We start from the raw sequence: 55,167 nt of genomic DNA, 5'->3' as shown, positions 1-55,167 counted from the left end.
CGAAAAGGGCGTCGTGCTCTCCGAAGAACGCGTGCGTGACGTGCCGCCCTACCGGATGGCCAAAGCCAACCTGGGTACGGCACTGGCCGGAACGCGGGCGGTGCAACGTTGGCCGATTGGCACAGTCGAGACAATCAAGGCCGCCACGCCAGACCGGTTGCGTGCCTACTATGCCGCCAACTATCGGCCCGACAACGCCACGCTGATCGTGGTCGGCAACATCGATCCCGCCAAGGTCGAGGCCCAGATCAAGGCACAATTCTCCGATTGGAAGCCTGCCGGGAAGGCGGTGCAGGTGGATTTCGGCAGCCCTACGCCGAATGCCAAGGCCAGCGAGTTTGCTGCGCCCGGTGCGCCCGATGTGCTGACGCTCAGCTGGGTCCGCCCGGTGGATCACCGCGCTGAGACCGAAGCCGTAGACCGGGAGCAGATCATCCAGCTGGTCGGCATGACCGTGCTTAACAACCGCATTGCCGAACGCGCCGCCAAGCCCGGCAGTCCGTTCGTCGGCGGACAGGCCCTTGCCATACCCGATCTGATGAACTCAGCCTCGATCACGCAGATCGGCATAGCGGCAGCGCCGGACAAGTGGAGCGTGGCGCTCACCGCCATCGCCGAGGAACAGCGTCAGGTGCTCGCCGGGCCGATAAGTCCGGAAGAATTGCAGCGCGCTGCAACGCAGGTCCTGACGATGTACGAGGCTGCCGCTCAGGGAGCAGCGACACGCAAGAGCGAGGACCTTGCGAACGGCTTGCTCAACACGGTGGATCAGGATCAACTATTCACCAGTCCCGACCAAAACCTTGCGCTCGTCAAGGCCGTGCTGGGGTCCTTGACGATGGACGACGTGAGCCAAGGGCTCCGATCTGCCTTTACGGGTCAGGGCCCCATCCTGTTTCGTTCGACCCAGACGAGCGCGGTCGGAACCGCCGTCCTCGAAGCCCGGCTGACCGAGAGCTACGCCAAGCCGCTCGCCCAGCGCGCAGCGGAAGTTGCGGTCATCTGGCCCTATTCCGATTTCGGAGCGCCGGGCAAAGTGATCTCGCAGGTCGCCGACAAGGACTTTGGCGCGACGGTCGTCACCTTTGCCAATGGCAGCCGCCTGAGGGTCAAGCCGACGCCGTTCGAAAAGGACAAGATCTATATCGACGTTGCCCTCGGCAATGGCCGGGCCGGGGCCGCGCCCGAACTGGTCCACGCCCTGTGGGCCGCTGAACTGATGCCGCTCGGCGGGACCGGCAAGCTGACGCTGACCGATATCCAGCGCTGGGCACAAGGCGGCGGCAAGGTGGTCAACGCGCAGGTGCAAGCCGGGAGCCGGTCATTCAACCTTGTCGCTACCACGCGCCCCAACGACTTCGTGAGTCAGATGCAGCTGCTCGCAGGCTATGCCCGTGATCCGGGGTTCCGCCCCGAGCTTGGCGACAAGCTCACCGCCATCGGTCCGATGGTGTCGGGACAGGTCGATGCCAATGCTGGCGCGGTGTTCGAGCGCGAGGCCCAGCGGCTGTTCGGCGGCGGCGATACCCGGTTCGACGATGTGCCCACCGCGGCGGATATCGTAGCAACTACCCCGCAGGACCTTCCCAAGCTCATGCGGGCGGAACTCGCTGGGCCTGCCGATGTGACCATCGTTGGCGATATCGACGTGCCCACCGCCATCGCGGCGATGCAGATGACCTTTGCCACCGGTCCCGCGCTTTCCCGGCCAGCATCGCCCGCGATCAAGCTCGCCATGCCCACTGGCAGAGCCGAGCCATACATTGCCACCCACGGCGGGCGCGCAGATCAGGCGATTTATGGCGCAATCTGGGCGCTGCCTGACTATTATGCCAACCCAAAGCAGAGCTACGTCGCCGATGTGACCGCCGCAATCATCGAAGCGCGGATGGTGGAGACGGTGCGCGAGAAGCTCGGGATCACCTATTCGCCGCGAGCCTCGTCAGTCTCCTCAATCCAGCTTCCGGGCATGGGCTATTTCAGGGTCTCGCTCGAAACCCCGCCCGCCAACTTCACAGCGTTCGCCAGTCTGCTTGACGCGCAGCTTGCGGAACTGGCGAAGAAGCCAGTCAGTGCCGACGAACTCAAGCGGGCCGCGCAGCCTTTGCTCGAAGCACAGGCCAAGAGCCGCGAGAACAATCAGTGGTGGATTGCCAACTTGCCCACGCTTTGGCGCGAACCGCGCTCCCGCGCTGCGTTAATGAGCGAGGCTCAGGGCATCCGAAGCGTTACCGCAAGCGACGTACAGCAGTTCGCGGCAACCGTGCTGGCGGGCCATAAGCCAACGGTGGTCATCGCCAAGCCGAAATGAGCAATGCCATGCGGGGGGCTGGGCGATTTCTGGCCAGCCTCCCGTCCCGATGGGTAAGTGAGGTAGGAGTGGCCCCGGGTTCGCGCTGGGAGGGGCTTGGATCGGCAAATAGACGGTGTAATCGAAGGGATTGGAGCGGTTGGATCAAGCCCCGGAAATGGCTTCACGGCGGGGGTCGTTTTCCAACATGATTTGTAACTTGCGGCCCCGATTTCACGAGTTGGCTCAGCAACTTAACCATATGAGTTTTTTCGACTAAAAGTTTTCGGATTTCGACCGGATTTTGCCCTCAGAACAGGCTGGGCTGGCGTTCCAGCAAGTCCCGGATCAGGGGATCAATCCGCCCCGCCGGAACCCGCTGGAGGGTGTCGGTCACGTCCTCGTCCGAGCCGTCCCGGCAGATGCTCCGGGTGACAATACCGAACCGGGCGAGCAGGCTGGCGGCAATGTCGCTGGTCCTGTGGCAGTCCTCGGGTCGGCCCTCTGCGCACATGACTGCGACCCGTTCTCGGCAGGCTGCATCCAGTATCCGCTCCAATGCGGCGAGATAGTCGGGATGGTCGAGCGTGATTTCGGCCCGCCCACCGAGGTCCTTCCCCTCTTGCCGATAAAGGATGCCTGCCCGCTCCGACCACTGGGTGATCTGCTTGGCGTTGAACGGGACGTTCCGGCTCCATGGGCTGGATCGCACATCGATTATCTGGGTTATGCCCCGCCGTTCCAGTTCATAAAGGAATTGCGGCAGGGTTCTGTCGCTGTAGCCAATCGAGAAAAGCATTTCGTCCTCCAGAGGGTTATTCCCAATGGAGGACTTTCACTTGTTTGAGCTGGAAGCATCCGAAATCCGCAGAAATCTCAGCGTTTTTCGAGTTTCAGCCCATCAGCCAGCCCCGCCTCGGTCAGCTTGGCCACGCATTGCAGGGTGGCGAGGTCCGCCGCCTGAATTTGCGCCTGCGCCTCGGCTAGCTTCGATGGACGGCGGTCGCCGTCGATCACCTTTCCGGCAATGTCGAGGTAGGTCATGCGGGCGAGCATAGCTTCGGCGCATCCAGCCAGCCCCTCGGTTGCCAGCTTTGACGCCTTTTCAGAGAAGACAGCAGGGGCAGTGATCTGCCGAACGGCGTTGTAAGTCTGGTAACAGACTTGCTGGCCCTGACTGGCCATCTGGTAGCTCTGCACCATCGTGCCGGGACGGGCGAGCAGCTTGGCGAGGTAGCGCTGTGATTTCTCGCACGGCTCCATCTGGGCCGTGACCTGCCCCCACATGACACTAAACGCCTGCTGCCGCTCCCCGCGTTTGATCAAGGCCGCTGCTTGGTCTTGCTTGGCCCTTTGTGCCACCTCGGCCCGGACTTGCTCCTTTTCCGCCCGCTCCTTGGCCTTCTGCTGCGCCGCGAGCTTGGCGGCGATTTCGGGATGCGCCTTCTCCCATGCCGAGTAGGCGATGGCGGAAAACACCAAGCCGCCCCACAATGCCGCGCCCGCCATCAGGAGCGGTACATACCATGGCTGGAACTGCCTAGCCCGCTTGCCAAGCCAAGATGCTGTCACTGGCAGCACGAGCACCCCGGCGATAGCGAGGCAGACTCCGAACGGTTTGATATAGATGGGAGCCGGAGTGAGCAGCATCCCCAGCCCAATGACCACCGCCACACTCCCCGCAGCATAACGGACGAAGCTCAAATAGGCCCGCCCGAAGGATTTCACTGTCGATCCCTGCATTCTGCATCCTTCCCCGAATTAGGTTCCGGATTTCCGAATGCCTTATTTGCACTTGATTGCAACCTGAATACGCTTTTCCGATATCCGCCTTATACGTCACTCCACCTCGACGGTGGTCGCGGTCAAGTCATGGGCCATGACCGATGACACGATGCATGACCTGCGAAAGCGCTTTGGCCGTCTGGTCTCAGCCCACCGCCGCCAACAACAGATGACGCAGGATCAGCTTGCGGAATGTGCTGACCTCAGCGTCGATATGATTTCGCGGATCGAGGCGGGGAAGAGCGGGGCGAGCTTCGCCACCATCGACAAGCTGGCCACGGCGCTCAAGGTCGATCCCGCCGAGTTCTTTTCGGCCAAGTCCGCGCTGACCCGCCCAAGGATCACGAAGATCGTCACGCGGCTGGCGAGATTAACCGATGATGATCTCAAATGGCTGGATGGTGTGCTGGAAGCAGTCCTCAAGCACCGCTAGGCAGCAGTTGCCCCCAAGCGGTCCAGAACGCGCCGGACCGTCATTGGATACCATGGACCACCCCAAGCGGTCTGATGGCCCTGAGCCGTCAGGAAATCGGCAATTTCCAGCAAGGACGAGCATCCTGCCGCCCGGGCCTGCGAGAGATCGGGGCGTAAGCCCTCTGCATGAGCCTGTGCCTTTCGCGGCAGGCTCTTTGCTCTGCACTCACCATTGAATATACAACTGTGCAGGAGGGTGAGTCATGCCTGAAGAAAGATACCAGGACCGATACGCAGCGGCAGTCGCAGAAATGCGCCGTGCAGGCATTTGGGCATGGAATGGCGAGCCGCCTTATGTACGAGCGGCTCGTTTGTTTGGCTGGCAACCGCGACCACCCTATTACCAGTCGTTCACGCAGGTGCTGTTTTCATATTGGGCGTATTTCAGCTTCGTCTGGGGCGTGATCATGTACCTGATCCAATGGCGACATACCGGACAGCCCTTGATTGCTGATTGCATAGCAGCCCTGTTCGCGGGCTTGTTCTTCGGACTCGGAATGGCGACATGGTATCGCAGGGTTCGAAAAAGGGCCCAGCTAACGCAGTGGGAGGACTTAGTCTGATGGGGCCGGAACTCACGGCGATGCAACGCCCACTTAATCCTTGGGATATGCTTATCGGCCTTTGCTATGGGGTGCAATTCACGCGCCTCGCTTTGTACTTTTCCGGGACATTCACTGATAGCCAGTTCGGCATGTGGGCGTCGATAATCTTCCTTGTCGGCTTGGTTGTGCAGATGACCAGACAGTGGCAATCGAAGCGACTGACTTCCGGCCCAACTGATGCCCATCGCTCTGACGTTTCACAATCCTAGCCTCTTCAACAGCAGGCTGACATTGCTGGCGTGCCACCTGCCGCCGTTCGGGGTGGGTGTGCCTGCGGCAGACAAGTGGGCAGCGTATTCGCGCAAGCTGACGCATCCGGCATCGCGGGCCGCAATGAACGCAGGGCGGACGGTTTCGGCAAAGCGGTCGGCCTCTTCCCGCTTCCTGGCCCCCAGCACAGCGCCGTAGGTACCCAGCTTGACCCCACGGGCCTTGGCCGCTGCCAGTGCTGCCTTGGTTCGTTCGCTGATCTGCTCCCTTTCCCACTCCGCCACGGCGGACAGCACATGGATCATCAGCCGGTTGGCAAACGGGGCATCGACCGCGACGAACTCGGTGCCGGTTTCCATCAATGCCGAAACAAACGCGACGTTGCGGGCGAGCCGGTCGAGCTTGGCGATCAACAGGGTCGCCCTGGCCCTGCGGCAGTGCGCGAGCGCAGCGTTTAGCTGGGGCCGGTCCTTGAGCTTGCCAGTCTCGGCCTCGACGTAGATTTCGATGATCTCCCGGCCCTGTCTTGCCGCGTATTGTTCGATGGCGATGCGCTGGGCCTCAAGGCCAAGTCCGGATTGTGCTTGTCGGTCGGTTGAAACGCGAATGTAGCCGATAAACAATCCGGTGTTTCCAAAGTAGGGTGGTATGATCTGTACACCGTGCCGCCTGAGGGGGCAGCGGTACAGCCCAAATCGGCAGAAATCCGCCTTACCGGCCCTATCGCGCTTATTTCCCCGGCTGGACCAGCGCGAGCAGCCCGCAGGACTGCAAAGCCACCTCCCATGCCGCCCAGGTGGTCTTGGGGGCGACCAAGTCCGGCACCGGCACCTTGAGCGCCTTCTCGAAGGTCTTGGCCACCTTGGGCGAGAGATCAAGCGCGTCGGCGGCGACAGGCAAAAGCTCAGTGCGGACCATGGCGTAGAACCGGCGCCATGCCCTCGGCATGACATTGGTCTGGCTGGGGCCGTATCCTGCCCGCACGTCCGCCAGTTGGTCCTTGAGGTCCGCCAAGCCATCAAGCCGGAGCTTCTTGAAGTTCCCCCGAACCAGTTCGATCCGCGTTACCGGGGCATCGCCATACGGCGGGTTCTTGCCGTACTTCTCCCGCTCGCGCACCCGGTCGTAGATTTTCAGGAGCGGCTTGCCAGCAGGATGCGACAGCGCCTTGGGCTTCAGCACCCCCCATTGATCAACCTTTGGCTTGTACGGGGGCGGCTTGCGGTTGATGTACACGGTTTCGAGCAAACCATCGGTGCCGAGGTACTGGACCCGCTGGCCCTGATCCTTGTGCCGGGCGATGACCTCGCCCACCCATAGGCCGACAACATCGACGGCAATGTCCAATCCTGTCACCCGCGCAGCCTTGGCAACCCGGGCCAAGTCGAACCACGGCGACATGAGGCTGACCAGTTGCTTGAAGCCCTGTTCGCCAAGTTTGCGCGGGTTCATCTCCAAGCGCAGCGATAACCCAACGTTCTGGAGCTTGAGACGGGAGAAGTGCACCACCGACTCCCGCTTGCCAAAGGTCAGGCGGCTAGCTCGCCAGTCTTCAAGTTTAGTGGAGCCGTGAACGTATTTGGACTGACCCACCACCTCAACCGGAAACGGCGGGTTGAGCATGTGGGCAACGAACCCCAACAGGAACTCCGGCCCCGATAGAGAGTGCTCTATGGATTGAGCATATACATACGGGCTTATGGGGATGACGAATGACAGCCTGTCAGGCTGGGGTGCTGATATCCATATCTGTCGTCCATCGGATAGCTTCTGTGCCGTGAACAACGGTGATGCTGGTGTCGGTATCGGTGCCGGTGGGCTTATTAGAGTCTTTTCCGCTTTTTCATGGAAAGTGACCGGCACTTGCAATTGCCCCTTTGCAATTGAACCACCCAGCGCGGGATGGAAGCGGGGCAACTGTCCAGCGGCTTGGACCATAGCCCGTATAGCCGCTGGACAGGGGCGAGTCCACAACCGGGTTAGCGGGGCAGAACCTCGGTCAGCCGAACCGGCAGTTTCATTTTTGCAACGGCCTCGGCCAGCACCGGCAGCGAGACGCCTTTGCCGTACTTGCCCCCCATCGTGTTGTCGGCGTGGCCAATGATGCGGTCGATGACATAAGGTTGGCATCCGGCGTCGCGCAGGGCGTCTTCGGCGGTGTGCCGGAAACTGTGAAATACAAGCTGGGGGTCAGAGAGGCCGACCTGATCCATCAATCGACCGAAAATCTTGCTGTACTCGGTCGATGCCTGCCCATCGACGCCAAACCGGATTTCCTTGAACAGCCGCACGTTCGGCTTGTCCTGCTTCGCCCGCTTGGCGACGAAATCGAGGAAGCCAAGTTCGATCAGATCGGGATGCAACGGTACTTGGCGATGACCCGCGCCCGATTTCACGGATTTCGCCTCGACGCCTATCAGCGTTTTCTCGTTGATGTCGATGTACCGCACACCGTCCTCGACCTTGATATCTTCAATCGCCAACTGGACCAGTTCACCCATCCTTGCGCCGGTCAGGTAGCCGAGGACCGGCAACCAGTATTTCGCGTCCCGGTAGATTTTGTCGCCGGGGGCATAGCGCCGATGCGGCGATTTGCAGCCGGTGAACAGCGGGCAAGAGAAAAGCTGTTCAAGATCGTGCTTGGTGAACGGACGGCGGACACGGACGAATGCCTTCTCCTTTTTGACGACCACCTTTATCGCGAGCGCAGGATTTGCTTCAAGCAGGCCCTCGGTCGAGACGGCCCATTTGAAGAAGGTCTTGATCGGCTGGAAAATCAATTCCGCCGTCTTGGGCTGAATGCGGGCATTGGCGTTGGCGGTCTGTTTGGCCGCAAAGCTCTGGCTTGGCTCAAAGCCATGATTGGCGCGAAGCGTCAGCATGGCATCCCGGTAGCGGCGGATATCATCCGATTTGATGCTTTCAATCGGCCTTTCCGCACCGAGGAACTCGACAAGGTAGCCAAGCTGCCAAGTCCGTGCCTTGAAGGTCTTGAGCTTCCAAACGCCCCGATAGGCGGACAGATAATTCTGCACCGCATCGCCAAGCGACGGTCCCTTGAACGCTGCCAAGCCAGCAGAACCGGCGGTCACCATCGTTGCGCTGGTCTGGAACAGGCTTTCCAACGGGGTAAAGGGCGCAAGCCGGTCTTCGAGGCGCAACTGGAATAGCCGCTGCTGCTCGATCAGCGCCCGCGCCACGCCATTGGCGATGTCCTTGATGCGGGCGTCGGTTAGCTCGTGTAGCCCAAATCCGTTGCGGGTGAGCAAATCCCGGACCCGGCGCTGAACTTCACCGTCAAAGGTAGAAGCCGCAATCTGCTCCCCCAGTTCGACGATCCGGTCATTCGACAGGCACGCTTGTTCGAGCAATTCCAGTTCCGGTTGGTCGGTCTTCGGCACATAAGCGCCAAGCGCATCCTGTTCGGCGATCACTTGGGCGAAGCAGCCCTGCACGAGTTTGCGGGCGTCGTCCGTCGTCATTTCAGTAACTTTGATCATTTCAAAAGCCTCCATCACCAGTGCCGTGAGAAGGGCAGACCTCGGGCGGGCGATCCTGAGCAATGCAGTCCGCAGGGACTTCACGATCTCCGTCTGGCCAACCACCGGTCGCAATGCGTCCGGAACCCGCAGTCGCAGGTAATAGACCCCATCACGGCGTTGAAGGTGTGGGGCGCGTACTCCGCTCATTGCGGCGTACCCCGGTTACGGCTCCACCAGATTTGAGCCGACCCCGCCGATACTATGCCCTCGGCGGCAGGGGTGAGTCGTCCATTACGTACTAGTAGTATGTACCAGAAACGCAGTGGAGAGGCGCGCTTTAACACAAAGCCGAGGGAAGTCCTAGACTTCCTGCACCTGTTGGTGACCCCTACGGGAATCGAACCCGTGTTTCAGCCGTGAAAGGGCCGCGTCCTGACCGCTAGACGAAGGGGCCACACCAGCTGCGCGGTGGGCAGGGGTGCGCCATTAAGGGAGGCTTCCATGGGGGTCAACCCCCCAAGCAAACTTTGTTTGAAACGAAGTCATGACCGAAGGGGCAGGCCGGTGTTGCAAGCTGATCGCGCAAGGCGATCAGCGCACCGGGCAAAACCGTTCAATCAATCCACGCGGCGTCGTCGACATGCAGTTCGGCCTGGGGGCGGCTGGCCCAGTCGTCGATCTTCGCGCGGCCGGCCAGCCACAGCTTGCGCCCTTGCGAACCGTGCAGCAGCGCCTGGCCCAGGTCCGTGCTGGCGGCGCGGAAAGCGATGGCCTTGAAGCTGGCGCCATCCTCGCCCCGGGCGATCAGGCGGACGTGGTCGGTGCCGACCAGGTCGGCCTTGACCAGCCGCACCGGCCCGACCGCCACGCGCGGCCCGGGCCAGCCCATGCCATAGGGGCCGGCGCTTTCCAGCGCTTCGACCAGCGGCGGGGTCAGCCCGCCGGGGGCCACGGCCAGATCGAGCAGCATGGCCTGGCTGGCCATGGCGGCGGTCACATCGGCGCCCAGCCGTTCGTCCAGCCAGTCACCCAGCGCGGAGAGTTTGTCCGGCGCCACGGTCAGCCCGGCGGCCATCGCGTGACCGCCGCCCGCGACCAGCAGCCCCGCTTCGCGCGCGGCGATAATCGCGGCGCCGAGGTCCACTCCGCTGATCGAGCGGCCCGAACCCTTGCCGTTGCCGTGTTCGTCCGCGTCGAGCGCGATGACCAGGGTGGGCTTGCCGGTCTTTTCCTTGATCCGCCCGGCGACGATGCCGATCACCCCGGGGTGCCAGCCCGCGCCTGCCAGGGTCAGCACGGCGCGGTTGTGCTGGGCATCGACCTGGGCTTCGGCGGCTTCCTGCACCATCGCCTCGATCGCGCGGCGTTCCTCGTTAAGCTGGGACAGCTGCGCGGCGATCTCGCGCGCCTCGTCCGGGTCCTCGGTGGTCAGCAGACGCACCCCCAGGGTCGATTCGCCGACGCGGCCCCCGGCGTTGATCCGCGGACCCAGCGCAAAGCCCAGGTCGCTGCACGCCGGGGCGCGGGTCAGCCGGCTGGCGTCGATCAGCGCGGCCATGCCCACGTTGTCGCGCCGGGCCATCACTTTCAGTCCCTGCGCCACCAGCGCGCGGTTGAGGCCGTGCAGCTGGGCGACGTCCGCGACCGTGCCCAGCGCCACCAGGTCAAGCAGGGCGAACAGGTCCGGTTCGGCCCGGCCGGCGAAAAATCCGCGCTGGCGCAGCGCGCGCACGGTCGCCACCGCCAGCAGGAAGGCGACGCCAACCGCGGCAAGGTGCCCGTGCGCGGCGGCAAGGTCGCCTTCATCCAGCCGGTTGGGATTGACCAGCGCCAGGGCGCGCGGCAGCTCGGGCGAACACTTGTGGTGATCGACCACCACCACATCGACCCCGGCGGTGCGCGCCATGTCCAGCGCCTGGTGCGCCATGGCCCCGCAATCGACCGTGACGATCAGGCTGGAGCCTTGCTCGGCCAGCCGCACCAGCGCTTCGCCCGAGGGGCCATAGCCTTCGAGCAGGCGGTCGGGGATGTAATAGCGCGCCTCGTGCCCCAGCGCGCGCAGCAGGCGGATCAGCAGCGCCGCGCTGGTCGCCCCGTCGACGTCATAGTCGCCATAGATGGTGACCTGCTCCTGCGTCAGCACGGCCTGGGCCAGCCGTTCGGCGGCCAGGTCCATGTCGCGGAATTCGGACGGATCGGGCAGGAATGCGCGCAGCGACGGGTTGCGGTGGCGTTCGATGTCGTCGCGGGGCACGCCGCGCGCCAGCAAGAGCTGGGTGACCAGGTCATGTTCGAGCGAGGCCGCGCCCGCGCCGCCCAGTTCCATGTTGCCGCCGCGCCAGCGCCAGGTCTTGCCGGAAAGCGAACGGGCGACGCCCAGGATCGATGCGGAGGAGGATGCCATGCCGCCGGGCTAGCCGATTGCGCCCCGCCAGGAAAGATTTGCGCAAATTGATGTCGACAATTGACAACTTTCCCGGCCGGGCTTTCGCTAAGGTTCAGGCTGACGGTCTGTCATTGGGAGTCGTGCCATGCAGAAATCCACTCGCATCGTGATTTGCGCCGCGCTGGGCGCCACCGCACTTGCCGCGCTGCCCTCGCTGGCGCAGCGCGCGCCGACCAGCGGCCCGGTGGCGCGCTATGACATGCGCGCGGGCACCCTGTCGGGCTTTGGCGCGATGGGCGGGGGCATGGGCATGATGTTCGGCGGCGGTGGCAACAAGGTGCAGCACGAGTTGTATCTGCGGCTCGGCTCGTCGCGCGGGCCCGACAAGGGCGGGCCGAAGGCGGATCACTTCATGCCGCCCAGTGCGAAGCTGGGCAAATCGGTCGCGCTGGTCACGCCCACGCTGGAAAAGCAGCCGATGGACGAATTCCCGGGTGAGCGGCCGCGCGGGCGCCTGCTGATCTTCTGGGGCTGCGGCGAACACGCGCCCAAGGGACAGCCGGTGGTGATCGATTTCGCCAAGATCGCCGCCGGGCAGATGCCGGCCGGCATCTGGAGCAGCACCGTGATCCGCGACTGGGGCCCAAGCCAGACCAACAGCAAGACCTTTGGCCGCTGGCCGGCCGAGGATGGCAAGTACGCCAAGGCCGATACCTCGCTGCCGGGGCCGCACCGGGTGGCGGGCAACTATTCGCCGGAAATGTCCTTTACCTTGGCCAAGGACTTCATGGCCCCGCTGCGCACCAGAAATGCCGAACAGGCGAGCGGCGCGGCGCTGCTCTCATGGGGGGCGGTGGCGGAGGCGACCGGCTATCTCGCCACGCTGTTCGGCGGCCGGATGAGCCCGGATGGCAAGATGGGCGACATGGTGATGTGGACCAGCAGCGCGGGCCGCCAGTTCGGCGGCGGGCTGGGTGACTGGCTGTCGCCCGGGCAGGTCGCCACGCTGGTCAAGGAGCGCACGGTCATGCCGCCGGCGACCACCAGTTGCCTGGTCCCGGCCGAAGTGCGCAAGGCGGCCCCCGATTTCCGCATGGGCACGCTGACCGCGTTTGGCCCGCAGGAGGATTTTTCGTTCCCGCCGCGCCCGGCCGATCCCAAGGCCGCGTGGAACCTGGAATGGACCGCGCGGATCCGCCACCGGTCGACCACCACCTGGATGGACATGCCCGGCATGGGCGACATGGGCGGCATGAGCGGCATGAGCGAACGCGACGATGACGACGCGAGGGCCCAGCCGCAGCAGAACTGCAAGCCCAAGGGCGGGCTGGGCGGACTGGTGCGCGGCGTGCTCAAGCCCGGCTGCTGAGCATCAGGACCGAGCCCGTGCTGGCGATCGTCTGGCATAGCCGCACCGGCGCGGCACGGGCCATGGCCGCCGCGGCGCATGACGCGGCGCAGGGCCGCGCGCGCCTGCTTGCCGCCGAGGAGGTCACGCCCGAAGCGCTGCTCGCCGCCAGCGGCTATCTGTTCGCCTGTCCGGAGAACCTCGGTGCGATGAGCGGGGCGATGAAGGAGATGTTCGATCGCTGTTACTATCCGCTGCTCGGGCAGGTCGAGGGGCGGCCCTATGCGACGATGATCGCGGCGGGCAGCGATGGCCACGGCGCGCAGGCCCAGCTTGACCGGATCGTCACCGGCTGGCGGCTGAAACGGGTGGCCAATCCGCTGCTGGTCAACCTGGCGGCGCAGACGCCCGAGGCGATTCTCGCCCCCAAGCAGGTGCCGGCGGAGCGCCTCGAAGAATGCGCCATGCTGGGCGCGGCCCTGGCCGAAGGGATCGCACTGGGCGTTTTCTGACCCCGCGCGGCAATTGCGTCCAAAACGGCGTCAGTGTCATGATCGGGACTCGACGCGGAGCGTTCATTGGTGCCAGATGCGTCCTTCCTAATCAAAGCGCTATGGGGGGAACCATCGTCGCTGACGTGCAAGCGGTGCAACAGACCGAGGCTGTCCTTTCGCTGATCTTCGCGAAGGGGCAACGCCCGGATTGCGCCGCTGTGTCTGCGCTGGCGGCTGGTGCAGAAGCAGGGCCGGCGCGCTTTGCGATCAGCCATATGCCTGCGGGCAATCACGGCTGGCTGGAACTGTTGATCAGCGGCATGGCGATTGATTGCCGGGGACTGGCGCCCGCACCGGCCGAACCACGCCCCGCGTCCGGCGCGATCCTGGGCCTGGGCGAATCGCCCGATGGCGAAGCGATCAGCCTGCACCCCGGGCCGCACCTGGCGGATGCGGTGGCGATGCTGCCGGTGGTGCGCGCGGTGGCTGCGCTGGCGGTGGAACTGGCCGCGCTGCCCGGCTTGCTGGCGGTGTGCTGGAACCCGGCGCAGTGCTGGATGGCCCCGGCCTATTTCCGCAAGGTGATTGGCGATTGGCTGGCCGGCGGGCCGTTCCCGGCTCTGGGGCTGACCAGCCTGCACCGCACGGCGCAGGGCGCGATGGAAAGCCGGGGGCTGGCCTTCTTCACCGGGCAGGAACTGCAATTGCCCGCCGCCGCCGGCTATACCCCGGCTGATCAGGCGCGGATCGCGGTGCGGCTGATCAACGAATTGGTCGGGCGCGACGCGTTGACCCAGCCGGTGGAACTGACCGGACCGGCGGGCGAACCGCTGGTGATTGCCCCGATCCTGGCCGAACAGAAGCTGCGGGTGATCCTGCGCAAGGGGGGGCTGGTTTGAACCTGCTGCACCCCGGCAGTCTGGGCGCTGATCATGCGCAGCGCCAGCGGCTGTCGTTCCGGGCGGTCAACCGGCGCGACCAGCCGGGGTTCGATGCGGGGGTGCAACGCCACCACCTGTTGCCCCGGCAGCTCCTCTCGCAGCGCTGCTTTGGCGCGCTGTTCCAGGCGCTGGGACTGGAACGGGTGGGGTTCGACGATTTCCGCCGCAACGGGCTGCTGCTGCCGGCGAACGACCAGGCAGTGGTGCGCATCGGCCTGCCGCTGCATCGCGGCCCGCATCGCAGCTACAACGCCATGGTCTGTGAACGCGTGGGCCAGATCGAGGCTGGCTGGGCGGCCACGCGCGGCCGCGCGCCTGAAGTGGCGCTGATGGATGCCTACCAGCGGCTTGAACTGCTGCAACGCGCGCTGCGCCGCCGCCTGCTGGCGCAGCAGCGCCGATTGAAGCTCAACCGCAAGGACCCGCTCGGCAGCCGGTTCGACTTTGCCGAACTGGACGCCATGGCCGACCTGCTGTGGCCAGCCACCGCGCCCGATCAGGACGTCTAGGCGGCGTGGACAAATTCGATGTCTGCTGTTCGGCCCCTGCCACCGCCTCGACTACCCCGTCTCCCCGGGTCAAGCCCGGGGAGACGGCAAGGGGGAGAGTGATGGGCGCAAATGCCAGTCCGCCGCGCCAAACGACAGGTCGGAATTTGTCGACGCCGCCTAGGACCGTTCAGGCCAGCGCCATGCGCGCCTTTTCCGCCAGTTCCTTGCGTGCCTGGTTGTATTCCGCTTCCAGCCGGTCGACCCGCTGGGCCACGGTTTCGACCGCCTTGACCGCGCCGATGCCCTGACCCGAACCCCAGATGTCCTTCCAAGCCTTGGCATCGGTATTGCCGCCCGAACCGAAGTTCATCTTGCTGGGATCGCTTTCGGGGAGGTTGTCGGGATCAAGCCCGGCGGCTTCGATCGAGGGGCGCAGGTAATTGCCGTGGACCCCGGTGAACAGGTTGGAATAGACGATGTCCTCGGCCTTGCCGGCGACGATCGCGTCCTTGTAGCCTTGCACCGCGTTGGCTTCCTGCGTGGCGATCCAGGCCGAACCGATATAGCCGAAATCGGCGCCCATCGCCTGCGCGGCCAGCACCGAACGCCCGCAGGCGATCGAGCCGGACAGTGCGATCAGGCCGGTGAACCATTCACGGATTTCCTGCATCAGGGCGAAGGGTGAAAGCGTGCCGGCATGGCCGCCCGCGCCCGCCGCCACCGGGATCAGCCCGTCCGCGCCCTTTTCCACCGCCTTGCGGGCGAACCGGTCGTTGATCACGTCGTGCAGCACGATCCCGCCCCAGGCGTGCACGGCCTGATTCACGTCCTCGCGCGCGCCCAGCGAAGTGATCACCATCGGCACCTGCCACTTGGCGCAGACCTCCATGTCCTCGTCCAACCGGTTGTTCGACTTGTGGACGATCTGGTTGACGGCGAACGGCGCGGCGGGGCGGTCCGGGTTGTCGCGGTTGTGCGCGGCCAGTTCCTCGGTGATGCGGTGCAGCCATTCGTCCAGCACGCCCGAGGGCCGGGCGTTGAGCGAGGGGAAGCTGCCGATGATCCCGGCCTTGCACTGCGCGATCACCAGTTCCGGCCCGGATATGATGAACAGCGGCGAAGCGATGACGGGCAGGCGCAGGCGGTCGAACGGGGCGGGCAGGGCCATGGGCAATCCTCTACTTAATTGGTCGGTTAAGCGGTTCATATGAAGCGCCGCCTGCCTTGTCGAGTGGCGCAATGAAACTGATTTGTCTCAGCGCCGCGTGGTGCTAGGCCGGGTGGCATGACGCCAACCGTCCTGTCCGTCGCGCGCGATGCCGGTCATCGCTTCAGCAAGCCGCAAGTGGCCGAAATCCGCCTGGTCGCCGGCTTCGGGGTGGAAGGGGACGCGCACTTTGGTCGGCTGGTCCAGCACCGTTATGACCAGAAGCGCAATCCGCAGGCGCCCAACCTGCGCCAGGTCCACCTGATCCACGGCGAACTGCTGGAGGAACTGGCGGGCAAGGGCTTTGCCGTGGCCCCCGGCGAACTGGGCGAGAATGTGACGACGCGCGGGATCGACCTGCTGGGCCTGTCGCGCGGCACGCGGCTGCGCATGGGGCCGCAGGCGCTGATCGAGATTACCGGGCTGCGCAGCCCGTGCAAGCTGATCAACGCGCTGGCGCCGGGGCTGATGGATGCCCTGCTGGACCGCGCGGGCGATGGCAGTGTTATCCGCAAGAGCGGGGTGATGGCCGTGGTGATCGAGGACGGCACGGTCCGCCCCGGCGACGCGATCGAGCTGGAATCGGTGCCGCTGGCGCATGAGCCGCTGGCGCCGGTCTAACGGTTCAGCCCCAGGCCTGGTGGTACAGCGCTTCGATTTCGGCTGCTTGCGGCACGCGCGGGTTGTTGGCGGGCGAGCCTGAGGCGAGCGCCTGGCGGGCCATCAGCGGGACCAGTTCGTCCCAGCGTTCGCGCGGGATGCCATAGGCGCGCGGGGTGGGCACCGCCAGATCGGCGTTGATCCGTTCTAGCGCCTCGACCAGCCGGCCGACCGCGCCCTGGTCGCTTTCCGTGTCGCTCGCCAGCCCCATCGCGCGGGCGCACTGGGCATAGCGGGGCAGGGCGGCAGGGGCCGACCACTGCGTCACCAGCGGCATCAGCATGGCGTTGGACAGGCCGTGGGCAACGTGAAAATGCGCGCCGATCGGGCGGCTCATCCCGTGGACCAGCGCGACCGAGCTGTTGGAAAAGGCGATCCCGCCTTGCAAGGCCCCCAGCATCAGCGCTTCGCGCGCGGGGCGGTTGCCGGGATCGGCGCAGGCAATCGGCAGGTTCGGCCAGATCAGCCGCATGGCCGACAGCGCCGCCGCGTCGGAAAACGGATTGGCACGCTGCGAGACATAGGCCTCGACCGCGTGGACCAGGCTGTCGATCCCGGTATCGGCGGTGAGCCGCGCGGGCTTGGTCAGCGTCAGCTCGTAATCGACGATTGCCAGCGTGGGGAGATAGGCCAGCCCGGCGCAGAGCATCTTCTCGTCGGTGGTGGTATCGGTGATGATGGTAAAGCGGGTCGCTTCGCTCCCGGTCCCGGCGGTGGTCGGGATAGCCACGATCGGCAGGGCGGGCGCATCTTCCTGGTGCGGGGCTTTCAGCGCGCTGACCGGCACGTCGCGCAGCGCTTTCACCGCGACGATCTTGGCCGTGTCGATCGGGCTGCCGCCGCCCAAGCCGATAACGCAGTCATGCTGGCCGGCGCGCAAGTAGGCGGTGGCCGCCTCGACGCAGTCCACCGTGGGGTCGGGCACGGCTTCGGCATAGGTGCGCGCGGCAATGCCTGCGCGTTCCAGCACGCCCAGCACCCGGTCAAGGATGCCGGAGCCGGCGATCCACCCGTCGGTGACGATCAGCGGGCGCGTCAGGCCGAACTGGGCCAGCGCTTCCGGCAATTCGTCCAGCACGCCCCCGCCGATGCGGATCGCGCGCGGCAGGTGGATCGCCGCCATGTCAGCCCGGCAGTCCCTCGATGCCATAGAACCGCGCGGCGGTTCCGGCATAGAGCGCGCGTTTTTCATCCGCGCTGGCGCCCAGGGTCAGCCGCTTGAACGTGTTCCACAGCACCGGGTAGCTCGCCCCCCACTTGTCGACCGGGTAATTGCTTTCGAACATCGCGCGCTCCGGCCCGAAGGCTTCGATGCAGGTTTCGATGTAGGGGCGCCACATGGCCGCCAGCACTTCGGAACCAAGCCCGGCTTCCGGCCCGTGATCGGGCATGCCGGGGAACGACATGGCCAGGCCCCCCAGCTTGATCGACACGTTGGGGCACTGCGCCAGGGTGCGGATCTTCTCGCGCCAGATGTCGAAGCGTTCGTGCAGCTTGCCGTGATAGCTGCCCATGCCCAGCGGCGTGCCGCAGTGGTCCAGCACGATCGGCTGGCCGGGGAAGGCGCGGGCGAGATCGATCACGTCATCCAGCTGCGGCTCGAGCAGCCAGGCGTCGAACGTCAGCCCCAGTTCGCCAAGATGGCGGAAGCCTTCCCGGAACTTCGCATCGCGGTACAGCCCGGCGGGGTGGTGGAACGGCGGGCCCAGCACATCGGGATCGGCATCCCAGGCGGCGGCGTGGCGGATACCCTTGAAGCGGGGCGTCGCGGCCATCAGCTTTTCGAGCACGGGCCGGGCTTCATCGCCCAGGGTCAGGTCGGCATGGCCGATGATCGCGGCGCACAGCCGCTGGGTGCCATAGAGGCCGCTCGCGCTCTGCGCGGCGACGCCGTTGACGTACTCAACCTCGCCCAGAACCTTCAGCGCATTGCCATAGGCACCGTTGTAGAACGCGCCGCATTCCATGAACACGGTGCCGATCACGTTGTGCCCGCTGTTGGTCTCGGCGTGCAGCTCGTTGAACGTGTAGTACGGCGTGCGCGAAACCGAGGCGATGAAGTGGTGGTGGGGCTCTGGAAAGACGCTCAGCATCGGCCGCAGGTCCCACAGATGGTGGTGCGGGTCGATGATCGGCAGTTCGGGTTCCAGGATCTCTTCGGTCATGGCAGTCCTCTTTCCAGCGGTTCTGTTTGACCGCCAGCTTATGCCGCGATCCGGGTTTGACAAGCGCGGATCGCCCCCGCATTAATCATGCGATTAAAAAAATCGGCGCGGGAGAGGAACGGGCGCACCAGGCGGTCGGGCGGTTTTGCCCCTTCGACTGATTTTGCACTCGGACGCAATTTCTGAAAGGCACAGCACAATGCAGTTTGAACATTCCGACAAGGTCAAGGATCTGATCGCCCGCGTCGAAGCCTTCATGTACGAGCACGTCTATCCCAACGAAGACGCCTATAACGACTGGATCAACGATCCGGCCCGGCTGTGGCAGGAATGGCCCGGCATGGAAGACCTCAAGGACAAGGCCCGCGCCGCGGGGCTGTGGAACCTGTTCCTGCCGCACGAATACGGCCACTGGTCGCCGGGGCTGACCAACCTGGAATATGCGCCGCTGGCCGAAGTGATGGGCCGCGTGCCGTTCTCCAGCCAGGTGTTCAACTGCAGCGCGCCCGACACCGGCAACATGGAAGTGCTGGCCAAGTATGGCAGCCCCGAGCAGCAGGAAAAGTGGCTCAAGCCCCTGCTCGAAGGGACGATCCGTTCGGCCTATGTGATGACCGAGCCGCAGGTTGCCTCGTCGGATGCGACCCAGCTGGAACTGTCGATCACGCCGGATGGCGATGACTATGTGCTCAACGGGCGCAAGTGGTGGATTTCCAACGCGATGCACCCGCGTTGCAAGATCTGGATCGTGATGGGCAAGACCGATTTCGATGCCCCGCGCCATGCCCAGCATTCGCAGATCCTGGTCGAACCGGACACCCCGGGGATCACCATCGTGCGCCACCTGACCGTGTTCGGCAGCCACAATTCGCCCGGCGGCGAATGCGAGCTGCGTTTCGACAACGTGCGCGTGCCCAAGGAAAACATGATCCTGGGGCCGGGGCGCGGCTTTGAAATCGCGCAAGGGCGCCTGGGGCCGGGCCGCATCCACCACTGCATGCGCTCGATCGGTCAGGCCCAGCGCGCGCTGGAAATCATGGCCCGCCGCGCGGATGAGCGCGTCGCTTTCGGCAAGAAACTGGCGGACCAGTCGAGCATTCGCCAGGACGTGGCGAAGAGCTTCTGCGAAGTCGAAATGGCCCGCCTGCTCACTTTCAAGGCAGCGGACGCGATGGACCGTTATGGCAACAAGGTCGCCAAGGACCTGATCGCCGCGATCAAGGTGGTTGCCCCGCAGATGGCGCAGACCGTGTGCGACCGGGCGATCCAGGTCCACGGCGGGATGGGCGTTTCCGACGATACTCCGATCGCGCGGTTCTTCACGATCAACCGCTTCGTGCGGATCGCCGATGGCCCGGACGAAGTACACATGAGCCAGCTCGGCAAGCAGAAGATCCGCGAATACGTGTCGATGAACCAGCGCTGATGCGCTGACGCCAAGGGAGGGCGCGATGGGCTGGATCAAGAGCGGGGAGCGTATCCTTTCCGCCGCCGAATTCGACCAGCGCGCCCGCCGCGCGGCCGGGGTGATCGCCGGCTTTGGCGTGGGCAAGGGGGACGGCGTTGCCTTCTACCTGCGCAACGACCTGGCCTATTTCGAAGGGGTGTTCGGGGCCGGGATGCTGGGGATCTACCCGGTCCCGGTCAACTGGCACTACACCGTGGACGAGGCGCGCTATCTGCTGGAAGACAGCGGGGTAAAGCTGCTGGTGATCCACGCCGACCTGCTCGAGCCGGTGCGCGCGGCGATTCCCGCCGGACTGCCGGTGGTGGTCGTGCCGACCCCGCCCGAAGTGCGCAAAGCTTACGGCATGGCCGAAGTGCCGCCGCCGGCCGGTTACCCGCTGTGGGACGATCTGCTGGCCAAGGCAGAACCCTTCACGGGCGAGGGGGAAGTCGCCCCCAGTTCGATCATTTACACCTCCGGCACCACCGGCCGCCCCAAGGGTGTGCGCCGCGCCGCCTTTACCCCGAAACAGGCTGAAGCGGTCCAGACCATGCTCGGCTGGTCCTATGGCTACACCGAAGTGCTGGCCGGGCGGCGCGATCCTGCCAGCATCACGACGGCGGTGATCGGCCCGGTCTACCACTCCGCGCCCAATGCCCATTCGGCCTTCTCGATCCGCATCGGTGCCAACGTGGTAATCATGCCGCGCTTCGATGCGGAGGAGCTGCTCGCCCTGATCGAGCGCGAGAAGATCACGCACCTCAACATGGTGCCGATCATGTTCAACCGCCTGCTGCGCCTGCCCGAGGAGGTGAAGCGCAAGTACGACCTATCGAGCCTCGAATATGTCACCCACGCCGCCGCGCCGTGCCCGCCGCCGGTCAAGCGGGCGATGATCGAATGGTGGGGGCCGGTGATCTGGGAATATTACGGCTCGACCGAGATGGGCAACGTTACCAACTTGTCCTCGCAGGAATGGCTGGCGCATCCGGGCTCGGTCGGGCGGGTCCAGCCGGGTGTGACGCTGCGCGTGGTCGATCCGCAAGGCAACGACGTGCCCCCCGGCACGATCGGCGAAGTGATCGGCAAGGGCCGCCACGGCACCAATTTCACCTACCAGAACTCGCCCGAAAAGCGCGCGGCGATGGAAAAGTATGGCCTGATCACACCGGGCGACATGGGCTATTTTGACGCTGACGGGTTCCTCTACCTGTGCGACCGGATCAACGACATGATCATCTCGGGCGGGGCAAACATCTACCCGGCGGAGATCGAGGCGGAATTGCACAAGCTGCCCGGCGTGGCCGACTGCGCGGTGTTCGGCATTCCGGACGAGGAGTTTGGCGAAAGCGTGATGGCCGTCGTCCAGCCGATGCCCGGCGTGGAACTGAACGCGGCAGATCTGCAGGCCGAACTGCGCAAGGTGCTGACCAGCTACAAGGTCCCGCGCCGGATCGACTTTGCCGCCAGCCTGCCGCGCGAGGATTCGGGCAAGATCTTCAAGCGCAAGCTGCGCGAACCCTTCTGGGAAGGGCGGGAACGGCGGATCTGAGAGAGGACCAGCGATGAAAGCCCTGCGGTATTACGGCGCGCGCGATGTGCGGCACGAGGACATGGACGATCCCACCCCGCAGAGCGACCGCGACGCGGTGATCAAGGTCGAGGCCTGCTCGATCTGCGGATCGGACCTGCACATCTACCACGGCCACGGCTTCAGCGAGGACGTGGGCTTCTGCGTCGGACACGAGGCGGTGGGCGAAGTGGTCGAGGTTGGGCGCGGGGTTCACCGGCTGAAGGCTGGCGACAAGGTGATGATCCCGGCCGCCGTGGGCTGCGGGGCCTGCCGCTCGTGCCTGGCGGGCAACGTTGCCTGCTGCGAATACAACCTGGGGTCGTGCTATGGTCTGTCGGCCAAGCTGCAGGGCTCGCAGGCCGAGGCGGTGCGCGTGCCGGCGGCCGATTTCAACGCGGTGGCGGTGCCCGAAGGCGTCAGCATGGAACAGGCGTTGATGCTGACCGATGCCATGGCCACCGCCTGGTACGGCGCGCGGCAGGCGGACATCAAGCCGGGCTCCGGCGTGGCGGTGATCGGCCTTGGCCCGATCGGGCTGATGGCGGTGGACAGCGCCTTCGTGCTGGGCGCGCACATGGTCTACGCGATCGACCCGATTGCCGAACGCCGCGCGCTGGCCGAAGCGAGCGGGGCAATCGCGCTGCACCCGGACGAGGCGCTGGAGCGGATCAAGCAGGATACCAAGGGCCACAAGCTCGAATGCGTGGTTGAGGTCGTCGGCTCTGACGCTACGGTCGATTTCGCGCTGCGACTGGTGCGGCGGCGCGGGACGGTTTCGGTGATCGGCGTCCAGCAAAGCCGCCGCTTCCCGTTCCCGCTGGAACGCGCCTTTGCTGCAGGACTGACCTTCCGCGCCGGAACCTGCTCGGTGCCGGAAGAACTGCCCGCGCTGTTCCCGCTGATCCAGGGCGGGCGGCTGAAACCCGAACGCTACATCAGCCACCGACTGCCGCTCAGCGAGGGTGCCGAAGCCTACCGCCTGTTCGAAGCGCGCGAGGCGGGCGCGCTGAAAATGGTGCTGCGGCCGGAGTGACGTAGCGGCGAACCTGTCCCAAGGGGTCCGTGGCTGGCCGGGCGTCGCGATGCTAGTTGCGATGGCCATGGCTTCGCAAACACCCGATCAGACGCTGTCGCTCGAACGGGCAGCGCTGTCGCGCGCGCTGGCGCGGGTTGCCCGCCAGGACCGCGATGCCCTGCAGGAAGTCTATCGCCGCACCTCGCGGAAACTTTTTGCCGTCTGTATGCGTATCTGTGGCGAACAGTCCCAGGCCGAGGATGCGATGCAGGAAGTCTATCTCACGATCTGGCAGCGCGCGGGCAGCTTCGATCCCGAACGCGGCAATCCGATCTCGTGGCTCGCGGCGCTGACCCGCAACCGCGCGATCGACCTGCTGCGCCGGTCCGGCCGGGTCCCCAGTGCACCGCTCGACCTGGCGAGCGAAGTGGCCGATGACGCGCCCGATGCCGAGACCGCGTTGCTGCAACGCGGCGAGGAGGCGCGGATCAATTTCTGCATCGAGCGCTTGGCGCGCAGCGACGCGGCGATGATCCGCACCGCCTTTTTCGAAGGCGCGACCTATGCCGAGCTGGCGGCGCGCGGCGCCATGCCGCTGGGCACCGTGAAAAGCCGGATCCGCCGCGCCCTGCTCAAGCTGCGGGAGTGCCTGGGATGAGCGAGGAGGACGATCTCCTGGCCGCCGAACTGGCGCTGGGGCTGAACCAGGACCAGGCCGCGCAGGCCCGCAAGGCCAGCGATCCGGACTTTGCCGCGCGGGTCCAGTGGTGGGAGCAGCATTTCGCTGGATTGACCGTGCCGCTGGCCCAGCAGGCCGCGCCGGACCTGTGGCCGCGCATTGCCGCCGCTCTGCCGCAGAACGACAACGCCGATAGTGCGCGGCGCTGGAAGATCATCAGCGGTGCGATGGCGGCGGTGGCGGCGGTCACGCTGTTCCTGGCCGTGGTCCAGCGCCCGCAGGATGCCGCGCCGCCCCGGCCGGGCGCGCCCGCGGTGGCCAGCCTGGCGGGCGAACGCGGCAGCGCCCTGGCGATCAGCTACGACGGCCATTCGCACCGTCTGACAGTCGCGCCGGTGCGGCTCGATCCGGGCCAGGGCGATGCCGAACTGTGGGTCATCCCGGTCGGTTCCGACAAGGCGGTGTCGCTGGGCGTGATCGATGCCCGCCAGCCGCGCTCGCACCAGTTGACGGACGAGCAGGCCCGGCTGGTCGCGCCCGGCGCGGTTTTCGCGATTTCGCTGGAACCGCTGGGAGGTTCGCCCACCGGCAAGGCGACCGGCCCGATCGTCGCCAAGGGCACCCTGATCGCGACCTGAAATTTTTTTGCAGGGGCGATGCATCCGCAGGGCGGGTGGCTGCGTATCTTGCTTGCTGGCGCGTTTGGACGCCCGGCTTGCAAGAAGGATTTTTCGATGAAGCTCAAGATTGCCCTTGCCGCCACCGCCCTGTCGCTGGTGATGGCCCCCGCCGTCGCCGGAACCATGAAGCATCACGCTGCGGCCAAGCACCACAGCGGCACCATCGTCGAAACGGCGGTCGGTTCGCAGGACCTCTCGACGCTGGTCGCGGCGGTCAAGGCGGCCGGTCTGGTCGATACGCTGTCGGGCACCGGCCCGTTCACCGTGTTCGCGCCGACCAATGCCGCCTTTGCCAAGCTGCCCGCCGACACGGTCGATACCCTGCTCAAGCCCGAGAACAAGGCCGCGCTGACCGGCGTGCTGACCTATCACGTCGTCGCCGGCAAGGTGACCAGCGCTGACCTGGCCAAGCTGATCAAGGCTGGCGGCGGCTCGGCCGAGGTGACCACCGTGGCCGGCGGCAAGCTGACCGCCAGGTGGCAGGGCAAGCAGATCGTGCTGACCGATGCCAAGGGCGGCAAGTCCACCGTGACCGCCGCCAATGTCGCCGCGTCGAACGGCGTTGTTCACGTGATCGACGGCGTGCTGCTGCCGTAACCGCACAGACCCTCGCGGGGCACGGTTCGTGCCGCGCCCCGCGAGCGGAATTCAGGCCTGGGCCACCGCGTTGGCCGCGCTCAGCACGGCGCGGACGCTGGCGGTGGCAACGTCGGCATCGATGCCGACCCCCCAGATCGTCTTGCCGTCCGGGCCGACGCATTCGACATAGGCCGCCGCATTGGCATCCGAGCCGGCGGTCATCGCGTGTTCGGTGTAATCCTTGACTTCAAGGTTGACCCCGAAGCTTTCGCGCAGGGTCGACACGACCGAGCTGATCAGCCCGTTGCCGCGACCCGAAACCGACTGTTCCTTGCCGTCCAGTTCGATCTTGCCGGCGAAGATCCGGGTGCCATCGGGCGCGCGGGTTTCGTCGTAATCAACCAGCTGGAAGTGCTGCGGGGTGTTGAGCTTGTAGGTCTTCTGGAACACGTTCCAGATGTCCTCGGCAAACAGCTCGCGGCCCACTTCGTCGGCCAGTTCCTGGACGTGCTTGGAAAAGTGCGCCTGCATCTTCTTGGGAAGCTTCAGGCCCTGGTCCTGTTCCAGCACCCAGGCGAAGCCGCCCTTGCCGCTTTGCGAGTTGACGCGGATCACCGCTTCATAGTCGCGGCCCAGGTCCGCCGGATCGATCGGCAGATAGGGCATTTCCCAGACTTCGTCGTTCTGCGCCTCGCGCGCGGCGAAGCCCTTCTTGATCGCGTCCTGGTGGCTGCCCGAGAACGAGGTGTAGACCAGTTCGCCGACATAGGGATGGCGCGGGTGGATCGGCAGCTGGTTGCAGTATTCAACCGTCTGCGCGATTTCATCGATGTTCGAGAAATCGAGCTCGGGATCGATCCCTTGCGTGTACATGTTGAGCGCAACAGTCACGATGTCGCAGTTGCCGGTGCGTTCGCCATTGCCGAACAGGCAGCCTTCCACGCGGTCGCCCCCGGCCATCAGGCCCAGTTCCGCCGCCGCGATGCCGGTGCCGCGATCGTTGTGGGTGTGCAGGCTGATCACCACGCTGTCGCGGTTGGGGATCAGCCGCCCGAACAGCTCCACCTGGTCGGCATAGACGTTGGGCGTCGCGCATTCGACCGTGGCGGGCAGGTTGAACAGGATCGGATGGTCGGGCGTGGGCTGCAGCACGTCCATCACCGCCGCGCAAACCTCGACCGAATATTCGACTTCGGCGGTGGAGAAGGTTTCCGGGCTGTATTCGAAGATCCAGTCGGTGCCGTGATACTTGGCCGCCTGGTCGCGCAGCACCTTGGCACCTTCGATCGCGATTTCCTTGATCTGCTCCTTGGTCATCCCGAACACGACCTTGCGCCAAACCGGCGAGACCGCGTTGTAGAGATGGACAATGGCCGACTTCGCGCCTTCCAGGCTGGCGAAGCTGGTTTCGATCAGGTCGCGGCGCGACTGGGTGAGGACCTGGACTACCACGTCCTCGGGAATCTTGTCGTTCTTGACGAGCCCGGAGATGAAATCGAAATCGGTCGCGCCGCTGGCGGGGAAGCCGACCTCGATCTCCTTGCAGCCGACTTTCAGCAGCAGCTCGAAGAAGCGCATCTTCTTTTCCGCGCCCATCGGATCGATCAGCGCCTGGTTGCCATCGCGCAGGTCGGTGGACAGCCAGCGCGGCGCCTTGGTGATCTGGCGGCTGGGCCACTGGCGATCGGGCAGGTTGATCGGCGGGAAGGGGCGATACTTGACGCCCGGGTTCTTCAGCATGGTCATGGCAGGTTCTCGAAATCTGGCTTTGCGACGGTTCAGCGGCTTTCTGCTACCCCCTTGAGCGTCGCAGCGCGGCGCCCATGCGCACGCCAGCTCACGCCCAAGGGCGGATAAGTCGCAGGGTAAGGCCAAGCGCGAGAGTCATCATGGCGCCTATGGCGGGCAGGGGCGGGCTTGTAAAGGGGGCACACCTGATCACTTGCCCCGCCGCGCGCCGCAGGCAATAGAGGTATCAAACCGAAACCCTTTTGCTGCGGAGCGCCGATGTCCAGTCCCACCCCTTCGTCCGGCCGGTTCGATCCCCATCGCCTCGCGCGGATCGACCGCTTCGTGCAGGAACGCTATCTCGACAGCGGCAAGCTGCCCCATGCGCAGGTGCTGGTCGCCCATCGGGGCGAGATCGCGCATTTCAGTTCGCTTGGCCCGGCACGGGATGGTTCGGCCAAGCCGATTGACGAAGGCTCGCTGTTCCGCATCGCCAGCATGACCAAGCCGGTCACCTCGATCGCCTTCATGATGCTGGTCGAGGAATGCAAGGTCGCGCTCGACACGCCGGTTGCCGATGTGCTGCCCGAATTCAAGGACCTGGGGGTCTACAACGGCGGCGGGGCGGGGGTGCCGTTCCTGACCAGGCCGTGCGAGCGGCCGATGCTGATGGTTGACCTGTTGCGCCACACCTCGGGGCTGACCTACAGCTTCCAGAACCGCAGCAACATCGACGCCGCGCACCGCGAGCTGAAGCTGGAAAACTGGCACGGGGCCTATGACCTCGACGCCATGGTTGCCGCGCTGGGCAAGCTGCCGCTGGAATTCTCGCCGGGCGAGGCGTGGAACTATTCCGTTTCCACCGACGTGCTGGGCGCGGTGGTGCAGCGCGTGTCCGGCCAGCGGCTGGACGAATTCTTCGCCGCCCGCATCTTCAAGCCGCTGCAGATGAATGACACCTTCTTTGCGGTCCCGGCCGACAAGACCGAGCGGCTGACCGATTGCTGGACCTTTGTGCCCGGCAAGGGGCGGGTGATGTACGATCGCGGCGCGCAAAGCGCGTGGAGCCGCGAGCCGGTGCAACTGTCCGGCGGGGGCGGGCTGGTCTCGACCGCGCTCGATTATCACAGCTTCTGCCGGATGCTGCTGAACGGCGGCGAGCTGGAAGGGACGCGGATCGTCAGCCGCAAGACGCTGGAACTGATGACCATGAACCACCTGCCCGGCAATGGCGACCTGGCCAGCCTGTCGCGCAGCCTGTTCAGCGAGGCGACCAATGCCGGGGTCGGGTTCGGCCTGGGCTTTGCGGTCAACCTCAACCCCGCGCCCAACCTGATGCCCGGTTCGGTCGGTGAATTCTACTGGGGGGGGATGTTCTCGACCGCGTTCTTCGTCGATCCGGTCGAGGACGTGACTATGGTGTTCATGACCCAGCTGTCGCCGTCGAGCACCTATCCGATCCGGCGCGAGCTCAAGACCCTGATCTATTCGGCGCTGGTCTGACCATGAGCGAGGACGCGAACGATCCGCTGTACGAGGCGATGGGCCTGGTGCGCATTGTCACCATGGACCCGGCGGGGCGGGCCACGCTGGAATACAGCGCCCGGCCGGAAATGTGCCATTCCGGCGGGGTGGTGCAGGGCGGTTTCGTGACCGGCTGGATCGACGCGGCGATGGCCCACGCGGCGATTGCCGCCAATGGGCCGGATGTGACGCCGATGACGCTGGAACTGAAAGTCAGCTTCTTCGCACCTGTCCGCCCCGGACTGGTGATCGCCGAAGGCTGGGTCGAACGCGCCGGGCGCAAGACCTGCTTCTATGAAGGCCACCTCAAGGACGAAAACGGCAAGGTCCTGGCCAAGGCGACGACGACGATGATGCTGGCCGACCGGGCCAGGGTCGAGGCCGCCGCCAGGGCAGCGACCTCGGCCTGACGGGATCGGATCAGATCCCGAGCATCGAATCGAGCTTCGTCACCACTTGCGAGGTCAGGGTGACGTTCGCGCGGTCAGCCAGAGTGGCCTGGGTGTTCGCCAGCAGTTGATTGGCCGCGGCAAGCGAGGTCTGGTCGGCTGCCAGCTGCTGCTGGGCGGCGGCCAGATTCGTGGTGGCCGTATCCAGGGCGATCTGGGCCGCGTCGATCTTGGACTGGTCGATCGGAGTGGCGGCCTTGGCCGCGTCAAGCGTGGCTTGCGCGGCGGTCAGATCGCTCTGCAAGGTCGCGATCTTGGCCGTATCGGCGGTAACCGCCTCGGTATAGGTCGCGATCTGCGCCTTGGCGGTAACCGTGTCGGTCTTGTAGGCGGAAATGGCACCGACCATCGACTTGGCCGAAGCATGTTCCATTGCCTTGTCCGAGGCATGCGCCGCGTTAAGCGACTTGAGGTAACTTGCACCCTGCTCAAGCCCGGCGTTGCCGCGCACTGAAATCCGGTTCGAGGCGTTGACGGCGTCCGGGCGTGCATGGACCGAGGCGCGGGCATTGGCCGAAATGTTGGCGCCAGTGGCAACTCCCGATGGCACCATGGTGCGAACGCCGGCGGGCGGGCCGGAAACCGGCACACTGGCTGGCGGACCATGGGGCACGCCGGCCGGCGGACCGACACGGACGCCCGCTGGCGGGGCCGCCATGACGCTGGTCGAAGCGAGCGCCGCCAAGGCGGCGATCGTGCTTCCGGTGAAAATGCGAACCATTTTTTTCTCCTTTGCGGTTTTGCCCCCGAAAGTCGAACGGCCCTGTGCTAGTTGAACAAGCTGAGCCGCAACCCGGCCCCGAGCCGGGGGCTGGCGTCATTGAGCCCGGCCATGCCGTAAAGCGTCAGGCCGAAGCGCTTGTTGATCCGGTAAGTCATATAGGGCGAGACAACCGCCTGGCCCTTGAGGCCCGCGGCGACCGGTTCGCGGTAGGATAGGCTGGCGCCCAGGTTGGTCGCCTCGCTGGGGCGCAGGTTGAGGCCGCCCGAGGCGGTAATACCGTTCCGCAGCTGGTAGGCAGCCGGGCTGCCGAGCCACGAATAGCCGACCGAGCCGAACAACATCGTGGTTGGCCCCAGCGACTTGTAGGCGCTGATCGTCGCGGAAAAGTCTGCCTTGCCGGTGCCGATGGTGGTCTTGGCGGTGGGCAGCTTGGCACTGCCGCTCAGTTCGAATGCTGGCAGGGCTCCGGCTTCGTGGTTCAGCAAGTAGCCCGCCGTCAGGTTGAGATCGCCAAGGCCCGAACGCTTGACGGTGGCCGTGCTGCCGGGATCGGTGACGATCACTCCGCCTACCATCTGACCGGGGCCGGTCATCACCACATAGGGCAGCGACGCTTCGAGCCGCAGGCCATTGCTGCGGAACTTCAGATCGACCGGAATGCTCCAGACCTTGGTGTCGACCAGCTGGCCATACTTGCCGACCGAATAGTCGGCCCCGGTCGCCAACTCGAATTCGGTGGTGTCCGGATCGATGCGTTCCACCGCGTTCGTGGCCTGGTTGGCGCGGGTGTCTGCCGCTGTCGCCATGGCGGCGCCGGGAACAAGCAGTAGCGAGGTGGCAACAATGGCTGGCAGCCTGATCATCATGGTAATCTCCCCGAAGTGCAGGCTCCTTCGGTGGCCAGTGGTAAACCCCGACCTAGCGATTGAACCTAACCCCGGGCTAACCACGAAACCTTGCGGCCAGATGTATCGCGCCCGCTTGGCAAGACCAGCCGTTCCGTTAGCGCGGCGATGCGCCCCGGTTGTTTTGCAAGCGGCGTATGGACCTGTCAGCGGTGTCTGGTCACTTCCGCCCGGATTTCCGCGCCGTGTTCGTCCAGCAGCGGCGGCATGCGCCCCGCGACGTCTTCGCTGGAGTTGAACCGCACCGGCTGGGCCTGTTCGTAATAGGCGCCTTCGCTGGGGTGTTCGCGCCGCGTGAAAAAGCCGACCGCGCCGAGGTGCGGGTCGGCAATCACTTCGGACAGGTCGCGCACGATCTGCGCGGGCAGCTGCGCAGCCTCGCAGCGCGCCTGCAATTCGGCGCTGGTGAAACGCGGGGTCAGTCGGGCGACGTGCTGGTACAGCTCGTCCATATGGGCCGCGCGGCCGCCCTTCACGTTGAACTTTTCCTGGGCGATGAACGCCGGGTCGTCCAGCACGGCAAAGACCCGGTCCCAGGCGTCAAAGGAATACATCACGATGCTGATCGCCCCGTCCTGCGTGGGGAAGGGCTGGCGATAGGGATCGACCTGGCGGGCATAGCCGACCGGCGCGTTGGGCGGATCGAACGTCTGCCCGCCCAGGTGTTCCAGCAGCATGAAGCTGGAAAACACCTCGAACATCGGCACTTCCAGCAGTTGTCCCGCGCCGCTCTTCTCGCGCGCAAAAAGCGCGGCCATCGCGCCATAGGCGGCGTGGAGGCCCGCCACCTTGTCGGCGATCAGCGAGGGCAGGTAGCGCGGGCTGGGGTTGCCATCGACGCGCGGCAGCAGCGTGGCCGTGCCGGTCGCAGCCTGGATCACGTCGTCATAGGCCTGCAGGTCGGCATAGGGGCCGTCCTGGCCAAACCCGACGCAGTGGACATAGATGATCCGCGGGTTGAGCGCGCTTACGCTGGCATAGTCCAGCCCCAGCCGCTCCAGCGCCTTGCCGCGCACATTGACCACGAACAGGTCGGCATCGCGCAGCAATTCGTGCATCACCGCCAGATCTTCCGCCGCTTTCAGATCGAGCGCGATCGATCGCTTGCCCCGGTTGACCGCCATGAACCCCGGCGCCATCCCCGGCGTTTGTGCCGGTTCGGCTGACCAGCGGAACGCATCGCCCATGCCCGGGCTTTCCACCTTGATCACATCGGCGCCCAGATCGGCCAGGATCTGTGTGCAATAGGGGCCGAACACCACGGTGGTCAGGTCCACCACCTTTACCCCGGCTAGCTGCGGCTGGACCAAGCTCTCTCTCCCCTGATCGGTTGTTGCGGACGAGTATCTTTAATTGCGCAGTTAACACAAGCGGGCAAATGGCATAGCCTCCCGGACATGGACCAGATTCGCCCCTTCACGCTCGCCATTCCGCAGTCGCAGATCGACGATCTCAACCGCAGGATCGACCACACCCGCTGGCCGGAAAAGGAAACGGTCGACGACTGGAGCCAGGGCACCCCGCTCGCCGCGCTCCAGGATTTCGTGGCCTATTGGCGCCGCGACTATGACTGGCGGCGGTGCGAGGGACGCCTCAACGCGCTGGGCCAGTTCATGACCTCGATCGACGGGGTGGACATTCACTTCCTCCATGTTCGCTCGCCCCACGCCGGGGCCTTGCCGCTGGTGATGACGCACGGCTGGCCGGGGTCGGTGATCGAATTCATGGGCGTGATCGAGGCGCTGACCAACCCGGATGAGCAGGGGCAGGCGTTCGACCTGGTGATTCCTTCGCTGCCGGGTTTCGGTTTTTCCGGCAAGCCGGCCGGCACCGGCTGGGGCGTGGAAAAGATTGCTCGCGCCTGGGGTGAGCTGATGGCACGGCTGGGCTATAGCCGCTGGGTGGCGCAGGGCGGCGACTGGGGCAGCGCGGTGACGACTGCCATCGGCGTGCAGCAGGTGGCCGGCTGCGCGGGCATTCACCTCAACATGCCGATCGGGCGGCCCGAGCCCGAAGACCTCGCCAATCCCGCGCCGGATGAGCTCAAGGCGCTGGGCGCGCTCAAGCATTATCAGGACTGGGACTCCGGCTATTCGACCCAGCAGCGCACGCGGCCGCAGTCGGTCGGTTACGGGCTGGTTGACAGCCCGGTCGGACTGGCCGGTTGGATTTATGAGAAGATGTGGGCCTGGACCGACAACCAGGGCAAGCCCGAGGACGCGCTGAGCCGCGATGCGATGCTCGACAACCTGATGCTCTACTGGCTGCCGGCGACCGGGGCGTCCTCGGCCCGGCTCTACTGGGAAAGCTTCGGCGCCTTTGCGCCGCAGCAGGTCACCCTGCCGGTCGCGGTCAGCGCGTTCCCCAGGGAAATCCTGCCGACCCCGCGCAAGTGGGCAGAGCGCAACTTTCCCAACCTGGTCCACTGGGGCACCATGCCCAAGGGCGGGCATTTTGCTGCCTGGGAGCAGCCAGACCTGTTCGTCGGCGAACTGCGTACGGCCTTTGCCAACATGCGTTGAGCCAAGCAAAAGGGCCGGCGGATCGCTCCGCCGGCCCCTTCGTCTGACTGGCCGAAAGGCTCAGTTCTTTTCCTGGTCCACCAGCTTGTTCTTGCCGATCCACGGCATCATCGCGCGCAGGCGGCTGCCGGTCTGTTCGATCTGGTGGGCTTCGGCGGCCTTGCGGGCGGCCTTCAGCTCGGGCTGGCCGGCGCGGTTGTCGAGCACGAAGTTCTTCACGAAGCGGCCCGACTGGATGTCGGCCAGCACGCGCTTCATTTCAGCCTTGGTTTCGGCGGTGATGATGCGCGGACCAGTGGTGATGTCGCCGTATTCCGCGGTGTTCGAGATCGAGTAGCGCATGTTGGCGATGCCGCCTTCATACAGCAGGTCGACGATCAGCTTGGTTTCGTGGAGGCATTCGAAATAGGCCATTTCCGGGGCATAACCGGCTTCGACCAGGGTTTCGAAGCCCGCCTGGATCAGGTGGGTGATCCCGCCGCACAGCACGGCCTGCTCACCGAACAGGTCGGTTTCGCATTCTTCCTTGAAGTTGGTTTCGATGATGCCCGAGCGGCCGCCGCCAACGCCCGAGGCATAGGCAAGGGCAACGTCATGTGCATTGCCGCTGGCGTCCTGGTGCACTGCGATCAGACACGGCACACCGCCGCCCTTGACGTATTCGCCGCGCACGGTGTGGCCCGGGCCCTTGGGCGCGATCATGATCACGTCGATGTCGGCCGGAGCTTCGATCAGGCCGAAGTGGATGTTGAGGCCGTGGGCGAAGGCGAGGGCCGAGCCGGGCTTCATGTTGCCCTTGAGGTCGTTTTCCCAGATCGCGGCCTGGTGTTCGTCGGGCGCGAGGATCATCAGCACGTCGGCCCACTTGGCCGCATCGCTGTTGCTCATCACTTTGAAACCGGCGGCTTCGGCCTTCTTGGCGCTGGCCGAACCCGGGCGCAGCGCGATCGCCACGTCCTTCACGCCGCTGTCGCGCAGGTTCTGCGCGTGGGCGTGGCCCTGCGAACCATAGCCGACAATGGCGATCTTCTTGGCGGTGACCAGGTTCAGGTCGCAATCGGCGTCGTAGTAAACCTTCATGACAAGTTCCGTTCTGCTGCAATGTGGCCCCGCCAGGCGGAGCGAATGAAAAGGAAGGGGATCAGGACGCTGCGGCCCCGCGCATCATGCCGACCACGCCGGTGCGGCCGACTTCGACCAGCCCCAGTTCGCGCATCAGCGAAACGAAGCGGTCCAGCTTGTCGGGCGTGCCGGTGAGTTCGAAAATGAAGCTGCTGGTGGTGGTGTCGACCACCTTGGCGCGGAACACGTCGGCGAGGCGCAGCGCCTCGACCCGGGCATCGCCGGTGCCAGACACCTTGACCAGCGCCAGCTCGCGCTCGACGTGGTCGCCCGCCTCGGTCAGGTCCACGACTTTGTGGACCGGGACCAGCCGGTCAAGCTGGGCATGGATCTGGTCGATCACCGCCGGCGGGCCGTGGGTGACGATGGTGATCCGGCTGACCGCGTGGTTCTCGGTAATGTCGGCCACGGTCAGGCTGTCGATGTTATAGCCGCGCGCGGTGAACAGCCCGGCGATCTTGGCCAGGATGCCCGCTTCGTTGTCGACGGTCACGGTCAGGACGTGGCGTTCCGACGCTTCGTGCTTGATCTTCATCATCGGTCGGCCTCCCTTACACCAGCGCCTTGGCGGCATCGTCCATGGTCCCGGCAACGTGGTCGCCATAGAGGATCATGTCGGTATGCGCCGCGCCGCTGGGGATCATCGGGAAACAGTTGGCTTCCTTGGCCACCAGGCAATCGACGATCACCGGCCCGTCATGGTCGATCATCGCCTGGATGCCGGCATCCAGATCGGCTTCGCTTTCGATGCGGATGCCCTTCCAGCCGTAAGCTTCGGCCAGCTTCACGAAATCGGGCAGGCTGTCGGAATAGGAGTTCGAATAGCGGCTTTCATAGGTCAGTTCCTGCCACTGGCGGACCATGCCCATCCATTCGTTGTTGAGCACGAACACCTTGACCGGCAGGCGGAACTGCGTGGCGGTGCCGAGTTCCTGGATGTTCATCTGGATCGAGGCGTCGCCGGCGATGTCGATCACCAGCTTGTCTGGGTTGCCCAGCTGCGCGCCGATCGCCGCGGGCAGGCCATAGCCCATCGTGCCCAGCCCGCCCGAGGTGAGCCAGCGGTTGGGGCCGAAGAAGTGGAAATACTGCGCCGCCCACATCTGGTGCTGGCCCACTTCGGTGGCGATCACCGGGTCCTTGTCGCGGGTCAGCGCGAACAGCCGCTCGATCGCGAGCTGTGGCATGATCGCGTTCTTGTTATCGGGATAGGCTAGGCTCTTGCGGGTGCGCCAGCCGTCGATCCGGGCCTTCCATTCGGTCAGGTCCTGGGCCTTGCGGTTGCCCCAGGCTTCGATCAGCTGTTCCAGCACTTCGGCGCAGTCGCCGATGATCGGCAGGTCGACTGGCACGGTCTTGTTGATCGAGGCGCGGTCGATATCGACGTGGATCTTGGTCGAATGGGGCGAGAACGCGTCGAGCCGCCCGGTCACCCGGTCGTCGAACCGCGCGCCCAGCGCCACGATCAGATCGGCCTGGTTCATCGCCATGTTGGATTCGTAAGTGCCGTGCATCCCCAGCATGCCCAGCCAGTCGGCATGGTCCGCCGGGAAGGCGCCCAGGCCCATCAGCGTCGAGGTGGTCGGCGCGCCGGTCAGCGCCTGGAGCTGGCACAGCAACTGCGACGCGCGCGGGCCGGAATTGATCACCCCGCCGCCGGTATAGAAGATTGGCCGCTTGGCATTGGCCAGCAGTTCGATCGCGCGGGCGATGTCCTTGTCGCTGCCGCGGGTCTGCGGGGCATAGCGGTTGCGCTGCTGCGGGGCGACTTCGTCCCACAGCGCGGTGGCGATCTGGACGTCCTTGGGAATGTCGATCACGACCGGGCCGGGGCGGCCGGTGGTGGCGATGCGGAACGCCTCGTCAACGATCGCCGCCAGGTCCGCCGGGTCCTTCACCAGGTAGTTGTGCTTGGTGCAGTGGCGGGTGATGCCGATGGTGTCGGCTTCCTGGAACGCGTCGGACCCGATCAGCCCGCTGGGAACCTGGCCGGTGAACACCACCAGCGGAATCGAATCCATGAAGGCGTCGGCAATGCCGGTGACGGCGTTGGTTGCACCGGGACCGGACGTGACCAGCACCACGCCGGGCTTTCCGGTGGACCGGGCATAGCCTTCGGCGGCGTGGGCCGCGCCGGCTTCGTGCCGCACCAGGATGTGGCGGATCCGGGCATCGCCGAACAGGGCATCATAGATCGGCAGCACGGCCCCGCCGGGATAACCGAACACGAATTCGACCCCCTGCTTGACCAGGCTTTCCACCAGGATGCTGGCGCCGCTGCGCTCCTCACTCACACGCAAGACCTTTCACTCAAAAACCGCGAGTCCCCTGAATGGACCGACCCGGCACAGGGGTACTGTGCCGGGTCTCCTCTCCAACTCGCGCAAGAACCGCAAGAGCGGTTGTTATCTGGCGTACTATGCGACAGAAAATGATATGTCAACCCCTAATGGCGTAACAAAGTTGCGAATGCGTCGCCTATCGTGAAATCGTCTCGTTCGATCCGGGGCCAGTCTGCCGGCGGCTGGTGGCGCAGCCAGGTGTATTGGCGCTTGGCATAGTTGCGCGTGGCCTGGCTACCGCGTGATTCTGCCTCTTCCAGTGTGCATTCGCCGCGCAGGTAGGCGGCAATTTCCGGCACCCCGATCGCGCGCATCACCGGTAGCGCCGGATCGAGCTGGCGGGCCAGCAGGCGCTCCACTTCCGCAATTGCGCCGCGCCCCAGCATCTCGGCGAAGCGCCGGTCGCACCGCTGGTACAGCGCATCGCGCCGCGACAGCATGATCAGCGGGTGCAGCTGCACCAGATCACCGATCCCGCCTTCCTTGCGGGCTTGCCAGTGGGCGAGCGGCTGGCCGGTGGAGCGCACCACTTCCAGCGCGCGGGCGATCCGCGTGGTGTCAGTGGGGGCAAGGGCGGCGGCGCGCTCGGGATCCTCGGCCAGTAGCGCGGCATAGGCGGCGTCAGTGGGCAGGGCGCGGACCGCCGCGCGCACTTCCGGGTCGATTTCGGGCACAGGGGCGATCCCGTCGAGCAGGGTGCGCAGGTATAGGCCGGTCCCGCCAACCAGGATTGGCACGCCGCCCGCCGCCTGCACTTCGGCAATCACTTCGCGCGCGCGCGCTGCCCAGTCTGCGGCGGAGCAGCTTTGCGCCCCGTCCCATTCGCCGAACAGGCGGTGCGGCACGCCCTGCATCTCCTCGGCCGAGGGGCGGGCGGACAGCACCGCCAGCTCGGCGTAGACCTGCGCGCTATCGGCATTGATCACGGTGGCGGGGCGCCCCTGCTGACCCAGTGCCTGCGCCAGCCGCACGGCACATGCGCTCTTGCCGCTGGCGGTCGGCCCTGCGATTAGCGCGAGCCTTGGCCGGGGCTCCGGCGATTCTGGGGAAACAGCAGTGCTCATCGCCCGCCTGATAGCAGAACCCGCGCGGCTTGCGGCAAATTGTGACCACGCGGTCCACGCGCTGGAAGCGCGGGGTTTCAGGGTCCACCGCGCCGAGCCGCTGCGCGTCCATGACGATGTGCTGGAACTGGCGGTGGAGCAGGGCGGGGCGGAAGCGCTGCGCAGCGTGCTGGACGCGCAGTTCGCGCCGGTCGACCTGCTGGTTGCCGATCACGCCCCCGGTGTGCCGCGGGTGTTCGTCTCGGACATGGATTCAACCATGATCCAGGCCGAATGCATCGATGAATTGGCCGATTTCGCCGGGCTGAAGGCGCAGATCGCCGACATTACCGAACGCGCGATGCAGGGCGAGCTGGACTTTGCCGAAGCGCTGACCGAACGGGTCCGGCTGCTGGGCGGGCTGGGCGAGGACGCGATCCTGCAATGCTTGGAACAACGCATCGCCCCGATGCCCGGCGCGCGGGCGCTGGTCGAAACGCTGAAGGCGCAGGGCTGTCACACCGTGCTGGTGACCGGCGGCTTCCACCAGTTCGCCGATCCCGTGGCCGAGGAGCTGGGGTTCGAGCGCGTCGTTGCCAACCGGCTGGGGGTGGAACACGGCAAACTGAATGGCGGGCTGGTCGGCGGGATTGTCGACAGTTCGATCAAGGAACAGGTCCTGCGCGAGGAAGTGGCGCGGCTGGGGGGCGCAAGCCTGGCCACCGGCGACGGCGCCAACGACATCCCGATGCTGCGCGCGGCTAGCTATGGCGTGGCCTATCACGCCAAGCCCAAGGCCCGCGCCGCCGCGCATGGCTGGATCGACGCCGGCGACCTGACCAGCGTGCTCAAGCTGCTGTGCGTGCCGCGCGAGGAGTGGGTCTGGGAGTGAATCCCCGGCCTGGGGGCGTGTATTGACATATCTGTAAGTAAGTCGCATTTACAGGCTTGCCATGAACATGATGACCGCCCAGCCCGAACCCGCCGTGCTGCCGTCGCAGCGCCAGGCCCACGTCGATTTTGCCGCGCCGGACCTGCCGGTGATGCTGCCGGGCCGGCCCGACATGCGCTATGACCTCCCCAAGGCGTGGCGGCACTTCAAGTTGCTGGTCAAGGACAAGGAAGACACCTCGCAAGTCACCCCGATTTTCGAGGCGCTGCCGTGGCGCGGGGTCTATGACGCGGCGCTGGCCTTCCTGAAGACCGAGCGCGCGCAGGAAATCCGCCGCAAGGAACCTTCGCTGGTCAAGATCCTCGACGATCATGAAACCCTGCGCAAGCTGCCAGCGGGCAGCCTGGCCCACGTCTATTGCGACTTCATGGAGCGCGAAGGGCTGTCGGCGCATGGCCTGGTCGACGAACTCGACAAGAACCGCCCGGCGCACATGTACTGGGAAGATCAGGTTACCTGGTACTTCAACCGCATGCGCGACACGCACGACCTGATGCACATCCTGTCGGGCTTTGGCCGCGATGCGCTGGGTGAACAGTGCGTACTGGCCTTCACTTACAGCCAGCAGCCCAGCCCCGCGCACCTGTTCCTGGGCTATGCGGGCGGGCTGGAAATTCGCAAGCACCCGGTCAAGGTGCCGGTCTTCCGTGCGGTGCGCGAGGCTCAGAAAATGGGCAAGGCCTGTCCGCGGCTGGTGGAAATGTCGATTACCGAGCTGTTGCCGCTGCCGATCGACGAAGTGCGCCGCCGGCTCAACATCAAGGCGCCGAGCTATTACAACCAGGCCCACGCCACGTGGCGCGCGGCCGGGATCGATCCCTATGATCTGATGGCCCCGGTGGCGAAGGCCGCCTGAGCCGCCGTCTCTTGATCGAGCCGGGGCCTGCGCTCAGCGCAGGTCCTTGCGGATCACCAGCTTGAGCGCGGACCACGTCGCGTTCACTTCGCACGATTTGGTGTCGATAAAGCCCAGGGGCAGGGCCAGTTCGCGGATTGCATCCTCGGTCAGGTCAGTGGAGGCCTGACTTGGCCAGCTGACCCACACCTGCCCATCGCGTGCGATCTGCTGACGCAGGGCCGCCAGCCGCTCGGCCAGTTCGGCGCGTTCGGTGACGAAGATGTGCGCGGCATCAATGCCCTGTGCCGGATTGTCGACGAAGGTCAGGTCCAGCGCATATTCCGCGATTTCGTCGAAAACGTCCTCGGGCATGCCCTCGAACCACACGCGCTGCCCGTCGCGCAGGCTGAGCTGCTTGGCGAGCGGCGCGCCGGAAAAGGCAGTGGTCACCAGGCAGGTCCTTTCCCGAGGCAGGGCGCGGCGGTGACCGGGATCAGGCTTCCATCCAGTCGCGGAAGAAGGCGTCGTTGGCTTCGCGCAGCGCGGCCAGTTCAACCGCGAAGCCCGGGCCGCTGATCGCGCTGCCTCCGGTGGTGCCGATGCGGGTCATCGGGATTCCGGCTGCCTGGATCTGGTCGGCGACATTGCTGGTCACGACATAGCGCGCCTGGTCTTCGCCAAACGCGGTGAAGTGATCGCCGATCCCTTCCAGCTGGCAGCCGATCCCGCCCTTCAATGCCATTTCAGCCACTGCGACCAGCAGGCCGCCATCGGCCACGTCGTGCACCGCAGTGACCTTGCCTTCGGTCACCAGCTGGCGGACGAATTCGGCGTGGGCGCGTTCCTGCGCCAGGTTGACCGGGGGCGGGGCGCCGTCTTCGCGGCCGTGCACTTCGCGCAGCCACAGCGACTGGCCAAGGTGGCCGTTGCTGTTGCCGATCACGAAAATCGCCTCGCCTTCGGCCTTGAAGCCGATGGTCGCCATCGCGGCATAGTCCTGCATCAGCCCCACGCCGCCGATCGCCGGGGTGGGCAGGATCGCGCTGCCGCCGCCGGTGGCCTTGCTTTCGTTGTAGAGGCTGACGTTGCCCGAAACGATCGGATAGTCGAGCGCCCGGCAGGCATCGCCCATGCCGTTCAGCGCCTGGACGATCTGGGCCATGATTTCGGGCCGCTGCGGATTGGCGAAGTTGAGGCAGTTGGTGATCGCCAGCGGGGTCGCCCCCACGGCCGAGATGTTGCGATAGGTTTCGGCCACGGCCTGCTTGCCGCCCTCATAGGGGTCGGCATAGCAATAGCGCGGGGTGCAGTCGGTGCTGATCGCCAGCGCCTTCTTGGTCCCGTGGATGCGCACCACGGCTGCGTCACCGCCGCTTTTCTGCAGCGTATCCGCGCCGACCTGGCTGTCATACTGTTCGTAGATCCAGCGGCGGCTGGCCAGATCCGGGCAGCCCATCAGCTTGACCAGATCCGCGCCCAGGTCCTGGCTCGGCGGCACATCGCCCAGCGGTGCGACCTTGGCCCAGACCTTGTAGTCCTCAAGGCTCAGCGCCGGACGGTCATAGAGCGGGGCGTCTTCCGCCAGCGGCCCCAGCGGGATGTCGCAGACCGTTTCGCCCTGCCAGGTCAGCACCATGTGGCCGGTGTCGGTCACTTCGCCGATCACTGCAAAGTCCAGCTCCCACTTGTGGAAGATCGCTTCGGCCATGGCTTCCTTGCCGGGCTTGAGGACCATGAGCATCCGCTCCTGGCTTTCGCTCAGCATCATTTCGTAGGGCGTCATGCCTTCTTCGCGGCACGGCACCTTGTCCATGTCGAGAATGATCCCGGCCTTGCCGTTGGTGGCCATTTCGACCGAGCTGGAGGTCAGCCCCGCCGCGCCCATGTCCTGGATCGCGACGATCGCGTCGGTCGCCATCAGTTCCAGGCAGGCTTCGATCAGCAGCTTTTCGGTGAAGGGATCGCCGACCTGCACGGTCGGGCGCTTTTCCTCGCTCTTTTCGTCGAAGTCGGCGCTGGCCATGGTCGCGCCGTGGATCCCGTCGCGCCCGGTCTTGGAGCCGACATAGACGATCGGATTGCCGATCCCGGTGGCGGCGGAATAGAAGATCTTGTCGGCATCGGCCACGCCCACGGTCATCGCGTTGACCAGGATGTTGCCGTCATAGGCCTGGTGAAAATTGGTTTCCCCGCCCACCGTCGGCACGCCCACGCAGTTGCCATAGCCGCCGATGCCCGCGACCACGCCCTTGACCAGGCTCTTCATCTTGGGATGGTCCGGCCGGCCAAACCGCAGCGCGTTCATGTTGGCGACAGGGCGCGCGCCCATGGTGAACACGTCGCGCAGGATGCCGCCAACGCCCGTCGCCGCGCCCTGGTAAGGCTCGATGTAGCTCGGGTGGTTGTGGCTCTCCATCTTGAAGATCGCGGCCTGGCCATCGCCGATGTCGATCACGCCGGCGTTCTCGCCCGGACCGCAGATCACCCAGGGCGCCTCGGTCGGCAGCTTCTTGAGGTGGATGCGGCTGGATTTGTAGCTGCAATGCTCGGACCACATGACCGAGAAGATGCCGAGTTCGACCAGGTTCGGCTCACGCCCGAGGGCATGCAGCACGCGCTGGTATTCTTCTTCCGACAGCCCGTGGGCTGCAACGACATCGGGAGTGATCTGGGCCATGCGCGCAGCGCTTAGCGGGCGCGGGCGAGTCTCGCTAGAGCAATCAGGCGGAATTGGCCGCGCTTTTCCCCATCCACCAGGCCGCCAGCGTGGCCAGGCCATAGGCGAAGAAGGCGAGCAGGCTGGTCCCGGCGGTCACTTCGGGCTCTGCCGGCGCGAACCAGTTCACGCCCTGAAGCAGCAGCAAGACCGCCACCAGCACCCCCAGACGCAGCGGGGCAGGGCAGCGGGCGCGGGCGTATAGCCACAGCGCGCCGAAGGTAAGCCCCAGTTCCAGCGGCATTTCCACCCACGGATGGTTCCACAGGCCCAGTCCCAGCTTGGGTGGGCTGCCCGCCAGCGTCAGGTCGGGGACATGGACCAGCAGGTCGAGCAGCCAGTGGCTCAGCACCACCGCGCCGCCCAGTAGTGCGGCCAGCCGGTCGCGGCTGAACAGCCAGAGCAGCGCGGCAAAGGCTGCGGCAAAGCCCGCTGCCCCCAGCAGGCTGTGGGTCCAGGGCATGTGATAGAGGTCCATCGGGTTCATTGCGCTGATCCCGGGGGAAAAGCGCATGTGCTCCACCCCGGCCAGCAGCAGGCCGAAGAACGCCCAGTCGATCAGCTGTCCGGCAATGAACAGTGTGGCGACCCCAAGCGCCTTGTTACGCGCGGCGACGGCAAGCGCCGGGGCCCAGTGACCGATGAACACGCCCCTATTTGCCCAGCTTGAGCGCGACAAAGGCCGCGATGCCGCTGGCTAGGGCAGTGGCGGCGGCGCCCCAGGCAATGTCGATCGCGGTGATCTGGCTGGACCAGACCTTCAGCGTGGCCTGGTTGGTCAGGTCATAGGTGGCATAGGCGATCGCCCCCAGCAGCGCGCCGTTCAGCACCGCGTGCGGCACCCCCTGCGCCAGTCCCGGGCGGACGGCGAACCAGACCATCGCCGAAATGTAGCAGGCATAGAACAGCAGGGCTGGCCCCATGCGGAACTGGTCGGCCAGCACTTCGCCCAGCGCGGGGCGGTAGAGGTTGGGGCCGGCCCAGCGCAGCCACAGCGCATCGAGCACCCCGAACGAAAGGGCTGCCGCGACCCAGGCGATAATCCACCGCATCTTGTGTTCTCCCCGTTTTGACGAAGCTTGACCCACCCGCCGCGCGCGGTCAATGCTGGCGGCATGACCCAGACCCAGCCCGATATCGCCGCGATGAGCTTTGAAGAGGCGCTGCGCGCGCTCGAAGACGTGGTGCGCAAGCTGGAAAGCGGCGAAGTGCCGCTGGACGATTCGATCGCGCTGTATGAACGCGGCGAAGCGCTGCGCGGCCATTGCCAGGCGCGGCTCGACGCGGCCCAGGCGCGGATCGAAAAGATCGTCGCCGGGCCGGATGGCCAGGCCCAGGCCGTCCAGCCGTTCGACGCGGACCGCTAGGCCATGCTGGCCAAGGCGCTGACGCGCATCGGGGCGGACGTTGCCGCCACCTTCGATGCCTTGCTGCCGGTGCCCGGCGATGCCCGCGCGCGGCTGTACGAGGCGATGCGCTATGCCGCGCTGGGCGGGGGCAAGCGGCTGCGCCCGCTGCTGCTGGTGGCCACGGCCGAAATGTACGGGGTGGACCGCACCGCCGCCCTGCGCGCGGCCTGCGCGGTGGAAGCGGTGCATTGCTATTCGCTGATCCACGATGACCTGCCGTGCATGGATGACGATGCCTTGCGCCACGGCAAGCCGACCCTGCACCTCGCCTTTGACGAGGCGACGGCGGTGCTGGCGGGGGACGCGCTCCAGGCTTTCGCGTTCGAAGTGCTGACCGATCCCGATCATTTCGGCGATCCCTTTACTCGCGCCGAAATGGCGCTGGCGCTGGCGCGCGCCGCTGGCCCATCCGGCATGGTTGGCGGGCAGGCGATGGATATCGCCGCCGAAACCGCCGATTTCGATCTGCAGGCGGTGACCCGGCTGCAACAGCTGAAAACCGGGACGCTGCTGGGCGCGGCCGTGGAAATCGGCGCGATCCTGGGCAAGGTTTCGCCCGAGGGCCGCCGCCAGTTGCGCGGTTACGCCCATGACATCGGCCTGGCCTTCCAGATTGCGGACGACCTGCTCGATCACGAAGGCGATGCCGCCCGCGCCGGCAAGGCGCTGCGCAAGGATGCCGAGGCGGGCAAGCAGACCTTCGTTTCACTGCTGGGGGCCGACCGGGCGCGCGAGCAGGCGCGCCTGCTGGTCGATCAGGCCATTGCGCACCTGGCCTCGCATGGGGCAGAAGCCGACCTGCTTCGGGCAATCGCGCGGTATATTGTGGAGAGGGACCACTAATGGCGACACGTATCGGGGTTTACCCGGGCACTTTCGATCCGATCACGCTGGGCCACGCCGACATCATCCGGCGCGGGGCGAAACTGGTCGACAAGTTGATCATCGGGGTGACGACCAACATGTCGAAGAACCCGATGTTCACGCCGGACGAGCGCATGGCCATGGTCCGGCGCGAAGTGGCCGCTCTGGGTCTCGACAATGTCGAGGTGGTGGGGTTCAACGCGCTGCTGATGAAGTTCGCCGAAAAGCAGGGCGCCAGCGTGATCGTGCGCGGCCTGCGCGCGGTGGCGGACTTCGAATACGAATACCAGATGGCCGGCATGAACCAGCAGATCAATTCGGGGATCGAAACCGTGTTCCTGATGGCCGACGTGTCGCTCCAGCCGATCGCCAGCAAGCTGGTCAAGGAAATCGCGCTGTTCGGCGGGCCGATCCACCGGTTCGTCAGCCCGGCGGTGCGCGACGACGTGCTGGCGCGGATCGCGGTCAAGGGCACGCTGGGGGACTATTAGGTTCCGTTCATTGCCACGACAGCGTCCGGCGGCTATCCGGGCGGCCAAGTTTCTCGTTTCGAGTAGTCTGATCCTATGAACCGTCGCACTTTCACCGCTCTTGTTCTTGGCCTGGGCCTGGCTGCCACTCCTGTCCTGGCGAAGGACAAGGCGCCGGCTCCCACCCCGGCCCCGGTGCTCAGCGCGGTGGTCAACCCCGATCCCGCGGTCGAGCCGGACAATATCCTGGCGCTCGACCTGTCGAACGGCGGACGCGTGCTGATCCGGCTGATGCCGCAGTGGGCCCCCGGCCATGTCGAGCGGATCAAGACCCTGACCAAGGAAGGGTTCTACAACGGGATCATCTTTCACCGCGTGATCGATGGCTTCATGGCGCAGACCGGCGATCCCACGGGCACCGGGCAGGGCGGCTCGAAGCTGCCTGACCTCAAGGCGGAATTCAATTCGCTGCCGCATGTGCGCGGGTCGGTATCGATGGCGCGCACCGATGCGCCGGACACGGCCAACAGCCAGTTCTTCATCGTGTTCTATCCGCGCTTCGCGCTGGATCACCGTTACACCAATTTCGGGCGCGTGATCGCCGGGATGGACGTGGTCGATACGATCGAACGGGGCGAGCCGCCCCAGAACCCGACCAAGATCGTCCAGGCCTCGCTGCTGAGCGAGGGCAAGTCGCGCCCGGCAGCGCCCGCTCCGGCCGCGCCCGCTGGCCCGATCACTGCCGACATGCTCACCAATTCGAAGTCGAACTGAACGCCGTTTCCCGCTAGGCGCAGGTCATGCGCGTAGACCTGTTCGATTTCGACCTTCCTCCTGAAAACATCGCCCTGCGGCCCGCGCGGCCGCGCGATGCGGCGCGGCTGCTGGTGGTGCCGGGCGAGGGGCCCTTTGCCGACCGCGTGGTGCGTGACCTGCCGGCGCAGCTGCGCGCCGGCGATGTGCTGGTGTTCAACGATACCCGCGTGATCCCGGCCCAGCTTGAAGGACGGCGCGGCGCGGCACGGATCGGCGCGACTTTGCACAAGCGGATCGACCTGCGCCGCTGGCAGGCGTTCATCCGCAACGGCAAGCGCCTGCACGAAGGCGACACAATCGAGTTTCCCGCCGGGGTGTCCGCAAGCGCCGAGCAGCGGCATGACGATGGCAGCTGGACCCTGGCCTTTGCCGGGGACGAGCCGGTCGAAGTGCTGCTGGAGCGCGCCGGGCAGATGCCGCTGCCGCCCTATATCGCGGGCAAACGCCCGACCGATGCCGAAGACAAGCGCGATTACCAGACCATGTTCGCGGCCCGCGACGGCGCGGTGGCCGCCCCCACCGCAGCGCTGCATTTCACGCCCGAATTGCTGGCGGCGCTGGCCCAGGCCGGGATCGGCCACGAAACGCTGACCCTGCATGTCGGCGCCGGCACCTTCCTGCCGGTCAAGGCGGAGGATACCGCCGATCACCGGATGCATGCCGAATGGGGCACGATTTCGCCCGAGGTTGCGGCGCGGCTCAACGCGGTGCGCGCCGCTGGCGGGCGGATCATCGCGGTCGGCACTACCTCGCTGCGCCTGCTGGAAAGCGCCGCCGACGTGCACCGGGTGATCCATCCGTTCGAAAGTGATACCGCAATCTTCATCACCCCCGGCTACCGCTTCAAGGGGATCGACGGGCTGATGACCAACTTTCACCTGCCCAAGTCCACGCTGTTCATGCTGGTCAGCGCGTTGATGGGACTGGAAAAAATGCAAGCTGCGTATCGGCATGCAATTGAGGAAGGCTACCGTTTCTATAGCTATGGGGACTCAAGCCTGTTGCTGCCGAAGGGATAAGGCGGAAGGCCTTTTGACGAGAGCGCGGTTGATCGACAGCTACAAGCCGGGAGCAAGCAGCTTTTGTTCATTGAGATACCGAAGCCAATCGTTGGTCGCCTTTTCAAACATGGAGAGACTGTCGCGTGCGTGACCATCATCAGCATGGTAGATCAGCGCAAACTCTCGGTCAGTGCCTGACAGACCCGGCATGTGAACCAGTTCTACGGTTCCACCAATCCAGTTCTCAGCACGATAGGAACCGTGCTTTGCGGTGTTGGCGATATCACGAAAGGCAGGCTGCATCGGGATCGCGGCCTCAATGTCTTTCCGATATTTTGCTGAATTGAAGCCACTACGCCGATTTCGTTGATGCAACTCCTTGCTCACCCAATCTTCAAGCGCGCGTGCCGTGATCGCAAAGTTGATTGCGCCGAACATCAGCGAAATTGCATCTACTGGCCGCTTTGAATGTGCCTCCTTGATGAGGTTCGCTTCCCATCGCAGTTTGATCCACATTGTTTGCGCTCCGTCACCAATCGCAAAATGACGGGATGGAGGAGAGTTTCTGTCGGTGCCGGGCCTCAAGAAAACAACTTTCAATGGAACTGCAGGGGATAGCGGCGGGGGGGTCAGGCCGAAGCTTCAGTAGTCGCCTTCATCGTCATCCAGCGGGCCAAAGTCCGCCTTCATGAATTCATCGAAGCTCGCAAGCATTGCCGCATCTGGGATGGCTGCGTTTGGAAAGGCTCGAATACTGTCGGCGATCTCGCGCCGAGACAAGTAGGCGAGTATCACTCGGTCGGCCCCTAACTCATATTGCAGTGAGCCGGTTAGCCTGTCGATGCGCGCATAGCCAGGTGCCAGAGCAACCGAATTTTTCTTCCCCTTGTTTTCGTGCTTGGCAAGCGTCACTCGGAGCATGTCCAGTTGCGCAAAAGGAACGTGAATCCGACTTAAATCGTTGCGCAATTTGTCGATGATGCTGGGATCGGCCAAAACGGCTTCAAGTTGTTCCGCACGACGCTCTCTTCCAAAGTGCCTGAATGCGCCATCAGGGGTGCGAAGCCGCGCTATCATCTCAGGGATCATATTATTTGGATGCCATTTCAGAATATTATTAGCCTGCTGCTTCCATGTGCGTAGTATTTCATAAAGAGCAAAAATCCACATTTGGGATTGCGCGTTCAAGAACATGGCGTCGTCTATCGGCGTTCGATCCTCTTCCATGAGGCGGTGACGAACATGGTCCTCAATTTGCATGATAAATTGATCTACAATTGCAAGGTTATGGCCCTGCATTCGTAGATACGTGTCATTGAAGAGCGTGAGTGAGCAGAGGCCCTCGACTATTTCATGACCTTCGATTTCATCAGAATTCCGAGGCGCCACAAAGTCATCATCGTAATGGTCCGGCTCGCGGTTCATGATTTTTCTGTCCCGGAGGCATGGAGCAGCTCGCGTGCTTCTTTCAAATCGATCTTAGCTTTCTGCCCATGACGCTGCATCATGTGCAGCAGGTTAGCTCCGTTCATGAGTGTCAACGGCTTCCCGTTTGCGAAGGAATACGCGTCAGGCCCGTAGTCGGCGGTTGTCACGAGGATACCCCGTGAGGCTCCTTCGTTCATGACCGTCCCGTAAAGGTCTCGAACGGCTGATACGCCAACGGTGCGTGTATATCGCTTAGCCTGGATAACGATTTTGCCGCCAGTGATGGGGTCAGGGTCGAAGGCGACAGCATCAACACCGCCGTCACTGCTTGCTTGTGTGATTTTCACCTCACCGCCTCTCGAAGCAAACTCGCGCTCGAAAAGTTCACGGACGAGGTGCTCGAAATCTTCCCATGAGATCGAAGCAAGGTTGGTGCCCCCATCGATGCCAGATCCCACTTCGCGTGCCTCAATGAAGCGCCGATCTTCTGTGTCCATTTCCATCACGGGTGGTATTGCAGCAAGCGATGCCAGCGAGGCTGCGGAAACGCCCTTTAGCGATTTGAAGCATGCCTTCGGATCGACTCGCGACAAGTCGATTGCCGAGAATGTCGCTTTATCAATAAGTACGGATAGGAGGCAGGAACGTTGCTCGATCCCCTTAGCCGGGTCAACGAATGACACGAACCCGTTGAACAGGATGCTGTCAATGTTTCCGCTCTCGTCAGCTTCGAAGAGTTCATGAATGGTGCGAAGGCATATCTGATAGCTTGCGGATTCGAAGTTGGCCTTCTTCTCCCGCTCGGTGATGTAGCTCTCCTTGAGTTCACCCGTTGCTTTCACAAATTTGACTGCCTTGATTGAGGGCAGAACGTCCATCGACGGTAAGTCGTAGGCAATTTTGATGAGCCTGTTGTCCCTATGGTATTGCACCAGATAGGATTTTTCGAAAAGTTCGTGGTAGTTTGATGCTTCCAGGACCAAGGAAGCGTGTTCAATGACAGCATCTTCCGAGCCCTGAGCGACTTCCGATTTCAGCCGCTCAACTTCAGCATGGGAGGCAGCTTGCTCTTCTTCGAAGGCTGCTTTTTTGGCCAGATGGTCATCCCAGAACGCCTTTTGAATTTTTTCCCAGGTCGCCACCGCCTTGGTATGTTTTACTTCTCGTTCACGTTCGCGCTCCTCCCACGAGCGGGTGGCGGTATGAAAAGCGGCTTCGGCCTCTGCGATGATTTTGGACTTTCGGCCAAAGATAAGGTCGAAGAAACCGATTTTGGGTTCAGTGTAGGTCGGTTTGGTTTCGGCTGTTGTGGTGGGTTTTTGGCGATCGAATGACTTTGGGAAATCATACTTACTCTTGTCTTTCAGTGATTCCCAATCGACCCGGTCATCAACCTTCAGAGTGTGAGCAAGAATCCTGCCAATGCTATCGAGTTTTGCGATCGCGTCAGCGGTAAGGTCTTCGGCCGCAGCATGACCGGACAGTACATTTTGTTTCTTGGTGAACTGCTCATACTTTTCATCCCATGATGCCATCAGGGCATCCATCTTGCTCTGCAGGATGAAAATTTCTGGTGCGCTAACCTCTTTGTGGAGGTTCAGTTTTTTGTGCCGAACGTCGATATAATACCGAAGAATGCGATCACCTCGGGCACTCCACTTGGCGTTCAATTCACCAATGGCGATATTGGACAAGTTGTTGGAGTGGATCGTGATGCTCGTCATATTTCCCCCGCTCAATTCGCCCATCTAGAAGATACATTGAGATAAACGCCGCCTGACGACAAGGCTGTTTATGCTCCATTTTCTTGCCCTTCGCGGATTGCGCAACAATCGGTATCTTATTTGGAACATAAAAAGAACATGGGTTGGAATTGCGATTGCATCCAACCCGTGCCAAAAGGTTCCCGCCTTCCGTGAAAGCCGGAAGGTGGGGCGTGGAAACCCCAACGAACGAACTCGGTCGAATTATCGGCCGGGTGGCATACGCGTATGTCCAGCCGGTAACGGTAAAGGCGTGTGCGCCTGTACGTTCGTCAGGTTTCCAACATCCGGCTTCGGCCGTCGCTCCCGAGAGGTACATAGGGGCGACAAAGGGTCAAAGCCGATCGTCGCTCCATAGCAGGGGGTGACGATATGCATGAAGATGACGCCAGCAAGAGCGCCGGGCAATCAGAAGGGATTGGCGCGGATGCGACGGCCACCGCCAGCTTGAAGCGCAAGGCTGTCAAATTTTCCAAGGATGCCATGTCGGTGGCTGGCAAGACTGCGACGCTGGTTGGCGATCTCAACGGCGATGGCAAGGTCGACGAGGAAGACGCAAAGATAGCACGTGACCGCATGGCTTCAGTGCTGGCGGCCGGTGCTGATGAGGCGGGGCAGCTTGCCAAGTCTGTAGCTCGCTCATCACTGACCAAAGATGTTGCCTCGTATGCTGCGATCGGCGCAGCCGTTGCTCTTCCACTCCCTGTCGTCGGCCCGGCCATTGGTGCTGCCGTTGGTGCCGGGCTGGGCCTGTTTCGCAACCTGAAGCGAACAGCTCCCGACGCACCGGAAACAGCTATGCCCCCGAAAGATAAGTTTGAGGAACTGGAACGCTTGGGTGCGATGAGAGAGAAGGGCCTCCTTACGGAGGAGGAGTTTGCAGCCCAAAAACGCAAACTGTTGAAATAACGCCTGCTTGAAGAGCGAGATGCATTGTGAAGTTATTCGGATTGATCCTCATCTTCTTGTTGGTGATTGCCCTGTCTCCCCTCGCGGGCGCGATGGCTATCGTGCTCTCGCTGCTGCTCTGGGGTCTGATCTTTCGAACCAAGAAAACCTTAGCAATCCTGGGCCTTCTTGCAGTTTTGGGGGCGTTCGCCGTTCACCCGGTCATCAGTGTTCTTGCCGCTGGCGCGTGGGGGTTTGTCGTGTGTCGGCAACAGAGAAATCGACGCAACGATGCAGTAGAGTTGTTACCCCAGGGCGACTGAAATTTTCATCGCCCTAGCCAATTCGGTATCCACGCCGATCGTCGCCCCGCAAGAGGGGCGGCATTCCATAACAGCATCGACACTGAACGTCAGCGCACCTGCATCTGGCGCGATGCTGTGTATTCATGATTGTAGACGGGAGGATAAGTTATGAAAACGTTGTTGATTATAGCACTTGCAGCGGCAGTTGTTGCCTATGTCTTTTATGCAGAACATCGGCTGCGGCTGCGAGCACCTATTGTAGGTCTCATCGCTGTGCTGACCATTTCATACACCGTTCCGGCTGTAGGGTGTGCGATCGACTTGCACCCAATCTCTCTGATGACGTTCGATTGGGAAGTGATTTCCTATCAATATGGTCTGTGCAGCACCGCGAGCGACCTTTCGGTGCTCGAATAAATCTTCATGCTGCCGCCGATAATGCCCCGGGCGACTCCGGGGCATTTTTTTGATCACAAGGGAACATATCATGAACATTAAACTATGCCGTCGCCGTACCGAAGGCCGCTCATGAGGTTTTTCGGCTTCATCATTATCGCCGGTGTGCTGCTTGCTGTTGGGAAGCTGGCGGCCACACTTATGTCCCTTGCCTTGCTGATGCTGTGCGGCTGGGCCGTATGCTTCCGAACGCGGGAAGTGCTGACAGTGCTGGGCTTCCTGCTGCTGTCATCTCTGCTGATGACGCATCCCGGCTGGTTCGCCTTGCTGATCGGTCTGGTGGTCTTCCATCGCTGGCTCGAAAAGGACGACCCGGAACCCACACCAGAAACCAAGCTGCTGCCGCCACCGACCAGCGACCAGCCGCACCGCTAGGCAACCAACCATTACCATCCGCACGCAGCCCGGTTCAGCCGGGTTTTTTTGTGCCTGTCGAAAGGACAAATTCTATGATCGATCTGCCTGACCTGGACAGCCAACTTGCTGCCCTGAACCAGCCGCTTGAACCCACGCTGCATAAGCTGCTTCAAGGCCGCATCCAGGATGCTCTTGCCTTGGAGCTAGGCGACCTGACGCATATCCTCGTCATTGAGCCCGGTGATGAGGAAGGCGACATAATCGATGCCATCGGCTTCTCGCCTTTGGTGTCACGCATTGACGGCATCCACCTCCAGCCGGACTGGGACTGGATCGACCGGCACGAAGGCTGGTGGGAACCGGTCTATACCGTGTCGAACGATGGCTTCGCCTTCATCCTGTTTGTCCAGGATGCGCCCGGCGTCCTGTCCGACCTGCTCGACCTGTGCCGGGGCGGCTGGACCGCTGACGCTTGACCTCACTGCCGGGAAGGGCGGAAATTTGCCCACCGCTGGCTCTCTGGCCCGAAACCGGCTGGGGGCCACTCTAACCCCTTCGAGCACCCCGGCGGGCCTCTACGGCCGCCAATAACTCGACTTCAGCTTAGCGGCTGACGACGAACTACTAAGACCACACAAACCACCATCCACCCGACCGCCAAGGCCTCTGCCTTCGGCGGCTTTTTGATTCTTGGAGCATGTATGCTGACCATCACGAATTCCGCCGAAATGGCGAGCGTCCTGTCCATCGTGACCGACGCGACCTTGAAGCGCATCCTGACCGACCGCGTTGAACAGCTTTCCGAATATGACGGTTACGACCTTGGCGAGCTGGCACATTTCCTGATCGTCCAGCCGGGCGATGCTCTAGACGCTATCGAAGCCGCCCTTGGCTTTTCACCACTCATGAACCTTGTCGATGGTGTCCGTTATCCGTCACCGGATTTCGTGCCATCATGGGAATGGATCACCGATCACGGTGGCTGGTTCGAATCCGTTTTCATCCTGAGTGATGACGGGTTCGGCTGGGTGCTTTTGGTGCCGGATCATCCAGCCGTGTTGCTGGATCTGGTGCAACTTTGCTGTGGTGCCAGTGAAGCTGCCGCAACCCGACTTTAGGCATGGCTTCCCGCGTTCGATTTGTGTCGGTGCCGCAGGGCATTTCCACGCCTTGGAATTAGGCCGTTATCCATGCTGATTTTCGGGCGTTTCGAGCTTGTTTCAGCCTCTGCCTAACCCACTGACATGACGGCATTATCCAATCCCGTTTCCTTAGCCCTATCATCAGAAGGAGTTAAGGGCGTTGGAAGATATCGAAAAATGGCCTGATTTTGGTTCGTCGGGGCAACCTACCGAACGATGCCGGATGTTCCCGGCAGGCGGCGAGAACGGCGGAAAAGCCTCTTCGCTAAAGCCAGCGTCGATAAGGTCATGGGAGACGCAAACTCCCTTGGACCCTCGCTCATTTCCTCACGGGGAACGTCGATCGGGGATGCTGCCCTGTACCAATCGCAATGTCGCTTATTTGATGGCTGCCCACGGTATCTCTGCACAATATGACGTGATCCGTAAAAAGACGGTGATCGATCTGCCCGGCTGGGTGGGGTCGCCTGACAACATGGACAATGTGGCCATGTCGATCATCGTCAGCCTCGCTGAAGCCAACAATATGCAGCGAAATGGGATCGAGGAGCAGGTGCTCGTCATTGGCGACCGGAACATGTGTAATCCGGCTGCCGAATGGATGGCATCGAAACCGTGGGACGGTGTGGATCGCCTTGCGGCCTTTTATGCCACACTTACGACCGAAGAGGGCTTCCCGGACGAGCTCAAGCATGTGCTGATCTACAAGTGGATGCTCAGCATCGTTGCTGCGGCCTTCCTGACGCCCAATTTTCGGGCGAGGGGCGTGCTAACCCTTCAGGGCGAGCAAGGCCTAGGCAAGACGGCCTGGGTGGCCAAGCTGGTCTCCGATCCGGAGGTTCGGGAAAAGATCGTGAAACTCGATCATTATCTCGATCCCCATGATAAGGACTCGGTGCTCAGCGCGATTAGCCACCTCATCGTCGAAGTGGGCGAACTCGACAGCTCGTTCCGTAAGGACATTGCGAGACTGAAGGGGTTCATCACCCGCGACAGCGATAAGGTCCGTCGTCCTTATGCCCGCACGGCGTCGGAATATCCCCGCCGTACGGTGTTCGTGGCGACCGTCAACGATCGAAATTTCCTCGTGGACGACACGGGGAACAGTCGTTTCTGGACGGTGCCGGTAGTCAAAGTCGACTATCTGCATTCGATCGAGATGCAGCAGCTCTATGCCCAGTTGCACGTTGATCTGGTGGCCGGAAAGCAGTGGTGGCTGACCAAGGAAGAGGAAGCTCTTCTCGCTGACAGCAACCGCGAACATCGAACGGTCAGTTCGATCAGGGAAGGGCTGACCGAACTGGTCGATACCAGCCGCATTGGTGCGCCAGATTGCAGGCTGCTGGGGACGAACGATGCCCTCAAACTATTGGGCATCAATCAGCCCCGCAACGGTCAGAACAAGGAGGCTGCTGCGGTATTGCGGGACCTCCTTGGAGAACCCCGGAAATACCAAGGCAACATGAAGTGGCGGGTGCCACTCCGTGAACAGGCCTGCGACGAACCGCTTGGCACCTACAGTCACCTCCCCCTTGCCGAACCTTGCTCCCCCCAGCCGGATTCCTCGGATTCCGAGGGTTTCTGACAGGTGGGGGTAGGAGGGGGTGGGAGAACGGGAATATCTCGAAATTCTACTACATTAGGATTTTGGGATGTTCCTCCTCCCACCTCCGCCCCCTCGGGCTGCGCCCTGCTGTCGCTGATCTAGCTACTTAGCGGCGTTTGCCCTCCATGCCTTCGGTCCGTTGCCGACAGGCTCTCTGACTTACCTGCTTTCGCATCTTACCGGCCGTGCCCTGTTTGCACCGGCTGGCGATTTCTCACGTCAATTTGAAAGGAATGTACGATGGCGAGTTTCGAATTCGATGGCCATTTTTGCCTTGTTGCCCGGCCCCCCGAGGACAGGGAAAAGATCGATTACTACCACCCTGCGATCAAGGGGTTCATCTTCACGGTGCAGCGGACAGGCACCAAAACGTTCAGCGTCAAATACCGTGATCGGCACGGCCGCCAACGACAGTACAAGATCGGCAACTACCCCGATATCAGCTACGACAAGGCCAAGCGGGAGGCGCTCAAGATATTGTCTCGCGCAGCCGTTGGGCAAAACCCCGCCGAAGAACGTTTCCAGACGCGGCGCATCCCGAGGATCGCGGAACTGGCCGAACGCTATCTGGAATATGTGCGTACCTACAAACGCAGCCATGCGATCGATGCCCGCTATCTGAAACATCATGTCCTGCCCAAATATGGGAAGATGCATCTCGATCAACTCGAACAGACCGAAGTGATGGACTGGCTCGACAGCAAGGTGCGGGTCGATGGCTATGCCCAGGCTACCGTAAATCGCTGGCAGGTCATTCTGTGTCACATGTACAGGATGGCCAAGAAGTGGGGTCTTCCGGGTTCGGAACGCAATCCGCTCGAAGGGGTGCCACAGAAACCTTGCAACAACGAGGTCGAGCGGTTTTTGAGCCCTGATGAGACACGCCGTTTGCAAGAGGCGGTCGAGGCCAGTGCGAATACGCAGCTCAAGTATATTGTGGCTCTTCTCTTACTAACTGGTTGTAGAAAAAGGGAATTATTGGACGCCAAGTGGGAAGAGTTCCAACTCGACCGTCAGATGTGGCGGATTCCGATGCACCGCGCCAAAACGTCGAAAACGCGTCATGTCCCGTTGTCGAAGTCGGCGATGGAAATTTTGGCGCAACTCCCTCGCTGGGAAGGCTGCGATTATGTTGTGCCTAATCCTTCCACGCTACAGCCGGGTCACGTCCGTCAACGTGGTGTAATTTCGGCGGTGGCCCTGGGTCATCGTCAGGCGGCCTTTGCGGTGATGTGTAGTGGCTGATTTTCCTCCTCGATCATGGATTGGTTGAGTTCGGCCATACC

56 protein-coding genes and 1 tRNA gene (1 of these 57 only partly in view) are annotated in these 55,167 nt (G+C 63.8%); 32 read left to right on the top strand and 25 right to left on the bottom strand.

Annotated features, from left to right (window positions below):
* Positions 1–2,311, top strand: partial view of a M16 family metallopeptidase gene (locus ACE3N9_RS14195; protein WP_374284687.1) — the 3' portion only. It extends 506 nt beyond the left edge of the window; the window shows 2,311 of its 2,817 coding nt (coding positions 507–2,817); its start codon lies beyond the left edge, outside the window; the stop codon is at positions 2,309–2,311.
* Between the two features lie 289 nt (positions 2,312–2,600).
* On the opposite strand, the gene ACE3N9_RS14190 is transcribed toward ACE3N9_RS14195, so the two are convergent.
* Positions 2,601–3,089, bottom strand: a complete 489-nt coding sequence (locus ACE3N9_RS14190) for a DUF488 family protein (RefSeq protein ID WP_374284685.1) — start codon at positions 3,087–3,089, stop codon at positions 2,601–2,603.
* Between the two features lie 77 nt (positions 3,090–3,166).
* Positions 3,167–4,033 carry a hypothetical protein gene (locus ACE3N9_RS14185; RefSeq protein ID WP_374284683.1) on the bottom strand — a complete coding sequence of 289 codons (867 nt, stop codon included), beginning with the start codon at positions 4,031–4,033 and terminating at the stop codon, positions 3,167–3,169.
* Positions 4,034–4,169: 136 nt separating this feature from the next.
* Here ACE3N9_RS14185 and ACE3N9_RS14180 point away from each other — a divergent pair, with 136 nt between their 5' ends.
* Both ACE3N9_RS14180 and ACE3N9_RS14175 read left to right on the top strand, forming a co-directional pair.
* On the top strand, positions 4,170–4,508 hold the full coding sequence (locus ACE3N9_RS14180; protein WP_374284682.1) for a helix-turn-helix domain-containing protein: 339 nt from the start codon (positions 4,170–4,172) through the stop codon (positions 4,506–4,508).
* Positions 4,509–4,752: 244 nt separating this feature from the next.
* Positions 4,753–5,112: a DUF6404 family protein gene (locus ACE3N9_RS14175; RefSeq protein ID WP_374284680.1), complete on the top strand. Its 360-nt coding sequence runs from the start codon at positions 4,753–4,755 to the stop codon at positions 5,110–5,112.
* Positions 5,113–5,351: 239 nt separating this feature from the next.
* Here the strand turns inward: ACE3N9_RS14175 and ACE3N9_RS14170 are convergent, their stop codons facing one another.
* The 5 genes from ACE3N9_RS14170 to recJ all read right to left on the bottom strand — a co-directional run bounded on the left by ACE3N9_RS14170 (position 5,352) and on the right by recJ (position 11,250).
* Positions 5,352–5,987, bottom strand: coding sequence for a recombinase family protein (locus ACE3N9_RS14170; RefSeq protein ID WP_374284678.1), 636 nt, complete (start codon positions 5,985–5,987; stop codon positions 5,352–5,354).
* A 106-nt stretch (positions 5,988–6,093) separates the two neighbouring features.
* Positions 6,094–7,005 carry a hypothetical protein gene (locus tag ACE3N9_RS14165; protein WP_374284676.1) on the bottom strand — a complete coding sequence of 304 codons (912 nt, stop codon included), beginning with the start codon at positions 7,003–7,005 and terminating at the stop codon, positions 6,094–6,096.
* 338 nt (positions 7,006–7,343) lie between these two features.
* Positions 7,344–9,053, bottom strand: a complete 1,710-nt coding sequence (locus ACE3N9_RS14160) for a DUF6538 domain-containing protein (RefSeq protein ID WP_374284674.1) — start codon at positions 9,051–9,053, stop codon at positions 7,344–7,346.
* A 172-nt stretch (positions 9,054–9,225) separates the two neighbouring features.
* Positions 9,226–9,300 (bottom strand) — tRNA-Glu (locus ACE3N9_RS14155).
* 159 nt (positions 9,301–9,459) lie between these two features.
* On the bottom strand, positions 9,460–11,250 hold the full coding sequence (gene recJ, locus ACE3N9_RS14150; protein ID WP_374284672.1) for a single-stranded-DNA-specific exonuclease RecJ: 1,791 nt from the start codon (positions 11,248–11,250) through the stop codon (positions 9,460–9,462).
* Between the two features lie 127 nt (positions 11,251–11,377).
* On the opposite strand from recJ, the gene ACE3N9_RS14145 reads away from it, so the two are divergent.
* The 4 genes from ACE3N9_RS14145 (at position 11,378) to ACE3N9_RS14130 (ending at position 14,524) form a co-directional block, all read left to right on the top strand.
* Positions 11,378–12,601: a hypothetical protein gene (locus ACE3N9_RS14145; protein ID WP_374284669.1), complete on the top strand. Its 1,224-nt coding sequence runs from the start codon at positions 11,378–11,380 to the stop codon at positions 12,599–12,601.
* 62 nt (positions 12,602–12,663) lie between these two features.
* Positions 12,664–13,092 carry a flavodoxin family protein gene (locus ACE3N9_RS14140; protein ID WP_374284696.1) on the top strand — a complete coding sequence of 143 codons (429 nt, stop codon included), beginning with the start codon at positions 12,664–12,666 and terminating at the stop codon, positions 13,090–13,092.
* A 257-nt stretch (positions 13,093–13,349) separates the two neighbouring features.
* On the top strand, positions 13,350–13,973 hold the full coding sequence (locus ACE3N9_RS14135; protein ID WP_374284666.1) for a hypothetical protein: 624 nt from the start codon (positions 13,350–13,352) through the stop codon (positions 13,971–13,973).
* A complete protein-coding gene (locus ACE3N9_RS14130) occupies positions 13,970–14,524 on the top strand; it encodes an AHH domain-containing protein (protein WP_374284665.1) in 555 nt (184 codons plus the stop codon). The genes ACE3N9_RS14135 and ACE3N9_RS14130 overlap by 4 nt, the downstream gene beginning before the upstream one ends.
* A gap of 169 nt (positions 14,525–14,693) precedes the next feature.
* Here ACE3N9_RS14130 and ACE3N9_RS14125 read toward each other — a convergent pair whose 3' ends face one another.
* A complete protein-coding gene (locus tag ACE3N9_RS14125) occupies positions 14,694–15,674 on the bottom strand; it encodes an NAD(P)H-dependent flavin oxidoreductase (protein ID WP_374284663.1) in 981 nt (326 codons plus the stop codon).
* Positions 15,675–15,791: 117 nt separating this feature from the next.
* Between ACE3N9_RS14125 and ACE3N9_RS14120 the strand changes: the two genes are divergently transcribed.
* Entirely contained in the window at positions 15,792–16,334 is a 543-nt protein-coding gene (locus tag ACE3N9_RS14120) for an MOSC domain-containing protein (RefSeq protein ID WP_374284660.1), read from the top strand.
* 4 nt (positions 16,335–16,338) lie between these two features.
* Here ACE3N9_RS14120 and ACE3N9_RS14115 read toward each other — a convergent pair whose 3' ends face one another.
* Both ACE3N9_RS14115 and ACE3N9_RS14110 read right to left on the bottom strand, forming a co-directional pair.
* On the bottom strand, positions 16,339–17,496 hold the full coding sequence (locus ACE3N9_RS14115) for an iron-containing alcohol dehydrogenase (protein ID WP_374284658.1): 1,158 nt from the start codon (positions 17,494–17,496) through the stop codon (positions 16,339–16,341).
* Between the two features lies 1 nt (position 17,497).
* Positions 17,498–18,538 (bottom strand): amidohydrolase, encoded by a 1,041-nt coding sequence (locus tag ACE3N9_RS14110; RefSeq protein ID WP_374284656.1) that lies wholly within the window; start codon positions 18,536–18,538, stop codon positions 17,498–17,500.
* Positions 18,539–18,737: 199 nt separating this feature from the next.
* Between ACE3N9_RS14110 and ACE3N9_RS14105 the strand changes: the two genes are divergently transcribed.
* From ACE3N9_RS14105 to ACE3N9_RS14080, 6 genes are all read left to right on the top strand, one after another.
* Positions 18,738–19,964, top strand: a complete 1,227-nt coding sequence (locus tag ACE3N9_RS14105; RefSeq protein WP_374284655.1) for an acyl-CoA dehydrogenase family protein — start codon at positions 18,738–18,740, stop codon at positions 19,962–19,964.
* 25 nt (positions 19,965–19,989) lie between these two features.
* Entirely contained in the window at positions 19,990–21,537 is a 1,548-nt protein-coding gene (locus ACE3N9_RS14100; protein WP_374284653.1) for an acyl-CoA synthetase, read from the top strand.
* Positions 21,538–21,550: 13 nt separating this feature from the next.
* Complete coding sequence (locus ACE3N9_RS14095) at positions 21,551–22,591, top strand: alcohol dehydrogenase family protein (protein WP_374284650.1); 1,041 nt, start codon at positions 21,551–21,553, stop codon at positions 22,589–22,591.
* 67 nt (positions 22,592–22,658) lie between these two features.
* Positions 22,659–23,231: a sigma-70 family RNA polymerase sigma factor gene (locus ACE3N9_RS14090; RefSeq protein ID WP_374284648.1), complete on the top strand. Its 573-nt coding sequence runs from the start codon at positions 22,659–22,661 to the stop codon at positions 23,229–23,231.
* The gene (locus ACE3N9_RS14085) at positions 23,228–23,890 is read left to right on the top strand and encodes an anti-sigma factor domain-containing protein (protein WP_374284646.1); all 663 of its coding nucleotides are present in this window, start codon (positions 23,228–23,230) and stop codon (positions 23,888–23,890) included. The genes ACE3N9_RS14090 and ACE3N9_RS14085 overlap by 4 nt, the downstream gene beginning before the upstream one ends.
* A gap of 96 nt (positions 23,891–23,986) precedes the next feature.
* Positions 23,987–24,529 carry a fasciclin domain-containing protein gene (locus ACE3N9_RS14080; RefSeq protein WP_374284643.1) on the top strand — a complete coding sequence of 181 codons (543 nt, stop codon included), beginning with the start codon at positions 23,987–23,989 and terminating at the stop codon, positions 24,527–24,529.
* A gap of 51 nt (positions 24,530–24,580) precedes the next feature.
* Here ACE3N9_RS14080 and leuA read toward each other — a convergent pair whose 3' ends face one another.
* Positions 24,581–26,257: a 2-isopropylmalate synthase gene (gene leuA, locus ACE3N9_RS14075; RefSeq protein ID WP_374284641.1), complete on the bottom strand. Its 1,677-nt coding sequence runs from the start codon at positions 26,255–26,257 to the stop codon at positions 24,581–24,583.
* A 261-nt stretch (positions 26,258–26,518) separates the two neighbouring features.
* Here leuA and ACE3N9_RS14070 point away from each other — a divergent pair, with 261 nt between their 5' ends.
* Together ACE3N9_RS14070 and ACE3N9_RS14065 are read left to right on the top strand one after the other, a co-directional pair.
* A complete protein-coding gene (locus ACE3N9_RS14070) occupies positions 26,519–27,742 on the top strand; it encodes a serine hydrolase domain-containing protein (protein WP_374284639.1) in 1,224 nt (407 codons plus the stop codon).
* Between the two features lie 2 nt (positions 27,743–27,744).
* Positions 27,745–28,173, top strand: coding sequence for a PaaI family thioesterase (locus ACE3N9_RS14065; RefSeq protein WP_374284637.1), 429 nt, complete (start codon positions 27,745–27,747; stop codon positions 28,171–28,173).
* Positions 28,174–28,183: 10 nt separating this feature from the next.
* Here the strand turns inward: ACE3N9_RS14065 and ACE3N9_RS14060 are convergent, their stop codons facing one another.
* From ACE3N9_RS14060 to ACE3N9_RS14050, 3 genes are all read right to left on the bottom strand, one after another.
* The gene (locus tag ACE3N9_RS14060; protein ID WP_374284635.1) at positions 28,184–28,933 is read right to left on the bottom strand and encodes a hypothetical protein; all 750 of its coding nucleotides are present in this window, start codon (positions 28,931–28,933) and stop codon (positions 28,184–28,186) included.
* A 47-nt stretch (positions 28,934–28,980) separates the two neighbouring features.
* Complete coding sequence (locus ACE3N9_RS14055; RefSeq protein ID WP_374284633.1) at positions 28,981–29,802, bottom strand: transporter; 822 nt, start codon at positions 29,800–29,802, stop codon at positions 28,981–28,983.
* Between the two features lie 185 nt (positions 29,803–29,987).
* The gene (locus ACE3N9_RS14050) at positions 29,988–31,151 is read right to left on the bottom strand and encodes a CaiB/BaiF CoA transferase family protein (RefSeq protein WP_374284630.1); all 1,164 of its coding nucleotides are present in this window, start codon (positions 31,149–31,151) and stop codon (positions 29,988–29,990) included.
* Between the two features lie 87 nt (positions 31,152–31,238).
* On the opposite strand from ACE3N9_RS14050, the gene ACE3N9_RS14045 reads away from it, so the two are divergent.
* Positions 31,239–32,363, top strand: a complete 1,125-nt coding sequence (locus ACE3N9_RS14045; RefSeq protein ID WP_374284629.1) for an epoxide hydrolase family protein — start codon at positions 31,239–31,241, stop codon at positions 32,361–32,363.
* 60 nt (positions 32,364–32,423) lie between these two features.
* Here the strand turns inward: ACE3N9_RS14045 and ilvC are convergent, their stop codons facing one another.
* The 4 genes from ilvC to miaA form a co-directional block, all read right to left on the bottom strand.
* The gene (ilvC, locus tag ACE3N9_RS14040) at positions 32,424–33,443 is read right to left on the bottom strand and encodes a ketol-acid reductoisomerase (RefSeq protein ID WP_374284628.1); all 1,020 of its coding nucleotides are present in this window, start codon (positions 33,441–33,443) and stop codon (positions 32,424–32,426) included.
* Positions 33,444–33,504: 61 nt separating this feature from the next.
* The gene (gene ilvN, locus ACE3N9_RS14035; protein WP_374284694.1) at positions 33,505–34,020 is read right to left on the bottom strand and encodes an acetolactate synthase small subunit; all 516 of its coding nucleotides are present in this window, start codon (positions 34,018–34,020) and stop codon (positions 33,505–33,507) included.
* A 16-nt stretch (positions 34,021–34,036) separates the two neighbouring features.
* Complete coding sequence (ilvB, locus tag ACE3N9_RS14030; RefSeq protein WP_374284627.1) at positions 34,037–35,779, bottom strand: biosynthetic-type acetolactate synthase large subunit; 1,743 nt, start codon at positions 35,777–35,779, stop codon at positions 34,037–34,039.
* A gap of 152 nt (positions 35,780–35,931) precedes the next feature.
* Positions 35,932–36,891: a tRNA (adenosine(37)-N6)-dimethylallyltransferase MiaA gene (gene miaA / locus ACE3N9_RS14025; protein ID WP_374284625.1), complete on the bottom strand. Its 960-nt coding sequence runs from the start codon at positions 36,889–36,891 to the stop codon at positions 35,932–35,934.
* Between miaA and serB the strand changes: the two genes are divergently transcribed.
* The gene (serB, locus tag ACE3N9_RS14020; RefSeq protein WP_374284623.1) at positions 36,884–37,762 is read left to right on the top strand and encodes a phosphoserine phosphatase SerB; all 879 of its coding nucleotides are present in this window, start codon (positions 36,884–36,886) and stop codon (positions 37,760–37,762) included. The genes miaA and serB overlap by 8 nt on opposite strands.
* A gap of 61 nt (positions 37,763–37,823) precedes the next feature.
* Positions 37,824–38,678, top strand: a complete 855-nt coding sequence (locus ACE3N9_RS14015) for a Coq4 family protein (protein WP_374284621.1) — start codon at positions 37,824–37,826, stop codon at positions 38,676–38,678.
* A 33-nt stretch (positions 38,679–38,711) separates the two neighbouring features.
* On the opposite strand, the gene ACE3N9_RS14010 is transcribed toward ACE3N9_RS14015, so the two are convergent.
* Genes ACE3N9_RS14010 through ACE3N9_RS13995 form a run of 4 tightly spaced genes read right to left on the bottom strand, consistent with a single transcriptional unit; the run spans position 38,712 to position 42,428 of the window.
* A complete protein-coding gene (locus tag ACE3N9_RS14010) occupies positions 38,712–39,110 on the bottom strand; it encodes a DUF3052 family protein (RefSeq protein ID WP_374284619.1) in 399 nt (132 codons plus the stop codon).
* Positions 39,111–39,153: 43 nt separating this feature from the next.
* Positions 39,154–41,337, bottom strand: coding sequence for a phosphoribosylformylglycinamidine synthase subunit PurL (purL, locus tag ACE3N9_RS14005; RefSeq protein ID WP_374284617.1), 2,184 nt, complete (start codon positions 41,335–41,337; stop codon positions 39,154–39,156).
* A gap of 43 nt (positions 41,338–41,380) precedes the next feature.
* Entirely contained in the window at positions 41,381–42,025 is a 645-nt protein-coding gene (locus ACE3N9_RS14000) for a hypothetical protein (protein WP_374284615.1), read from the bottom strand.
* A 4-nt stretch (positions 42,026–42,029) separates the two neighbouring features.
* Positions 42,030–42,428 (bottom strand): DUF2177 family protein, encoded by a 399-nt coding sequence (locus ACE3N9_RS13995; RefSeq protein WP_374284613.1) that lies wholly within the window; start codon positions 42,426–42,428, stop codon positions 42,030–42,032.
* 63 nt (positions 42,429–42,491) lie between these two features.
* Between ACE3N9_RS13995 and ACE3N9_RS13990 the strand changes: the two genes are divergently transcribed.
* From ACE3N9_RS13990 to queA, 5 genes are all read left to right on the top strand, one after another.
* Positions 42,492–42,743 (top strand): exodeoxyribonuclease VII small subunit, encoded by a 252-nt coding sequence (locus ACE3N9_RS13990; protein WP_374284611.1) that lies wholly within the window; start codon positions 42,492–42,494, stop codon positions 42,741–42,743.
* 3 nt (positions 42,744–42,746) lie between these two features.
* The gene (locus ACE3N9_RS13985) at positions 42,747–43,628 is read left to right on the top strand and encodes a polyprenyl synthetase family protein (RefSeq protein ID WP_374284609.1); all 882 of its coding nucleotides are present in this window, start codon (positions 42,747–42,749) and stop codon (positions 43,626–43,628) included.
* A complete protein-coding gene (gene coaD / locus ACE3N9_RS13980; protein WP_374284607.1) occupies positions 43,628–44,140 on the top strand; it encodes a pantetheine-phosphate adenylyltransferase in 513 nt (170 codons plus the stop codon). Before ACE3N9_RS13985 ends, coaD begins: the two co-directional genes overlap by 1 nt.
* 75 nt (positions 44,141–44,215) lie before the next feature.
* Positions 44,216–44,893 (top strand): peptidylprolyl isomerase, encoded by a 678-nt coding sequence (locus ACE3N9_RS13975; protein WP_374284605.1) that lies wholly within the window; start codon positions 44,216–44,218, stop codon positions 44,891–44,893.
* A 26-nt stretch (positions 44,894–44,919) separates the two neighbouring features.
* Positions 44,920–45,954 (top strand): tRNA preQ1(34) S-adenosylmethionine ribosyltransferase-isomerase QueA, encoded by a 1,035-nt coding sequence (gene queA / locus ACE3N9_RS13970; protein ID WP_374284603.1) that lies wholly within the window; start codon positions 44,920–44,922, stop codon positions 45,952–45,954.
* A gap of 39 nt (positions 45,955–45,993) precedes the next feature.
* On the opposite strand, the gene ACE3N9_RS13965 is transcribed toward queA, so the two are convergent.
* From ACE3N9_RS13965 to ACE3N9_RS13955, 3 genes are all read right to left on the bottom strand, one after another.
* Entirely contained in the window at positions 45,994–46,452 is a 459-nt protein-coding gene (locus ACE3N9_RS13965) for a hypothetical protein (RefSeq protein WP_374284601.1), read from the bottom strand.
* Positions 46,453–46,578: 126 nt separating this feature from the next.
* Positions 46,579–47,361, bottom strand: a complete 783-nt coding sequence (locus ACE3N9_RS13960) for a hypothetical protein (protein WP_374284599.1) — start codon at positions 47,359–47,361, stop codon at positions 46,579–46,581.
* Positions 47,358–49,112, bottom strand: coding sequence for a restriction endonuclease (locus ACE3N9_RS13955; protein WP_374284597.1), 1,755 nt, complete (start codon positions 49,110–49,112; stop codon positions 47,358–47,360). Before ACE3N9_RS13955 ends, ACE3N9_RS13960 begins: the two co-directional genes overlap by 4 nt.
* 387 nt (positions 49,113–49,499) lie before the next feature.
* On the opposite strand from ACE3N9_RS13955, the gene ACE3N9_RS13950 reads away from it, so the two are divergent.
* The 8 genes from ACE3N9_RS13950 (at position 49,500) to ACE3N9_RS13915 (ending at position 55,126) form a co-directional block, all read left to right on the top strand.
* Complete coding sequence (locus tag ACE3N9_RS13950) at positions 49,500–50,036, top strand: SHOCT domain-containing protein (RefSeq protein WP_374284595.1); 537 nt, start codon at positions 49,500–49,502, stop codon at positions 50,034–50,036.
* Positions 50,037–50,077: 41 nt separating this feature from the next.
* The gene (locus tag ACE3N9_RS13945; protein WP_374284593.1) at positions 50,078–50,338 is read left to right on the top strand and encodes a hypothetical protein; all 261 of its coding nucleotides are present in this window, start codon (positions 50,078–50,080) and stop codon (positions 50,336–50,338) included.
* 150 nt (positions 50,339–50,488) lie between these two features.
* Entirely contained in the window at positions 50,489–50,737 is a 249-nt protein-coding gene (locus ACE3N9_RS13940) for a hypothetical protein (RefSeq protein WP_374284591.1), read from the top strand.
* Positions 50,738–50,848: 111 nt separating this feature from the next.
* Positions 50,849–51,151, top strand: a complete 303-nt coding sequence (locus tag ACE3N9_RS13935) for a hypothetical protein (protein WP_374284589.1) — start codon at positions 50,849–50,851, stop codon at positions 51,149–51,151.
* A gap of 74 nt (positions 51,152–51,225) precedes the next feature.
* Positions 51,226–51,609 carry a hypothetical protein gene (locus ACE3N9_RS13930; RefSeq protein ID WP_374284587.1) on the top strand — a complete coding sequence of 128 codons (384 nt, stop codon included), beginning with the start codon at positions 51,226–51,228 and terminating at the stop codon, positions 51,607–51,609.
* Positions 51,610–51,834: 225 nt separating this feature from the next.
* Positions 51,835–52,251, top strand: a complete 417-nt coding sequence (locus ACE3N9_RS13925) for a hypothetical protein (protein WP_374284586.1) — start codon at positions 51,835–51,837, stop codon at positions 52,249–52,251.
* Positions 52,252–52,435: 184 nt separating this feature from the next.
* On the top strand, positions 52,436–53,860 hold the full coding sequence (locus tag ACE3N9_RS13920; protein ID WP_374284584.1) for a VapE domain-containing protein: 1,425 nt from the start codon (positions 52,436–52,438) through the stop codon (positions 53,858–53,860).
* A 261-nt stretch (positions 53,861–54,121) separates the two neighbouring features.
* Positions 54,122–55,126: a tyrosine-type recombinase/integrase gene (locus tag ACE3N9_RS13915; protein WP_374284582.1), complete on the top strand. Its 1,005-nt coding sequence runs from the start codon at positions 54,122–54,124 to the stop codon at positions 55,124–55,126.
* The last annotated feature ends 41 nt before the right edge of the window (positions 55,127–55,167 follow it).

Source organism: Novosphingobium sp. (assembly GCF_041905565.1).
GTDB lineage: Bacteria > Pseudomonadota > Alphaproteobacteria > Sphingomonadales > Sphingomonadaceae > Novosphingobium.
The sequence above is the reverse complement of the archived record's forward strand: the minus strand, read 5'-3'. Positions and strand labels throughout refer to the sequence as shown.

What these genes read in the sequence shown, in the direction of transcription:
- ACE3N9_RS14145 (WP_374284669.1), top strand. Translation starts at nt 11,378, where the DNA reads ATGCAGAAATCCACTCGCATCGTGATTTGCGCCGCGCTGGGCGCCACC.
- ACE3N9_RS13990 (WP_374284611.1), top strand. Translation starts at nt 42,492, where the DNA reads ATGACCCAGACCCAGCCCGATATCGCCGCGATGAGCTTTGAAGAGGCG.
- ACE3N9_RS14045 (WP_374284629.1), top strand. Translation starts at nt 31,239, where the DNA reads ATGGACCAGATTCGCCCCTTCACGCTCGCCATTCCGCAGTCGCAGATC.
- ACE3N9_RS14060 (WP_374284635.1), bottom strand. Translation starts at nt 28,933, where the DNA reads ATGGTTCGCATTTTCACCGGAAGCACGATCGCCGCCTTGGCGGCGCTC.
- ACE3N9_RS13940 (WP_374284591.1), top strand. Translation starts at nt 50,489, where the DNA reads ATGAAAACGTTGTTGATTATAGCACTTGCAGCGGCAGTTGTTGCCTAT.
- purL (WP_374284617.1), bottom strand. Translation starts at nt 41,337, where the DNA reads ATGGCCCAGATCACTCCCGATGTCGTTGCAGCCCACGGGCTGTCGGAA.
- ACE3N9_RS14070 (WP_374284639.1), top strand. Translation starts at nt 26,519, where the DNA reads ATGTCCAGTCCCACCCCTTCGTCCGGCCGGTTCGATCCCCATCGCCTC.
- ACE3N9_RS14095 (WP_374284650.1), top strand. Translation starts at nt 21,551, where the DNA reads ATGAAAGCCCTGCGGTATTACGGCGCGCGCGATGTGCGGCACGAGGAC.
- ACE3N9_RS14180 (WP_374284682.1), top strand. Translation starts at nt 4,170, where the DNA reads ATGACCGATGACACGATGCATGACCTGCGAAAGCGCTTTGGCCGTCTG.
- leuA (WP_374284641.1), bottom strand. Translation starts at nt 26,257, where the DNA reads ATGACCATGCTGAAGAACCCGGGCGTCAAGTATCGCCCCTTCCCGCCG.
- ACE3N9_RS14100 (WP_374284653.1), top strand. Translation starts at nt 19,990, where the DNA reads ATGGGCTGGATCAAGAGCGGGGAGCGTATCCTTTCCGCCGCCGAATTC.
- ACE3N9_RS14055 (WP_374284633.1), bottom strand. Translation starts at nt 29,802, where the DNA reads ATGATGATCAGGCTGCCAGCCATTGTTGCCACCTCGCTACTGCTTGTT.
- ACE3N9_RS14140 (WP_374284696.1), top strand. Translation starts at nt 12,664, where the DNA reads ATGGCCGCCGCGGCGCATGACGCGGCGCAGGGCCGCGCGCGCCTGCTT.
- ACE3N9_RS14190 (WP_374284685.1), bottom strand. Translation starts at nt 3,089, where the DNA reads ATGCTTTTCTCGATTGGCTACAGCGACAGAACCCTGCCGCAATTCCTT.
- ilvC (WP_374284628.1), bottom strand. Translation starts at nt 33,443, where the DNA reads ATGAAGGTTTACTACGACGCCGATTGCGACCTGAACCTGGTCACCGCC.
- ACE3N9_RS14160 (WP_374284674.1), bottom strand. Translation starts at nt 9,053, where the DNA reads ATGAGCGGAGTACGCGCCCCACACCTTCAACGCCGTGATGGGGTCTAT.
- miaA (WP_374284625.1), bottom strand. Translation starts at nt 36,891, where the DNA reads ATGAGCACTGCTGTTTCCCCAGAATCGCCGGAGCCCCGGCCAAGGCTC.
- coaD (WP_374284607.1), top strand. Translation starts at nt 43,628, where the DNA reads ATGGCGACACGTATCGGGGTTTACCCGGGCACTTTCGATCCGATCACG.
- ACE3N9_RS14120 (WP_374284660.1), top strand. Translation starts at nt 15,792, where the DNA reads ATGACGCCAACCGTCCTGTCCGTCGCGCGCGATGCCGGTCATCGCTTC.
- recJ (WP_374284672.1), bottom strand. Translation starts at nt 11,250, where the DNA reads ATGGCATCCTCCTCCGCATCGATCCTGGGCGTCGCCCGTTCGCTTTCC.
- ACE3N9_RS14135 (WP_374284666.1), top strand. Translation starts at nt 13,350, where the DNA reads ATGCCTGCGGGCAATCACGGCTGGCTGGAACTGTTGATCAGCGGCATG.
- ACE3N9_RS14065 (WP_374284637.1), top strand. Translation starts at nt 27,745, where the DNA reads ATGAGCGAGGACGCGAACGATCCGCTGTACGAGGCGATGGGCCTGGTG.
- ACE3N9_RS13995 (WP_374284613.1), bottom strand. Translation starts at nt 42,428, where the DNA reads ATGCGGTGGATTATCGCCTGGGTCGCGGCAGCCCTTTCGTTCGGGGTG.
- ACE3N9_RS13950 (WP_374284595.1), top strand. Translation starts at nt 49,500, where the DNA reads ATGCATGAAGATGACGCCAGCAAGAGCGCCGGGCAATCAGAAGGGATT.
- ACE3N9_RS14105 (WP_374284655.1), top strand. Translation starts at nt 18,738, where the DNA reads ATGCAGTTTGAACATTCCGACAAGGTCAAGGATCTGATCGCCCGCGTC.
- ACE3N9_RS13985 (WP_374284609.1), top strand. Translation starts at nt 42,747, where the DNA reads ATGCTGGCCAAGGCGCTGACGCGCATCGGGGCGGACGTTGCCGCCACC.
- ACE3N9_RS14185 (WP_374284683.1), bottom strand. Translation starts at nt 4,033, where the DNA reads ATGCAGGGATCGACAGTGAAATCCTTCGGGCGGGCCTATTTGAGCTTC.
- ACE3N9_RS13975 (WP_374284605.1), top strand. Translation starts at nt 44,216, where the DNA reads ATGAACCGTCGCACTTTCACCGCTCTTGTTCTTGGCCTGGGCCTGGCT.
- ilvN (WP_374284694.1), bottom strand. Translation starts at nt 34,020, where the DNA reads ATGAAGATCAAGCACGAAGCGTCGGAACGCCACGTCCTGACCGTGACC.
- ACE3N9_RS13915 (WP_374284582.1), top strand. Translation starts at nt 54,122, where the DNA reads ATGGCGAGTTTCGAATTCGATGGCCATTTTTGCCTTGTTGCCCGGCCC.
- ACE3N9_RS14125 (WP_374284663.1), bottom strand. Translation starts at nt 15,674, where the DNA reads ATGGCCCTGCCCGCCCCGTTCGACCGCCTGCGCCTGCCCGTCATCGCT.
- ACE3N9_RS13930 (WP_374284587.1), top strand. Translation starts at nt 51,226, where the DNA reads ATGATCGATCTGCCTGACCTGGACAGCCAACTTGCTGCCCTGAACCAG.
- ACE3N9_RS14110 (WP_374284656.1), bottom strand. Translation starts at nt 18,538, where the DNA reads ATGACCGAAGAGATCCTGGAACCCGAACTGCCGATCATCGACCCGCAC.
- ACE3N9_RS13935 (WP_374284589.1), top strand. Translation starts at nt 50,849, where the DNA reads ATGAGGTTTTTCGGCTTCATCATTATCGCCGGTGTGCTGCTTGCTGTT.
- ACE3N9_RS14015 (WP_374284621.1), top strand. Translation starts at nt 37,824, where the DNA reads ATGAACATGATGACCGCCCAGCCCGAACCCGCCGTGCTGCCGTCGCAG.
- ACE3N9_RS13965 (WP_374284601.1), bottom strand. Translation starts at nt 46,452, where the DNA reads ATGTGGATCAAACTGCGATGGGAAGCGAACCTCATCAAGGAGGCACAT.
- ACE3N9_RS13960 (WP_374284599.1), bottom strand. Translation starts at nt 47,361, where the DNA reads ATGAACCGCGAGCCGGACCATTACGATGATGACTTTGTGGCGCCTCGG.
- ACE3N9_RS14085 (WP_374284646.1), top strand. Translation starts at nt 23,228, where the DNA reads ATGAGCGAGGAGGACGATCTCCTGGCCGCCGAACTGGCGCTGGGGCTG.
- queA (WP_374284603.1), top strand. Translation starts at nt 44,920, where the DNA reads ATGCGCGTAGACCTGTTCGATTTCGACCTTCCTCCTGAAAACATCGCC.
- ACE3N9_RS14175 (WP_374284680.1), top strand. Translation starts at nt 4,753, where the DNA reads ATGCCTGAAGAAAGATACCAGGACCGATACGCAGCGGCAGTCGCAGAA.
- ACE3N9_RS14090 (WP_374284648.1), top strand. Translation starts at nt 22,659, where the DNA reads ATGGCTTCGCAAACACCCGATCAGACGCTGTCGCTCGAACGGGCAGCG.
- ACE3N9_RS14115 (WP_374284658.1), bottom strand. Translation starts at nt 17,496, where the DNA reads ATGGCGGCGATCCACCTGCCGCGCGCGATCCGCATCGGCGGGGGCGTG.
- ACE3N9_RS13955 (WP_374284597.1), bottom strand. Translation starts at nt 49,112, where the DNA reads ATGGGCGAATTGAGCGGGGGAAATATGACGAGCATCACGATCCACTCC.
- ACE3N9_RS14080 (WP_374284643.1), top strand. Translation starts at nt 23,987, where the DNA reads ATGAAGCTCAAGATTGCCCTTGCCGCCACCGCCCTGTCGCTGGTGATG.
- ACE3N9_RS13925 (WP_374284586.1), top strand. Translation starts at nt 51,835, where the DNA reads ATGCTGACCATCACGAATTCCGCCGAAATGGCGAGCGTCCTGTCCATC.